Annotated in this window: 45 protein-coding genes and 5 pseudogenes (1 of these 50 running past the window's edge); 28 read left to right on the plus strand and 22 right to left on the minus strand. The window is 64.0% G+C overall.

The annotated features are described in order from the left end of the window. Together AWB78_RS43910 and prpB are read right to left on the minus strand one after the other, a co-directional pair. Positions 1-140: pseudogene (locus tag AWB78_RS43910) on the minus strand (2-methylcitrate synthase); the annotation flags it as partial. Positions 141-164: 24 nt separating this feature from the next. Then, entirely contained in the window at positions 165-1,061 is an 897-nt protein-coding gene (gene prpB / locus AWB78_RS28240; RefSeq protein ID WP_062609474.1) for a methylisocitrate lyase, read from the minus strand. A gap of 196 nt (positions 1,062-1,257) precedes the next feature. On the opposite strand from prpB, the gene prpR reads away from it, so the two are divergent. Together prpR and AWB78_RS28250 are read left to right on the plus strand one after the other, a co-directional pair. After that, positions 1,258-3,204 (plus strand): propionate catabolism operon regulatory protein PrpR, encoded by a 1,947-nt coding sequence (gene prpR, locus AWB78_RS28245; protein WP_062609475.1) that lies wholly within the window; start codon positions 1,258-1,260, stop codon positions 3,202-3,204. A gap of 54 nt (positions 3,205-3,258) precedes the next feature. After that, positions 3,259-4,233, plus strand: coding sequence for a cysteine synthase A (locus AWB78_RS28250; RefSeq protein WP_062609587.1), 975 nt, complete (start codon positions 3,259-3,261; stop codon positions 4,231-4,233). Positions 4,234-4,300: 67 nt separating this feature from the next. Here the strand turns inward: AWB78_RS28250 and AWB78_RS28255 are convergent, their stop codons facing one another. Continuing rightward, positions 4,301-5,464 (minus strand): TIGR03118 family protein, encoded by a 1,164-nt coding sequence (locus tag AWB78_RS28255; RefSeq protein WP_062609476.1) that lies wholly within the window; start codon positions 5,462-5,464, stop codon positions 4,301-4,303. A gap of 457 nt (positions 5,465-5,921) precedes the next feature. Between AWB78_RS28255 and AWB78_RS28260 the strand changes: the two genes are divergently transcribed. The 5 genes from AWB78_RS28260 (at position 5,922) to AWB78_RS28280 (ending at position 10,144) form a co-directional block, all read left to right on the plus strand. Next, entirely contained in the window at positions 5,922-6,338 is a 417-nt protein-coding gene (locus tag AWB78_RS28260; RefSeq protein WP_062609477.1) for a hypothetical protein, read from the plus strand. Between the two features lie 523 nt (positions 6,339-6,861). After that, positions 6,862-7,260 carry a VOC family protein gene (locus AWB78_RS28265; RefSeq protein ID WP_062609479.1) on the plus strand — a complete coding sequence of 133 codons (399 nt, stop codon included), beginning with the start codon at positions 6,862-6,864 and terminating at the stop codon, positions 7,258-7,260. A 201-nt stretch (positions 7,261-7,461) separates the two neighbouring features. Continuing rightward, positions 7,462-8,106: a twin-arginine translocation signal domain-containing protein gene (locus tag AWB78_RS28270; RefSeq protein WP_062609480.1), complete on the plus strand. Its 645-nt coding sequence runs from the start codon at positions 7,462-7,464 to the stop codon at positions 8,104-8,106. A 35-nt stretch (positions 8,107-8,141) separates the two neighbouring features. Continuing rightward, positions 8,142-9,725: a GMC family oxidoreductase gene (locus tag AWB78_RS28275; RefSeq protein WP_062609589.1), complete on the plus strand. Its 1,584-nt coding sequence runs from the start codon at positions 8,142-8,144 to the stop codon at positions 9,723-9,725. A gap of 89 nt (positions 9,726-9,814) precedes the next feature. After that, positions 9,815-10,144, plus strand: coding sequence for a ribbon-helix-helix domain-containing protein (locus AWB78_RS28280; RefSeq protein ID WP_062609591.1), 330 nt, complete (start codon positions 9,815-9,817; stop codon positions 10,142-10,144). 27 nt (positions 10,145-10,171) lie between these two features. On the opposite strand, the gene AWB78_RS28285 is transcribed toward AWB78_RS28280, so the two are convergent. From AWB78_RS28285 to AWB78_RS28295, 4 genes and pseudogenes are all read right to left on the minus strand, one after another. Next, a complete protein-coding gene (locus AWB78_RS28285) occupies positions 10,172-12,910 on the minus strand; it encodes an MGH1-like glycoside hydrolase domain-containing protein (protein ID WP_062609481.1) in 2,739 nt (912 codons plus the stop codon). A 68-nt stretch (positions 12,911-12,978) separates the two neighbouring features. Next, a complete protein-coding gene (locus AWB78_RS28290; protein ID WP_062609482.1) occupies positions 12,979-13,740 on the minus strand; it encodes a bestrophin-like domain in 762 nt (253 codons plus the stop codon). A 176-nt stretch (positions 13,741-13,916) separates the two neighbouring features. Continuing rightward, positions 13,917-14,165, minus strand: a pseudogene (locus tag AWB78_RS49575) (DUF3313 family protein); the annotation flags it as partial. A 157-nt stretch (positions 14,166-14,322) separates the two neighbouring features. Next, positions 14,323-15,174 carry a transporter gene (locus AWB78_RS28295; protein WP_062609484.1) on the minus strand — a complete coding sequence of 284 codons (852 nt, stop codon included), beginning with the start codon at positions 15,172-15,174 and terminating at the stop codon, positions 14,323-14,325. A gap of 279 nt (positions 15,175-15,453) precedes the next feature. Here AWB78_RS28295 and AWB78_RS28300 point away from each other — a divergent pair, with 279 nt between their 5' ends. After that, the gene (locus tag AWB78_RS28300; RefSeq protein WP_062609486.1) at positions 15,454-16,515 is read left to right on the plus strand and encodes a catalase family peroxidase; all 1,062 of its coding nucleotides are present in this window, start codon (positions 15,454-15,456) and stop codon (positions 16,513-16,515) included. After that, entirely contained in the window at positions 16,512-17,045 is a 534-nt protein-coding gene (locus AWB78_RS28305; RefSeq protein ID WP_062609488.1) for a cytochrome b, read from the plus strand. Before AWB78_RS28300 ends, AWB78_RS28305 begins: the two co-directional genes overlap by 4 nt. A 10-nt stretch (positions 17,046-17,055) precedes the next feature. On the opposite strand, the gene pdxR is transcribed toward AWB78_RS28305, so the two are convergent. The 8 genes from pdxR to AWB78_RS28345 all read right to left on the minus strand — a co-directional run bounded on the left by pdxR (position 17,056) and on the right by AWB78_RS28345 (position 27,566). Next, positions 17,056-18,573 carry a MocR-like pyridoxine biosynthesis transcription factor PdxR gene (gene pdxR, locus AWB78_RS28310; RefSeq protein ID WP_062609489.1) on the minus strand — a complete coding sequence of 506 codons (1,518 nt, stop codon included), beginning with the start codon at positions 18,571-18,573 and terminating at the stop codon, positions 17,056-17,058. Positions 18,574-18,651: 78 nt separating this feature from the next. Continuing rightward, positions 18,652-19,974 (minus strand): MFS transporter, encoded by a 1,323-nt coding sequence (locus AWB78_RS28315; protein ID WP_062609490.1) that lies wholly within the window; start codon positions 19,972-19,974, stop codon positions 18,652-18,654. 34 nt (positions 19,975-20,008) lie between these two features. Next, positions 20,009-21,682, minus strand: coding sequence for a GMC family oxidoreductase (locus AWB78_RS28320; RefSeq protein WP_062609492.1), 1,674 nt, complete (start codon positions 21,680-21,682; stop codon positions 20,009-20,011). Positions 21,683-21,872: 190 nt separating this feature from the next. Beyond that, entirely contained in the window at positions 21,873-22,697 is an 825-nt protein-coding gene (locus tag AWB78_RS28325; protein ID WP_232477918.1) for an IclR family transcriptional regulator, read from the minus strand. A gap of 9 nt (positions 22,698-22,706) precedes the next feature. Continuing rightward, a complete protein-coding gene (pta, locus tag AWB78_RS28330) occupies positions 22,707-23,720 on the minus strand; it encodes a phosphate acetyltransferase (RefSeq protein WP_062609495.1) in 1,014 nt (337 codons plus the stop codon). 64 nt (positions 23,721-23,784) lie between these two features. Then, on the minus strand, positions 23,785-25,551 hold the full coding sequence (gene xsc, locus AWB78_RS28335; RefSeq protein ID WP_096031860.1) for a sulfoacetaldehyde acetyltransferase: 1,767 nt from the start codon (positions 25,549-25,551) through the stop codon (positions 23,785-23,787). A gap of 295 nt (positions 25,552-25,846) precedes the next feature. Next, the gene (locus tag AWB78_RS28340; RefSeq protein ID WP_062609500.1) at positions 25,847-26,695 is read right to left on the minus strand and encodes an IclR family transcriptional regulator; all 849 of its coding nucleotides are present in this window, start codon (positions 26,693-26,695) and stop codon (positions 25,847-25,849) included. Positions 26,696-26,813: 118 nt separating this feature from the next. Continuing rightward, positions 26,814-27,566 (minus strand): IclR family transcriptional regulator, encoded by a 753-nt coding sequence (locus tag AWB78_RS28345; RefSeq protein WP_062609502.1) that lies wholly within the window; start codon positions 27,564-27,566, stop codon positions 26,814-26,816. Between the two features lie 157 nt (positions 27,567-27,723). On the opposite strand from AWB78_RS28345, the gene AWB78_RS28350 reads away from it, so the two are divergent. The 5 genes from AWB78_RS28350 to AWB78_RS28370 all read left to right on the plus strand — a co-directional run bounded on the left by AWB78_RS28350 (position 27,724) and on the right by AWB78_RS28370 (position 34,110). Continuing rightward, the gene (locus tag AWB78_RS28350; protein WP_198399364.1) at positions 27,724-28,710 is read left to right on the plus strand and encodes an AAA family ATPase; all 987 of its coding nucleotides are present in this window, start codon (positions 27,724-27,726) and stop codon (positions 28,708-28,710) included. Further along, positions 28,707-30,440 carry a cobaltochelatase CobT-related protein gene (locus AWB78_RS28355; RefSeq protein ID WP_062609504.1) on the plus strand — a complete coding sequence of 578 codons (1,734 nt, stop codon included), beginning with the start codon at positions 28,707-28,709 and terminating at the stop codon, positions 30,438-30,440. The genes AWB78_RS28350 and AWB78_RS28355 overlap by 4 nt, the downstream gene beginning before the upstream one ends. A gap of 257 nt (positions 30,441-30,697) precedes the next feature. After that, the gene (locus AWB78_RS28360) at positions 30,698-32,131 is read left to right on the plus strand and encodes an NAD(P)/FAD-dependent oxidoreductase (protein ID WP_082883444.1); all 1,434 of its coding nucleotides are present in this window, start codon (positions 30,698-30,700) and stop codon (positions 32,129-32,131) included. A 43-nt stretch (positions 32,132-32,174) separates the two neighbouring features. Continuing rightward, entirely contained in the window at positions 32,175-32,564 is a 390-nt protein-coding gene (locus tag AWB78_RS28365; protein WP_062609508.1) for a nuclear transport factor 2 family protein, read from the plus strand. 106 nt (positions 32,565-32,670) lie between these two features. Then, positions 32,671-34,110, plus strand: a complete 1,440-nt coding sequence (locus tag AWB78_RS28370) for an amino acid permease (protein ID WP_062609510.1) — start codon at positions 32,671-32,673, stop codon at positions 34,108-34,110. Positions 34,111-34,154: 44 nt separating this feature from the next. Here AWB78_RS28370 and AWB78_RS28375 read toward each other — a convergent pair whose 3' ends face one another. Further along, positions 34,155-34,916, minus strand: coding sequence for an IclR family transcriptional regulator (locus tag AWB78_RS28375; RefSeq protein ID WP_062609512.1), 762 nt, complete (start codon positions 34,914-34,916; stop codon positions 34,155-34,157). A 210-nt stretch (positions 34,917-35,126) separates the two neighbouring features. Between AWB78_RS28375 and sauS the strand changes: the two genes are divergently transcribed. The 3 genes from sauS to AWB78_RS28390 all read left to right on the plus strand — a co-directional run bounded on the left by sauS (position 35,127) and on the right by AWB78_RS28390 (position 39,623). Continuing rightward, entirely contained in the window at positions 35,127-36,590 is a 1,464-nt protein-coding gene (gene sauS / locus AWB78_RS28380) for an acylating sulfoacetaldehyde dehydrogenase (RefSeq protein ID WP_062609514.1), read from the plus strand. Next, positions 36,587-38,221 (plus strand): AMP-binding protein, encoded by a 1,635-nt coding sequence (locus tag AWB78_RS28385; protein WP_062609516.1) that lies wholly within the window; start codon positions 36,587-36,589, stop codon positions 38,219-38,221. The genes sauS and AWB78_RS28385 overlap by 4 nt, the downstream gene beginning before the upstream one ends. Positions 38,222-38,282: 61 nt before the next feature. Beyond that, complete coding sequence (locus tag AWB78_RS28390; protein WP_062609519.1) at positions 38,283-39,623, plus strand: MFS transporter; 1,341 nt, start codon at positions 38,283-38,285, stop codon at positions 39,621-39,623. Between the two features lie 406 nt (positions 39,624-40,029). Here the strand turns inward: AWB78_RS28390 and tssD are convergent. Next, positions 40,030-40,266, minus strand: a pseudogene (gene tssD / locus AWB78_RS28395) (type VI secretion system tube protein TssD); the annotation flags it as partial. Here tssD and AWB78_RS28400 point away from each other — a divergent pair. Both AWB78_RS28400 and AWB78_RS28405 read left to right on the plus strand, forming a co-directional pair. Continuing rightward, positions 40,261-40,503: pseudogene (locus AWB78_RS28400) on the plus strand (type VI secretion system contractile sheath large subunit); the annotation flags it as partial. The pseudogenes tssD and AWB78_RS28400 sit on opposite strands and share 6 nt — an antisense overlap. Before the next feature lie 218 nt (positions 40,504-40,721). Beyond that, complete coding sequence (locus AWB78_RS28405) at positions 40,722-42,347, plus strand: FAD-dependent monooxygenase (protein WP_062609524.1); 1,626 nt, start codon at positions 40,722-40,724, stop codon at positions 42,345-42,347. Between the two features lie 2 nt (positions 42,348-42,349). Here AWB78_RS28405 and AWB78_RS28410 read toward each other — a convergent pair whose 3' ends face one another. Then, the gene (locus AWB78_RS28410) at positions 42,350-43,174 is read right to left on the minus strand and encodes a class I SAM-dependent methyltransferase (protein ID WP_062609526.1); all 825 of its coding nucleotides are present in this window, start codon (positions 43,172-43,174) and stop codon (positions 42,350-42,352) included. 163 nt (positions 43,175-43,337) lie between these two features. On the opposite strand from AWB78_RS28410, the gene AWB78_RS28415 reads away from it, so the two are divergent. The 3 genes from AWB78_RS28415 (at position 43,338) to AWB78_RS28425 (ending at position 48,182) form a co-directional block, all read left to right on the plus strand. Next, on the plus strand, positions 43,338-44,084 hold the full coding sequence (locus tag AWB78_RS28415; RefSeq protein ID WP_062609530.1) for a glucose 1-dehydrogenase: 747 nt from the start codon (positions 43,338-43,340) through the stop codon (positions 44,082-44,084). Positions 44,085-44,210: 126 nt separating this feature from the next. Then, entirely contained in the window at positions 44,211-44,843 is a 633-nt protein-coding gene (locus tag AWB78_RS28420; RefSeq protein ID WP_062609533.1) for a LysE family translocator, read from the plus strand. Positions 44,844-44,909: 66 nt separating this feature from the next. Further along, complete coding sequence (locus AWB78_RS28425) at positions 44,910-48,182, plus strand: adenylate/guanylate cyclase domain-containing protein (RefSeq protein ID WP_062609535.1); 3,273 nt, start codon at positions 44,910-44,912, stop codon at positions 48,180-48,182. Positions 48,183-48,211: 29 nt separating this feature from the next. Here AWB78_RS28425 and AWB78_RS49395 read toward each other — a convergent pair whose 3' ends face one another. Together AWB78_RS49395 and AWB78_RS28435 are read right to left on the minus strand one after the other, a co-directional pair. Then, positions 48,212-48,346: a hypothetical protein gene (locus tag AWB78_RS49395; protein ID WP_269768954.1), complete on the minus strand. Its 135-nt coding sequence runs from the start codon at positions 48,344-48,346 to the stop codon at positions 48,212-48,214. 147 nt (positions 48,347-48,493) lie between these two features. Beyond that, positions 48,494-49,597, minus strand: a complete 1,104-nt coding sequence (locus tag AWB78_RS28435) for a catalase family protein (protein WP_062609540.1) — start codon at positions 49,595-49,597, stop codon at positions 48,494-48,496. Positions 49,598-49,821: 224 nt separating this feature from the next. Here AWB78_RS28435 and AWB78_RS28440 point away from each other — a divergent pair, with 224 nt between their 5' ends. From AWB78_RS28440 to AWB78_RS28465, 6 genes and pseudogenes are all read left to right on the plus strand, one after another. Next, on the plus strand, positions 49,822-50,067 hold the full coding sequence (locus AWB78_RS28440; protein WP_062609597.1) for a DUF6723 family protein: 246 nt from the start codon (positions 49,822-49,824) through the stop codon (positions 50,065-50,067). Between the two features lie 165 nt (positions 50,068-50,232). Beyond that, positions 50,233-50,460, plus strand: coding sequence for a hypothetical protein (locus AWB78_RS28445; protein ID WP_062609542.1), 228 nt, complete (start codon positions 50,233-50,235; stop codon positions 50,458-50,460). Between the two features lie 182 nt (positions 50,461-50,642). Continuing rightward, positions 50,643-51,302, plus strand: coding sequence for a recombinase family protein (locus tag AWB78_RS28450; RefSeq protein WP_062609544.1), 660 nt, complete (start codon positions 50,643-50,645; stop codon positions 51,300-51,302). Positions 51,303-51,636: 334 nt separating this feature from the next. Then, positions 51,637-55,805, plus strand: a pseudogene (locus AWB78_RS28455) (CheR family methyltransferase). A gap of 51 nt (positions 55,806-55,856) precedes the next feature. Continuing rightward, positions 55,857-56,867, plus strand: coding sequence for a chemotaxis protein CheB (locus tag AWB78_RS28460; RefSeq protein ID WP_062609546.1), 1,011 nt, complete (start codon positions 55,857-55,859; stop codon positions 56,865-56,867). A gap of 12 nt (positions 56,868-56,879) precedes the next feature. Beyond that, a complete protein-coding gene (locus AWB78_RS28465) occupies positions 56,880-57,110 on the plus strand; it encodes a hypothetical protein (protein ID WP_062609548.1) in 231 nt (76 codons plus the stop codon). On the opposite strand, the gene AWB78_RS28470 is transcribed toward AWB78_RS28465, so the two are convergent. Both AWB78_RS28470 and AWB78_RS28475 read right to left on the minus strand, forming a co-directional pair. Continuing rightward, positions 57,070-57,393 (minus strand): hypothetical protein, encoded by a 324-nt coding sequence (locus AWB78_RS28470; RefSeq protein WP_062609550.1) that lies wholly within the window; start codon positions 57,391-57,393, stop codon positions 57,070-57,072. The two genes, AWB78_RS28465 and AWB78_RS28470, sit on opposite strands and share 41 nt — an antisense overlap. 101 nt (positions 57,394-57,494) lie before the next feature. After that, positions 57,495-57,671, minus strand: the 3' portion of a protein-coding gene (locus AWB78_RS28475; protein WP_062609552.1) for a glucose 1-dehydrogenase. 699 nt of this gene lie beyond the right edge of the window; only the last 177 of its 876 coding nucleotides appear in the window; the start codon falls outside the window, past its right edge; its stop codon occupies positions 57,495-57,497.

The following is a 57,671-nucleotide window of genomic DNA, read 5'->3' on the forward strand; positions in this document are numbered from 1 at the left end:
TCATAGCCGCGATAGTGCAAGTCGTTGCCGGTCTTGCCGACCGTGCAGAGCGCGGTATTGCCCGCCGTCACGCCGGAAAGCGCGACGGATTTCTTCGGCTTGAACCCGCCCGTAGCGGTGCTGTTGTCTGCTTCGCTCATTTGATTCGTCTCCAGGAATTGCGATTATTTCTTTGCCGCGAACAACTGATCCAGCTTGTCCTCGTAGGCGTGATAGCCGAGATACTGGTACAGGTCGGCGCGCGTCTGCATCGTTTCGACGGCCGCCTTTTGCGTGCCGTCGCGCTTCACGGTTTCATAGAAGTTCAGAGCGGCGGCATTCATCGCGCGATACGCACCGCAGCAATACAAGGCGATATCGACGTTCGCGGTCTTGAGCTCGTCGACGGTGAACATCGGCGTCGAACCGAACTCGGTCAGGTTCGCGAGAATCGGCACGCGCACGGCGGCCTTGAAGCGGCGATAGTCGTCGAGCGTCTTCATCGCTTCGGGGAAGATCATGTCCGCGCCCGCTTCGACATACGCAATGGCACGCTCGATCGCGGCGTCGATGCCTTCGGCGGCGGCCGCATCGGTGCGCGCCATGATGACGAAGGAATCGTCCGTGCGCGCATCGACGGCGGCCTTCACGCGATCGACCATTTCGCCGGTCGGCACGACTTCCTTGCCCGGCCGATGCCCGCAGCGCTTCTGCCCGACCTGATCCTCGATATGCACGGCGGCAACGCCCGCCTTGATGAACGAGCGGATCGTTCGCGCGATGTTGAAGGCGCCGCCCCAGCCGGTATCGATATCGACCATCAGCGGGAGCGAGGACGCGTCGGTGATGCGGCGCGCGTCGATCAGCACGTCTTCCATCGTGCTGATGCCGAGATCGGGCATGCCGAGCGAATTCGCAGCCACGCCGCCGCCCGACAGATAGAGCGCCTTGAAGCCGACGGCTTCGGCCATCTTCGCGGCATAGGCGGTGATCGCGCCGACGACTTGCAGCGGTGCTTCCTCACGGACGGCCTGGCGGAACCGCGCACCCGCGGTCTGTGCGGATTGGATTTGGGAACTCACATTCGTCTCCTGAAAAGTGCGCTTTTATAAGCAACTACCTTGCCAGCGCCGCGAATTTTTTTAAGTCGTTGATTTCGTTGAGTTTTGAGATTCGCGCACGACTCCTGAAATTTCATGGATGAAATTCCATGTTTCGAGGCTGAAATCGGTGATGCATACTGGATGAGCCTCGTCATCTCATCCACCGCAGACGATCATGCAAACGGAAACCACGTCTCGCCCGCGCATCTGGGCCGTCGGCATCAGCCGGCTCAGAGATTTGTTCATCGATCTCGCGGGCGCCTATGCCGATCGCGCCGAGCTCGACGTCGTCTCGCTCGGCTATGAGGATGCCGCGAGCCGCATCGAGTCTGCGCACGATGAGCGTCCCGATGTCGTCGTGGCAGGCGGCTCCAACGGAGCGTATCTCAAGAACCGCGTGTCGGTGCCGGTCGTGGTCATCAGCCCGACAGGCTTCGACGTGATGCACGCGCTCACGAACGCGCGGCGCGAAGGAACGAGCGTCGCGCTCGTCACCCATGGCGACACGCCCGCGGAAATACGCCGGTTCCTCGCCGCATACGGCATCGACGTGATCTGCGAGTCGTATCGCTCGGCGCCGGACGCGGAGAGCCTTGTGCTGGATCTGCGTGACCGAGGCGTCGACGTCGTGGTCGGACCGGGCCTCGTCGCGGATCTGGCGGCCGAAGCGGGCATGAGCGCGGTGTTTCTGTATTCGCGCACGTCGGTTGTCGCCGCATTCGAGACCGCGCTCGAAGTCGCCCAGGCGATGCGCCACGAAGTCGCGCGGCGCAATCGCCTCGATAACCTTCTGCAGCATCTTCGCGATGGCGTCGTCGCGATCGATGCGGCCGGCCGCATCGAAGCGATCAACCGCCGGCTGGCTGCCGCGCTCGGCATCGCCGACGCATCGCGTGCGGTCGGGCGGGCGCTGCTCGACGTCGCGCCCGAGCTCGATGGCGTGTTGCCGGTTGCCGATGGCGATGTTTTCGGCGCCGTGCGCGGCGTGAGCTATGCGATCCATCGCGGACCACTGGGGACCGAGGGCGCATCGGGCGGGACGATCTTCACGTTCCAGGAATCGCGCGCGGTCGAGCGGCTCGACCGGACGCTGCGATCGCGGCAGGGCGCGCAGGAATTCGTCGCGCGCTATCGGCTGGAGGATGTCGTCGGCGAGTCGGAGTCGATCGAGCGGGTGCGGGCGCTCGTGCGCCGTTACGCGAAATCCGATGCGACCGTGCTGATTCTCGGCGAAAGCGGCACAGGCAAGGAAATGGTCGCGCAAAGCATGCATCGTCTGAGCCGGCGTAAGGACTTTCCGTTCGTCGCGATGAATTGCGGCGCCTTCCCGGAAGCGCTACTCGAAAGCGAGCTCTTCGGCTACGACGAGGGCGCGTTTACGGGCGCGCGCAAGGGCGGCAAGGCCGGGTTGATCGAGGCGGCACATCGGGGAACCTTGTTTCTCGACGAAATCGGCGAGATGCCGCCCTCGCTGCAAAGTCGCCTGTTGCGCGTGCTGCAGGAACGGGAAGTCATTCGGCTCGGATCGACGGAGCCGACGCGTGTGGACATTCGTGTGATCGCCGCGACGCATCGCTCGCTCGCAGAGGGCGTCGCCGACGGTTCGTTCAGGGCCGATCTGTTCTACCGCATCAATATTCTGAGCGTCGCGTTGCCGCCATTGCGTGCACGATCCAGCGACATCCTGCCGTTGGCGACGCAACTGCTGACGCAGGCGGCCAGGCGCGACAAGGCGCTCGCGGTGCGCGTGCCCGGCCGCGATGCGGCGGCGCACGTCCTCGCGCCGCTGGAGCAGGAACTGCGTCGTTACCCGTGGCCCGGCAATGTTCGCGAACTGCAGAACATCGTGGAGCGCATCGCCGTCGAACTCTCGGACATGGCCGTCGAAAGGGATCGGCCGGTCGCGTTGACGGTGGAGGAGCTGGAAACGATCGCGCCCGAGTTGTTCGAAGCTGAACTCAACGGCAACGAAGAGCGGTCTCTGCGCGACCTGAGCCGTTCCGTGGAAGCCGATCAGGTCCGCGCTTCGCTGGCCGCATTCGGAGGCGATCGCGATGCCGTGTGCAAGGCCCTCGGCATCAGCAAAACGACTTTGTGGCGAAGGCTGAACGCGAAGCGTTGAAGCCTGTTCTATGCTTGCTGCATGGTGAGTGCCGTGAACGGGAAGGAGATCGACATGGACGTGCGAAAGGGTTTTGTCGATTGCGTGGGCCGCACACCGCTGATCCGGCTGGCCAGGCTCAGCGCCGAGACGGGATGCGAGATCCTCGGGAAGGCCGAGTTCATGAATCCGGGCGGCTCGGTGAAAGATCGCGCGGCGCTCTACATCATCCGGGACGCCGAACGGCGCGGCACGCTGAAACCGGGCGGCACGGTCGTGGAAGGCACGGCAGGCAATACGGGGATCGGGCTCGCGCACATCTGTGCGGCGCGCGGCTATCGCTGCGTGATCGTGATTCCGGAGACGCAATCGCCGGAAAAAATGGCGATCCTGAGCACGCTCGGCGCCGAGGTGAGACCGGTGCCGGCCGTGCCATACCGCGATCCGAACAACTACCAGAAGATTGCGGGCCGGCTCGCGGACGAGCTCGACAACGCGATCTGGGCAAACCAGTTCGACAACCTCGTCAACCGCCAGGCGCATTACGAGACGACGGGCCCGGAAATATGGCGCGATACGGCGGGAACGATCGATGCGTTCGTGTGCGCGACGGGCACCGGCGGCACGATAGCCGGTGTGAGCCGCTACCTGAAGGAGCAGAACCCGGACATCCGCATCGTGCTGGCCGATCCCGAGGGCAGCGGCCTCTACAGCCATGTGAAAACCGGCGAAATCAAGGCGGAGGGCAGCTCGATCACGGAAGGCATCGGTTCGACGCGCATCACCGCGAACCTGGAAGGCTCGCCGATCGACGACGCGGTACGCATCGACGACCGGCAGTGCGTGACGATGGTCTACCGGCTGCTGCGCGAAGAGGGCCTGTACATCGGCGGCTCGACGGGCATCAATGTCGCGGCGGCTGTCCGGCTGGCTCGCGAGCTGGGCCCGGGGCACACGATCGTGACGCTGCTGTGCGATCGCGGGGACATCTACCGAGCCCGGCTCTTCAACCACGACTGGCTGCGGGAAAAGGGGCTGGAACCGGCATGACGGGACCGTGATATCCGGCGGCACGCCACACGCCGTGCGAACAGGGACCGTGGCTCGCGGACCTCGGTCACCTGCGGCTTTGCACCGGTTTGATCAGCCCGAAAAGTCCATTGGCTTCGTCGTTGGGACCCGCAGAGAAGTACACGGTGTCCGAGTTCGAGTTCCGGCCGCCGCCAAGTATCAGCGCCCACAAGCCCTCGACCGTGAGCGGATTGCCATACGCGTCCTCCAGTTGATCGACGAACGTGCCGTCGTTATTGAAGACGTTGATCCGGCCATTGCCGAAGTTGCCGATCAGGATCTTGCCGCTGAAAGGGCCGAAATCGAACGATGCGCGCGTGACGCCCCACGGCGAGTTGAGCGTCCCGCTGCTGGCGAAGCGGCGCAGCAGATGGCCGTCCGTGTCGAATACATCGACGAACCCGTGACCATTGCCTGCAACATCGTCGTGCTTTTGGTCGTCCTGCTGCGCATAGGTGACGAAAAGATCGCCGTCGATGTTGGCTATGCCGAATGGCGCATACCCGGCCGGCATCTGCTGGTCGACGAAGCCGCCGTCCGTCGTCGCGCTCATGTATCGGCCGTCCGTGCCGCCGCTCGGCCCGAATACGTCGATCCGGCCCGAGCGGAAATTCGTCGCAAAGAGGAAGAGGCCTTTCTTGTTCAAGCCGAACACGAGTCCCTTGTAGACGGCGTGGTTGGCGACGGACGGAACGGCTGAATTGTCGACCGCAATCACGGCGTTGTTCGCCGGATTCAGGCCGTTGGCCCAGGCCGCCAGCGTGCCATCCTCGGTCGAGAAGATGAACGCGGCGGGGATCGCAGTTCCTGGCACGAGAAACGCCGCCGACGCGTTCCATACCATTCCCGTGGGCGCAGCAGGCGCAGGTTTCGCAGAGGTGTTGTGATAGGTGGGTCGGCAGGCGCCGGGCGGTATCACATTGCCGGGCAGCGGAATGACGACTTGCAACGCGACCTTCGTGCCTTCGCCGTCATACAACGTGGAGCAGCCGGTGGCGTTGTCGCTGACCCAGAAAGGGCTGCCAGCAGGACTGAAGGCGATACCCCAGGCGTTCTGCAACACGCCATCGACCTTGGGCGCAGCGCCTGACACGTTGGAGACGAGCGGTGTGACGACATAAGCATCGTCATGGCCGGCATGAACGGTCGAGAAACCGGCAGCAAGCGCCATCGCAGCCGCTGCCTTGAAACATCCAGAGACGTAAGACATGGCACCCTCCTTGAACGGACTGGTGAGGACCTGATCTATGAATCGAAGCTGGAACAACGTAAACGACAGGTGGATTCCGAAAATTCCAGAGGGGATGCGATAAATTCAAATCGCGACTCGGATTCGTCGTCCAGCAGAGAACGAGCAGATGGATAGTCCTGCGATGTATTCCAGGGCTTACCTGTTTGGGATGACGCTGCATAGCCCACGCCCGATAAGGCGGAATAACATCGATACCCGGCACGTTTTAATCGGGAGTGCAGCGAATACGTCGTCATTGGCGAAATGTCAGGTCGACATCTTCTTTTCGTAAGCATCGGGTGTGTGCCAACACCGCATGCACAGGCGGCGTGGCCTATCACCAGGCGAAGGCAATTTAGCGGCGCATACATGGTCGGCCCGACCACTGCCATGGTCGAACGTCATTTGACGAACGCGCCGCTTCGGAGAAGCGACGATGAAGATCGGCACATCAGTTTCAATGCGCATGCTGGCGATGCTTGCGCTTGTTGTCCCGCTGAGCGGTCTCGCGAATGAGACGATCCATGTCGAACTCGCGGACGATTCGATCCGACTCGACACCGAGACAGCGAAAGCGGGGCACGTGACGTTCGAAGTGAACAATCGAGCGACGAGTAATACCGTGCACGAGTTCGTAGTATTGCGAACTGATACGGACGAAGCGCGACTGCCCGTGCACAACGGCCAGGTCACCGAAAGCCGGTTCAGGAAGATGGGCGAGGTGGAGAATCTTCAAAGGGATTCCGTCAAACGCCTTTCATTGAATCTATCGCCAGGCCGTTACGTACTGATCTGCAATCGGCCGGGACACTACGCGATGGGAATGCACAAGTCATTGCTGATCGTGCATTGACGCGCTTCACGCCGACGCAGAGCGTCGACAACACATATGGCATCGCCAGCGGATTGTGACTCACGTGCACGAGATCGCTCGCAGCGCATCGTTCGCGTTGCTCCTCCGGCAGACCTCGGCCTTGGCGGAAGTAGCGGTGAAATTGCCTTCAGCCAGCGCTTCACTGGCTTCCACTGATGGGCGCACGAAAGCGCCTCGCGATCAGATCACGAACTCACCGATCGCCGCCTGAACGAGACGGCTATCGCCAGCCGCGCGCATCGCCTCCTGAAGCTCCTATCTCAGCATACCGACAAAAAAGAGCCCGCCTGCCAGCGTCGATGCAAGGTGGTAAGAAGCGGAGCCTGCCCGAAGCTTTGCCGTTTCACTGCGAGCTGGATATCGGTTGACGAGGCGGAACAGGGTTAACACCGACTATAGCTAGCTATTACCTCTGGGCGCCTCTTTCTGGTTAGATTCACCATGAGTCGAGCGTGGAATTTTGCGCCGTGCAGATGCGGGTATCTTCATCGAGGGAGTATCAATGGCAAAGCTGATTCATACCATGATTCGAGTTCGAGACCTGGAGAGGTCATTAGATTTCTATAAGGCTGCGCTAGGTTTGACGCCTAGTCATCGTCTGGATTTCGACGATTTTTCCCTTGTTTATCTACGCAACGACGAAACCGAAGCAGAAATCGAATTGACCTGGAACAAGCGACGCGACGTCCCTTACACACATGGAGACGGCTACGGGCACTTCGCTGTCGTGGTTGACGACGTTCATGCCGAGCATGAGCGGCTCGTCAGCCTTCGGCTAAACCCCAAGGACGTGAAGGAATTCCGGGACGGGGCGGGCGAGTTGATAGCGCGCTTTTTCTTTCTCGAAGACCCTGACGGTTACAAAATTGAGGTTCTGGAGAAGTACGGCCACTATCGTTAGCGAGGTCCCAAAAACGGATCGTCCATTATTGATTCTGCGGAGAAATATCGCGTCCATTTCATAGTGGACTCAGGGAGGCGAAAAGCTACAAGATCGAAGTGCTCGAACGTCACGGATATGACGAGTAAGCACGGCGGCACGATGCGGCACCCGGCGGGACAACATAAATAAGCTGTTGCAGCACCCCACAAGGAGAGAGACATGCGAGACACGATCATTCCGATCGTCGCGCAGCGGCGCGCGCACGATGATGGACATCATGACGACCATGATGAAATCGCCGCCGCCCCACCGAGGATCGCGCTGACGCGGCGCGAATTCCTGCGCGGCTCCGGCGTGCTCGTCGGCACGATCGCCGCCACGTCGATCTTCGCGAGCCTCGCGCCGAGCCGCGTCTGGGCGCTCGAAATGCAGGGCTTGAGCACGCATCAGGGCGAAGTGCTGCTGCTGGTCACGCGGCAGATCTATCCGCATGCGACGCTCGATGACGCCGTGTATGCGCTCGTCGTCAAGGACCTCGACGCCAAGGCGAAAGCCGATCCCGCGGTGCGTCAGCAACTCGCCGATGGCGTCGCCCAGCTGGATGCCAAAGCCGGCTCCGACTGGACCAAACGCGCCGCGAGCGACAAGGCGAGCGACGTCACCGCGCTCGCGGGCACGCCCTTCTTCAACACGATCCGCAGCACCGCCGTGGTCTCGCTGTACAGCAATGCGATGGCTTACGAGCACTTCGGCTATGGCGCGTCGAAGGGCGATGGCGGTTATCTGCATCAGGGCTTCAACAATCTCTCGTGGCTGCCCGATCCGCCCGCGAGCGCGAGCGGTCCCATCCCGATCGACAGTTGAGCAGCGAGCCCATCAAGCGAGAAGCGGAGACCGACATGGATCAGGGTAACAAGGTGCAGTTCAAGCACAGCGACGGCAATGTCGTCGTCATCATCGGATCGGGTGCGGGCGGCGGCACGCTCGCGAACGAGCTCGCGCAAAAGGGCATCGACGTGGTCGTGCTCGAAGCGGGCAAGCTGCATACGCAGGGCGATTTCTCCACGTCCGAGTGGGAGTCCTTCAAGATGCTGTCATGGCTGGACAATCGCACGACATCCGGCACGTGGCGCGTCGCGAAGGACTTTCCCAATCTGCCGACGTGGATCTGCAAGACGGTCGGCGGCACGACCGTGCACTGGGCGGGCGCGAGCCTGCGCATCCAGCCGCACGAGTTCAAGGCGAAGACCACGTATGGCGACATCCAGGGCGCGAACCTGCTCGACTGGCCGCTCACGCGTGCTGAGCTCGACCCGTACTACGACCGCGCCGAGAAGAAGATGGGCGTGACGCGCACGAACGGCCTGCCGGGCCTGCCGGGCAACAACAACTTCAAGGTGATGTCGGCGGGCGCGGCGAAGGTCGGCTACAAGGAGTGCAACACCGGCCACATGGCGATCAACAGCACGGTACGCGACCAGCGCACGCACTGTTTCCAGCGCGGCTTCTGCTTCCAGGGCTGCCGCATGGGCGCGAAGTGGTCGACGCTCTATACCGAGCTGCCGCGCGCGCAGGCCACGGGCCACATGGAGTTGCGCACCGGGGCGCATGTCGTGAAGATCGAGCACGATGCGCGCGGCAAGGCCACGGGCGTCGTCTACTACGATGCGAACGGCAAGCTGCAACGGCAGCGCGCGCGCATCGTCGCGGTGGCGGGCAATGCGATCGAGACGCCGCGTCTGCTGCTGAACTCCCAGTCGAGCAAGTTCCCGGACGGCCTCGCGAACGGCTCCGGCCAGGTCGGGCGCAACTACATGCGGCACACGACCGGCTCGGTCTACGGCGTGTTCAACGACAAGGTCGAGATGTTCAAGGGCACGACGATGGCGGGCCTGATCGAGGACGAAGCGGTGTTCGAGCCGAAGCGCGGCTTCGCGGGCGGCTACCATCTGGAGACGCTCTCGCTCGGGCTTCCCTTCTATGCGGCGTTCCTCGATCCGGGTGGCTGGGGGCCGAACTTCGCCCAGGCGATGGACGAATATGCCTACACGGCGGGCATGTGGATCGTCGGCGAGGACATGCCGCGCGAGTCGAACCGCGTGACGCTCAATACGAACGTGAAGGATCAGTACGGCCTGCCGGTGCCGAACGTGCACTTCGACGATCATCCGAACGACGAAGCGATGCGCCAGCACGCGTACAAGCAGGGCAGCGCGGTGTATGAGGCGGCGGGCGCGAAGTCGACGTATATCGTGCCGCCGTATCCGTCGACGCACAATCTCGGCACCGCGCGCATGAGCGCGAAAGCCGACGACGGTGTCTGCAATCCGCACGGCCAGACGCACGAAGTGGCGAACTTGTTCATCTCCGATGGCAGCCAGTTCACGACGGGCGCCGCCGAAAACCCGACGCTCACGATCGTCACGCTCGCGATTCGCCAGGCCGATTACATTGCGAATCAGATGAAGCAGCGCCGGGTTTGACGCGATTGCCGGCGAAAGGGTAGCGGAGTAGCTTGTTGAGTTGGCCGTCGTGCGCGCGCATGACGGCCGGTTTTCCGGAGGCGATCGTCATGTGTCGGGTGTACATCAACGCGGATCCGATCCTCTATGAATCGCGCACGCGGTCGCTGCGCATTCATGGCGTGATCACCACGGTGCGGCTGGAGAATCTCTTCTGGGACGTGCTGCAGGAAATCGCCGGGCGCGAGAACCTGACGACGAGCCAGTTCGCCGTCAAGCTCTACGATGAACTCATCGCGCTGCGCGGCGAGGTGCCGACCAACTTCGCGTCGTTCCTGCGCGTGTGCTGTCTGCGCTATCTGTCGATGCGCGAGACGAAGCAGGCGGAGGACAGCGAGGCGGCGGGCGCGGTGGCGCTGCGCGTGCTGAAGGCGGGATAGGAGCGTGGTTGCGAGGGCCGGGGTGTCTCACTGTCCGTTCTCCCGTCCTCCGCCCGCTTCCTGCCCGACGACCCCGGCCATGATGCGCCAGCGATCGCTTTCCAGAACGGTCCGGGCGTCGACGCGCCCGAACAGGTCCAGAAGCGGCGCGACGAGACCCGTCCAGCCCGTCTGATGACTGGCTCCGAGGCCCGCGCCGTTGTCGCCGTGAAAGTACTCGTAGAACAGGATCAGGTCGCGCCAGTGCGGATCATCCTGGAACTTGCGGGTGCCGCCGTACACGGGGCGTTTGCCATCTTCGTCGCGCAGAAACGTACTCGTCAGCCGACGGACGATTTCCTGCGCTACCTCGAACAGCGTCATGTGCGTGCCGGAACCGGTCGGGCACTCGACCTTGAACTCGTCGCCGAAGAAGCCATAGAGATTCATCAGCGCCCTGACGATCAAAAGATTCACCGGCATCCAGACCGGACCACGCCAGTTCGAGTTTCCACCGAACATGCCGGTATTCGATTCGGCGGGCAGATACTGCACCGTGTAATCGAGACCGCCGATATTGAGCACGTACGGATGGTCGAGATGATAGCGAGAGAGCGAACGAATGCCGTGCGGCCCGAGGAACTCGTTCTCGTCGAGCAGATAGCCGAGGACGCGCTCGAGCTTTCGCCTGTTCAGGATCGACAGAAGCCTTCTTTCCCTATGGCCGATGAAACCGGCATCGGTCGGCGCCACATGGGCGAGCAGTTCCGGGTAACGGCTTCGAAACTGCGCGATCAGCTCCAGCAGCCTCGGACAGCGCGAGACGGAATCGGCTTCGAACACCGTCGATGCACACAGCGGCAACAAGCCCACCATCGATCTCACCTTCAGGCGCATGGTCCGGCCATCGGGAAGCCGCAGCAGATCGTAGAAAAATCCGTCCTGCTCGTCCCACATCTCATCGGCATTGTCGCCGAGCCGGTCCATCGCGTAGGCGATCCACATGAAGTGCTGGACGAACTTGAAGGCGATCTCCTCGTACATCGGGTCATACTCGGCCAGGATGATCGCCATCTCCAGCATGCTCTGGCAATAGAACGCCATCCACGCGGTGCCGTCGGCCTGTTCGAGTGAACCGCCCGTCGGAAGCTGCGCGCTGCGGTCGAACACGCCGATGTTGTCGAGCCCGAGAAAGCCGCCGGCGAATGCGTTGCGGCCTGACGGGTCCTTGCGATTCACCCACCAGTTGAAGTTGAGCATCAAGCCCTGAAACGAGCGCTCGAGAAAACGCGGATCGGCGCGTCCCAGCGCTTTTTCGTACTTGTAGAGCCAGAGCGTGGCGGCGGCATGCACCGGCGGATTCACGTCGCTGAAGTTCCACTCGTAGGCGGGGATCTGGCCGCTCGGATGGACATACAGGATGCGCAGCATCAGAAGCAACTGCTCCTTGGCGAAATCGAAATCGACGAGCGCCAGTGAGATCGTATGGAAGGCCAGGTCCCAGGCCGCATACCACGGATACTCCCACTTGTCCGGCATGGAGATCACGTCGGCATTCAGCATGTGAAACCACTCGGTATTGCGCACATCGCGCCGGGCGGATTCGAGCAGTGGATGACTCCGGTGCTCGCGCAGCCAACGCTCGAGATCGAAGTAGTAGTACTGCTTGCCCCACAACATGCCGGCCAAAGCCTGGCGGTGCACCCGGCGCTTGTCCTCGCTCAGCGACTTCGGCGTCACGTGCTCGTAGAACGCGTCGGCATCGGCGATGCGGTCATCGAAGGTGTGCTCGAAGTTATCGAAGGGATGGTCCAGCTTCATCGACGTCAGCCGTAACCGGAGGGTCACGCTGCTTTCGCCGGATACCTCGCACACGTAGCGGGCCGCGGCCTTCGTTCCTGACCTTGCCGGATTGACGGCATCGTGCTGCCCGGAGATGACGTACGCGTGGAAGGCGTCTTTCACATACGGCGACGCGTTCGGTTGATTCCACAGACGCTGCGCGTTGCTTTCGTTCTCCGTAAAGAGCAGTTCGGTGGCGCCGTCGCAATAGAGCCGGTACTCGCCGAGCTGATGATGCGTTGCCCGAACGACGCCCGGACTTTCTTCGTGCAGCGATGGCCTGCGATCGTCGTGGCCCCACGACCATGTATTGCGAAACCATAGCGTCGGCAGCACCTGCAGCCGCGCGCTTTCCCGCGCGCGGTTGTGCACGGAAATGCGCACGAAGATATCGTCGGGACCTGCCTTCGCGTATTCGACGAATACATCGAAGTACCGGTCGTCGTCGAAGGCGCCGGTATCGAGCAGTTCGTATTCGAGTTCGTCTCGCGATCGCTTCCGGTTGGTCTCGATCAGATCACGGTACGGATATTCACGGTGCGGATACTTGTACAGATACTTCATGTACGAATGCGTAGGCGTGCTGTCGAGATAGAAGTAATACTCCTTCACGTCCTCGCCGTGATTGCCCTCGCTATTCGTCAAGCCGAAGAGGCGCTCTTTCAGAATCGCGTCGCGCCCGTTCCATAACGCAAGCGCGAAGCACAACTGCTGCTGGTCGTCGCACAAGCCGCCGAGGCCGTCCTCTCCCCATCGGTAGGCGCGCGAGCGGGAATGATCATGGGGGAAATAGTTCCAGGCGTCGCCGTTGTCGCTGTAGTCCTCGCGGACCGTCCCCCACTGGCGTTCGCTGAGGTACGGCCCCCACTTCTTCCACGGCACCTGCGCAACGCGTGCATCGTTCAGGCGTTTTTCTTCTGCCGTATCGACGATCACAGGATCCATGCTTTCCTCCGTAGCGGCGCGCCCGCCTGCGACGAGACGAAAGCGCGGTTCTGCATCTTCATGTCGCTTCAATGGCCGATGACCGCGAGCGCCTCATGCATCGGCGACATCGATACGGTCACCATTCCATCGAGCGGCGTATTCATCTCCAGAATCAGGAAGATGGCGATGGACGTGCACAGCGCCCCCAAAAACAATGCGATGGTGACCGTTGCATTCGCTGGCGTGAACACGCCAAACGCGCCGAAGATAATGCACAGCCAAAGCACGAGCGTGATCAATAACGCGGTTGGGGTCGAGCCCGCTGCCTGCAACAGGCCGAGCTCGCGCACGGCCAATGCCTCATTGGTCAATTCGATCGCGCGCGCCTGCAAGCGCCGCTGCTTGTCGTTTTGCGGCGCGAGATCCTCGATTTTGCGCTCGAAATCTTCCGCGCGTTCAAGCGCCTCCGGTCTGCGCAGCCTCGCCTGCTGTGCCGGGTCGCCCGACGCCACTTGCTGAACCGCCACGGTGACGATCTGCTTCAATGTGCCACGGATCTCCTGAGTCTGCGGCCCATATTGCGCGAGCACGCGATCCAGCAGGATGACATTGACGGCATCGCGCGTCACGCTGGCATTCACCGTATCGAACGAGCTTTTCGCCGACGAAATCAGCAGTCCGAGCACCAGCGCGGCCATCGTGGCAATCAGGCCCGTCGCGAGTTTGACTACGTCAATGGAGTCGTCGTCGAGATGGTGCTCCGGCAGCAGGGTGCGCAGATACAAACCCAGAAGCGCGCTGCAGAAGACACAGACAAATATGATCAGGGCGACGATCAGATGGTTCATTGTTCGAAACTCCGTCGCTTCGTGGCGGCGGTGCCGCACCTGACGGGCTGCGCGTGTCGATCGCACCGGCGCCCGATGCCCGGTTTCGCAGGCGGCCCTTATCGATAAGAATCGATCGGGCACCGGCCTCGAACCGGTGCTCGGGCGATGACAGGCAGATGATCGGATTGCGCCTGCTATCGAGGCCTCACGAACTGCGCGAGAGACTTGGATACCGAATCGCACGAGTCGTCCATGACCGGTCTGACCGACTCGAATGGCTTGAGGCGCTCCGCCGAACTGGCGACCCCGGTTATGGTGACCTGTAGCTTGACCACGTTCGGACCGGGCTTTCGACGACGCGCGTTCTCGACGCTTTTCGCCTGTTTCAGGCAGGTCGTTCCGTAGCCGCGGATCTGATCGATGGTTGCCTGACAGAGCTGCTCGCTCCCTGTCGATGCTGCGTAAGTTTTTCCGAAAGGTTAGGATTCGCAGGCCACTGTTTATTGACCCAAATCAACGAGCAAGGAATCAGTTTTTGGATTCCTGAATCAAAGTCGCCACGTAACTGCACACTGAATTCGGGAGATGAGCGATTCAAGATCAGCGATCGAACCAGCGATATTGCAGCGCGAAGGAAATCTCCTTGTAATTCCCGCCCGCGCGCGTGACGAATCCGTTGGACAACGCAAGCTTGGCGGCCCAGTTGCGGGTGAAGGGCGCAGCGAAGGTGAGCCCGTAGCGCATGTTGGACTGCCGGTCCTTATTGGGGCCGCCGTTCACACTCGTGCTGCCGCCGGCGACATAGCCGATGTCGGCGGCGATCCAGCGCCCCTGGCTGAATCCATAGCCGCCATGCAACTGAAGCGTCAGAAGGGGATCCTGACTACGGGTGTTGCCACGAAAGAAGCTGTTGTTGGTGGTGAAGAACCACGCGCCGGCGGTGGCTTCGAAGAACCAGTGCCCCACCGGCTGCGAGATACCGATCTCCGGCTTGAACGCCCATCGATTGGTGCCTATGTTGACGAGCCGCGACGGAACGTATTGCCCGGTGGGAGCGGACATCGTCAGACTGAGACCTAGCGAACCGGTGGGGGCATGGCGTGCGAATTCCTCTGGAGACATCGCCCGGTTGCCGATCAGATTGACGGCGAAGCGCAGGCGCAAATCGCCCATGCCCGCACGGTGCACCTCGGTCGGTGCGTCGATCACGTCGCCGCTGAGATTGCCTCTCGTGTACGGGATCGCGAACGCTATCGATGCAGTGTGGCCCGCAAGCCCGAACGTATGCTCATAAGCGGCCGACAAGGCGTTGATCCGGGCCTGCACGTTGGTGACGGGCAACGACGGATCGGTCAGGACACTGCCGGTCAGATAGGTATAGCCGACGACGACGAAGTTGGTGCCGACCGGGGACGCCGAATAAGATCGCGGCTCCAGTTCCTGCGCGGACACCGGGGCTGCCGACGACAGAAGTCTCACGGCGGTGAAGAGGCACGGCGCGCAACTGGAGGTAAGACGGCTCATGGTCGGTTGCCTCGATCGGAAGCGCGCCGCGCGTAACGAAGGCCATCGTACCGTGGATGACGGACCGGATGCGAGAACGGCGACTAAGACAAAGACCGGCTCTGATAGCGCGAAGGGGGTATCTGCGAATTTCGCGCGTTGCTGGCACGATTTCCGTCACGCTGCTAGATTACCCCGTGCAGCAAAATCGTTGATCGAGAGACTACGATGACTGACAAACACGGTTCCCCGCGTTCGCCCCTTCCTGCGCTCATCGTCATCGCCGCCATCGTCGCCGCGCTGGTCGCGGCGTTCGCCTACACGGCGGGCTGGCTCACGCCGCAACGCCTCACGCCGGCGAAGATCGTCGGCAGCCTCGCGCCGCCCGGCGGCGCGGTGCCGGGCTTCAGGCGCAATCATGCGAAGGGCATTTGCTTCACCGGCGACTTCGAATCCAACGGCTCGGGCGCGGCACTTTCCAAGGCCGTGATGTTCAGGTCCGGCACGTATCCCGTCACGGGACGCTTCAATCTCGCGACGCCGGACCCGAAAGCATCGGACGCGATGGCGCGCGTGCGCGGCCTCAGCCTGCGCGTCGTGATGCCCGACCGCAGCGAGTGGCGCTCCGCGATGATCGATGCCCCGTTCTTCCCCGTCGCGACCCCGCAGGCCTTCTTCGAACTGCAACGGGCGCTCGCGAACAAGAACGATCCCGAGTCCATGCAGAAGTTCGCGACCGCGCACCCGGAGATCAGCGCGTTCGGCGCATGGGCGGGCAGCGCGCCGTGGACCGCCTCATATGCCGAAGAGCGCTACAACAGCCTCAACAGCTTCATCTTCACGAATGCGGAAGGACAAGCCCAAACGGTGCGCTGGTCCTTCGTTCCGGCTGCGAAGGTCGAGAACCTGTCACCCGATGAACTGAAGAAGAGGGGCGCGAACTTCCTCGATGCAGAGATCACCGGGCGCGTGCAGAGCGCGCCGCAACGCTGGGCGATGATCGTGACGGTTGCGAATCCCGGCGATCCCACCGCCGACCCGAGCAAGGCCTGGCCCGAGGACCGGCACACGATCGAAGTGGGCACGCTCGTCGTCAAGGCGATCGAACCCGAGCCGGACGGGCCATGCCGCGATCTCAACTTCGACCCTACGATTCTTCCATCGGGCATGCGCGTATCCGACGATCCGTTCCCCGCCGCGCGCTCGGCCGCTTACTCCGTCTCGTTCAATCGACGCACCGCCGAGGACAAGGACTATCCGCGCACGCCCGCGCAAGGAGCCACGCGATGAACGCGATCAACGAGCGGTTCTCGCCGCTGCAACGCGCGCTGCACTGGATCATGGCGATATGCATTCTCGCGATGTTGTTCATCGGCGTCGGGATGGTGTCGACGGTGCGGCCGGACTACCTCACGCTCGTATCGATACACAAGCCGCTCGGCGTCGCGATTCTCGTACTCGCGCTGATCCGTCTCGCGGTCAGGATCACGCGCGGCGCGCCGCCGCTGCCCGCGGACATGCCCGAGCCGATGAAGCTCGCCGCGTACCTGTCGCACTATGCGTTCTATGCGCTGATGATCGCGCTGCCGTTGCTCGGCTATGGCATGTTGTCCGCGGCGGATTATCCGGTCGTGCTGCTGGGCGTGCGCGTGCCTTCGCTATTGCCGCATAGCAATTCGCTGCACACGATGCTCTGGAACGCGCACCGGTTTCTTGCGTTGTGCTTCTTCGCGCTGATCGTCGTGCATCTCGCGGCGGCGCTGTTTCATGCGCTCGTGCGGCGCGATGGCGTCTTTCACGCGATGGCGCCGTGGAAGTAGGCGTGTCCGGTCAGGGGCGCCGCTGCTGCACGACTTGCGCAAGCGCGCGCACGCCCGGCTCGATCAACTCCGCGCGTATCGCTGAAAAGCCCATGCGAAAGCACCGCTGGCCATCGGCGGGATCGGCGAAGAACACGCTGCCGGGCTCGATCAGCACGCCGAGCGCTTGCGCATCTTTTGCGAGGCGCGTCGCGTCGAGCCATGGCGGCCCTTCGACCCAGCACGACGCGCCACCCGTCACCTTCGATGCGCGCAACTCCGGCAGATGCTTGCCGAGCGCATCCATCAGCACTTCGGCGCGCTCCTTGTAGACGCGCCCGAGCTTGCGCAACAGCGTGTCGTGATGACCGAGCGCGAGAAAGGTCGCGAACGCGCGCTGGATGTACGCGGCCGGATGCCGGATCATCAGGCGGCGCAGCGCGCGCAACTCGCGTATCAGCGTGCGCGGCGCGACGACATAGCCGAGCCGCAGACCGGGCGCGAGCGTCTTCGACAACGAACCGATATACACGACGCGCTCCGCCGTATCGAGGCTCTTCAACGCCGGATGCGGCGTGCCCGAGAACGAGTTTTCGCTTTCGTAGTCGTCTTCGATGACGATGAAATCATGCTTCACCGACAGATCAAGCAGCCTGCGCCGCCGCTCGATCGGCATGGTGACGGTCGTGGGGCATTGATGGCTCGGCGTCACGTACACATAGTCGCAAGGCGCGATCACGCTTTCATCGTCGATGACCGCGCCTTCCTCATCCACATCGAGCGGCACGATCTGCGCGTTGTGATGCTGGAAGATGTTGCGCGCATCGGGATAGCCGGGGTTCTCCATGCCCACTTTCGTTTGCGTTCCGCACAGCAGATCGCCGAGCAGATAGAGCGCCTGCTGACAGCCGTTCGTCACGACGATCTCTTCGGGCATCGCGAACACGCCGCGGCGCGGCAGCACGCGCGTGCGAATCTGCTCGACGAGCGTCTCGTCGTCGCGTTCGATCAGGTCGGGCGCCCAGTTGCGGATTTCCATCACCGAGAGGCCGTGCATGCAGCTCTCGCGCCAGTCGCTCGTGGGAAAGAGCTCGGTGTCGAACTGGCCGTAGATGAACGGATATTCATAGCTCTGCCAGTTCGACGGCTTGACGATGTTGCGTTGATTCGAAGGCGCATGGTGGATGCGCGCGGCCCAGTCGGGATGCCCTTGCTGCGTCGGAACGGCGGGCGTGTCGGCTGTGCCCGTCGCGGTGAAGCCGCGCTGCAGCTCGTCCGTCGCCGGATTCACGAAGTGACCGCTGCGCTCGCGCGACACGAGATAGCCTTCCTCGACGAGCTGCTGATACGCGAGCACGACCGTGTTGCGCGACACGTTGAGCTGATCGGCGAGCTCGCGGCTCGATGGTAAAGCGGAGTCGGGCGCGATATGGCCGCTCAGGATCGCATTGACGATCATCTGGCGGATCTGGTTCTGCAAGCTCATTCCCGAGACCCGCGAGCGCTCGAAGAGCTGCGCCCAAAGCGTGGCGGTTGGGCGGGTCGGCATGCACGTCTCCTGTCATGGTTCCGGTGATCTTTCGATATTACGTGCGGCTCGCGGCGGGCGCCAGTCGACGACGCTCCCTCAGCTCGCCCCGCCCACCGAAAACGCCAGCTCACGCCGCTGCCGCATCCCGACCCATGCCGCCGACATCGCGCTGATCACGCCCGCTCCGAGGCAATATCCCGCGATCATCCACGGGTCGCCGCCATTGCGTTGCAGGAGCCATGTCGCGACGATCGGGCTGATGCCGCTCGCGAAGATGCCCGAGAACTGATAGACGAACGAGATGCCGGAATACCGCACTTTCGCATCGAAGAGCTCGGAGAAGAGCGCCGCCTCGGGCCCATAGATCGACGCATACACCACGCCGAGGGGAATCACCACGGCGAGCCACGCGAGCATCGTGTTGCCGCCGCTATGCTTCATGAGCCAGAAGCCGAAGAACGCCGAAAGCCCGGTTGCCAGCGATCCCCAGAAGTAGATGCGCGCACGTCCGACACGATCCGACAGCCGGCCGAAGAACGGAATCGTGAAGATCATCACGAACGCGGCGACCATCACGCCGAGCAGCGCATCGGTGCGTTGCAGATGCAGCGTGCCAGTCAGATACGAAATCGAGAACACGCCGAACACGTTGAAGAACACGCCATCGATGAAACGCGCGCCCATGCCTGCGATCGTGTTGCCGGGATACTTCGAGATCACATCGACGATCGGCATGCGTGCCTCGCTTCCCGACTTCTGGATGCGCGCGAACTCCGGCGTCTCCATCACGTTCAGGCGGATATACATGCCGATCGCAACGAGCGCGAAGGAGAGGAAGAACGCGAGACGCCAGCCCCACGCGAGAAACTGCGCATCGGTCAGGGTGAGCGAAAGCGCCGCGACCACGCCCGAAGAGAGACACAGCCCGAGCGCAAGCCCGATCTGCGGAATGCTCGCGTAAAAGCCGCGCTTGTTCTCCGGCGCGTATTCGAACGCCATCAGCACCGCGCCGCCCCATTCGCCGCCCAGCCCGATGCCTTGCAGCACGCGCAGGAACAGCAGAAGCAAAGGCGCCCAGATGCCGATCTGCGCATAGGTCGGCACCATGCCGATCAACACGGTCGCGACACCCATGATCGTGAGCGTCATCACGAGCATGCTTTTCCGGCCGACTCTATCGCCGAAGTGCCCGAAGATCACGCCGCCCAGCGGCCGGCTCAGAAAGCCGACGGCGAAGGTGCCATAGGCGAGCATCGTCGAGATGAGCGGATCGCCGCTCGGAAAATACAGCTTGTTGAAGACGATGCCGGCGACCACGCCGTATAGAAAGAAGTCGTACCACTCGATCGTCGCGCCGATCAGACTGGCGACCACGACCTTTCTCATCTGCTTGCCATCGGTGCGGGGCAGTGCATTCATGGTTTGTCTCCGTGATGATGGGTGAGACTTGTGTTCAGTCTCTCTGGCCTGCATGGGCCATGGGCATGTTCACAACGGCTTGCTGTATGTCTTCCACGCGCGTCGCGTGCTGATAGCGCTGGTCTTCGAGAATCATGTCGGCGGCTTTCTCCGCGATCATGATGACGGGCGCATTCGTGTTGCCCGATACGAGCTCCGGCATGATCGACGCATCGACCACGCGCAGGCGGCCGACGCCGCGCACCTTCAGGCGCTCGTCGACGACCGCGAGCGCGTCGCTGCCCATCTTGCAGGTGCCCGCGGGGTGATAGATCGACTGGCTGAACTTGCGCGCGACATCGAGCAGTTCGGCATCGGACTGATAGCTCGAACCGGGAATGAACTCCGACGCGATGTGCTTCGCGAGCGAAGGCGCGGCGGCGATGCGGCGCGCAACCTTGATGCCGCCGATCACCACGGGATGATCGCGTTCGTCGGAGAGATAGTTCGCGTGAATGGCCGGATATTGCAGCGGATCGTTCGAGCGGATCTCCACGCTGCCGCGGCTATAGGGCCGCAACTGGCAAACGGAGGACGTGAACGCGGAGAACGGATGCGCGCCCTGGCCGGGTTTGTCGGCGGACAGTGGTTGCATGTGAAACTGGATGTCGGGGCGTGCGACATCCGGCGACGAGCGCGTGAAGATCGCGACCTGGCTCGCCGCGAGCGTAAGCGGACCGGTGCGCGAGATCGCGTATTGCAGACCGATGAGCGCCTTCCTCAGCGGGTTATTGACCTCGTCGTTGAGCGTGCGCTCGTGCGTCTTGAAGACGAGCCGCACTTGCAGATGATCCTGCAGGTTCCTTCCGACGCCTGCCAGTTCGTGTTTGATCTGCACGCCGGCGTCGCCAAGCACGCTCGCTGGGCCGACGCCCGAATTCTGCAGAATCTGCGGCGAGCCGATCGCGCCAGCGGCCAGGATCACTTCGACGCGCGCGCGAACCGTCTTCACGACGCCTTCATGCACGTACTCGATGCCGACAGCTTCCCGGCCGTTGAAGATCACCTTGCGAGTCTGTGCGCGCGTCTGCACGATCAGATTGCGCCGCTCGCGCACCGGCTTGAGGAAGCCCTTCGCGGTGCTCCAGCGAAAGCCCTTGTAGGCCGTCTGCTGAAAATAGCCGACGCCTTCCTGCGTCGCGCCGTTGTAGTCCTCGTTGAACGGGATGCCGATCTCTTGCGCCGCCGCGATGAAATGATCCGCGATAGGGCGGCGCAAGCGCAGGTCCGATACCTTCAACGGCCCGCCGGCGCCATGATATTCGCTCGCGCCGTGCTCCTGATCTTCCGACTTCCTGAAGTAGGGCAGGACGTCCCTGAAGCTCCATCCCGTGTTGCCGAGCTCGGCCCAGCGGTCGTAGTCCTCGTGCTGGCCGCGCACATAGAGCAGCCCGTTGAGCGAACTGCAGCCGCCGAGCACCTTGCCGCGCGGCCAGTCGATGCTGCGTCCGGCGACGGCCTCGTCCGGCTCGGTGCGATAGCACCAGTCGAGCTCGGGATCGTGCATCGTCTTGAAGTAGCCGACGGGAATGTGAATCCACGGGCTCGTATCGGGTCCGCCCGCTTCCAGAAGCAGCACTGTGTTGCCGGGATCGGCGCTGAGCCGATTGGCGAGCACGCATCCCGCCGAGCCCGCGCCGACGATGACGTAATCGACTTCCTGCTGCATGACACTCGTCTCCTGAAGTCTTCTTATGAAACGTTTCGCTTGTCGTACGTTCAATGTGGAAGAAGACGGCGACGATGCCAAGGGAAAAGCGTGAGGGACCGCGAAAGTGAAACGGAAAATGCGAAATCCGATTCAGAAGTCCGTTGTCCTGACGATGCTTCGCTATCCGAATCAACGATGCTGCGGCGCGTCAGAAGGTGGCCGTGAGTTCGTCGGCGGCTTCCTGCAAGCGCGGCACGAAGGTGAGCGCGCGCGACAGCGTCATGCGCGATACCGGGCCGTGCACGGCGATGGCCGCGATGAATTTGCCGCGCGAATCGCGCACCGGCACGGCGACGCACGCGATGCCCAGCACGAATTCCTCGTTGTCGACGGCAATGCCTTTGTGCGCGATCCGATCCAGCTCGGCTTCGAGCAGGTTGGGATCGTCGAGCGTGTTGGGCGTGAAGCGTTCGAGGCGCATCGCGCGGATCAGCATGGATCGTTCGTCGCGCGGCATCGTCGAAAGAAGCAGCTTGCCGCTCGCGCTGCAATGCGCGGGCACGTGCGATCCGGGCTTGAGCTCCAGCCGCAGCGCCCACGGCGATTCGCAGCGGTCGAGATAGAGCACTTGCGTGTCGTGCAGCATGCTCAGGTTGCAGGTCTCGCCGAGATCGGCGACGAGGCGCTCCAGAATCGCGTGGCGCTGACGCCGGGCGCCGCTGTGCATCATCACGTCGACGCCGAGCCGCTCCAGCCGCGGGCCGATCACGTAGGCGTTCTTCTGGCCCGGCTCGCGCGCGACGAAGCCGCCCGCTTCGAGCGATTGCAGCATGCGATGCAGCGAAGCCTTCGGCTGCTCGATGATGTTCGCGAGCTCCGCGAGCGACAACGCGCCCTTCGCCGCGACGAGATGTTCGAGCACGCTGAATGCGCGCAGCGTGGGCGTGTCCGCGCGCGCGGCATTGTCGATGAGCGGCGCGCTCTCCGTCGATTCAGGCTGAACGAAGGCTTCGGTTTCGGCTCGCGTATCCATGATGCGAACTCACGCCGTCTGATGCCGTGCCGCCTGCGCCTGCACGCAGGTCACGGCGATCACGTGATAGATATCGTCCGCGCTGCAGCCGCGCGACAGATCGTTGGCGGGCTTCGCGAGCCCTTGCAGCAAGGGCCCGATGGCCTTCGCGCCGCCGATCCGCTCCGCGAGCTTGTAGCCGATATTGCCCGCTTCGAGACTCGGGAAGATCAGCGTGTTCGCGTGTCCTTCGATCTGCGAGTGCTGCACTTTGCGCATCGCGATTTCCGCGACGATCGCCGCATCGAGCTGCACGTCGCCGTCGATCGCGAGACCGGGGCGCGCTTCCTTCACGCGCCGCGTCGCATCGATCACCTTGTCGACGGCCGCATGATGCGCGCTGCCGCTCGTCGAGAACGACAACATCGCGACGCGCGGATCTTCCATCAGCAGGTTGTGCGCGCTATCGGCGGCGGCCATTGCGATTTCCGCGAGCTGCTCCGCATTCGGCTCGACGACGAGCGCGCAATCGGAAAAGATGAGGCCGCCTTTCATCGTATGAAAAGGCTCGCACAGCATCATCAGGAAGAAGCTGGACACGAGTTTGAACGACGGACGCACGCCGATGATCTGGATCGCGTTGCGCACGACGTCCGCGGTCGTGTTCACCGCGCCGGAGACGGAGCCGTCCGCCTCGCCGAGTCGCACCATGAGGTTCGCGAAGCACAGCGGATCGAGCACGGCGGCGCGCGCCTGATCGGGTGTCATGCCTTTTTTCTCGCGCAACGCGAAGAGTTCGTCGGCGAAGCGTTCGCGAAGCGGTGACTGTGAAGGATCGATCACGTCGATGCCTTCGAGATCGATGCCCGCGCCATCCGCAACCTGATACGCCCGCGCTCGCGCGCCCACGAGCAGGATGCGCGCGATGCCTTCCTTGTGCGCGCGTGCCGCTGCCTCGAGCACACGCGTGTCTTCGGCTTCGGAGAGAACGATGCGCATCGGCAGGTCGCGCGCCTGATCGATGATGCGGTGCATGGCTTTCATGGCGGGCTCATCATGTTTGAGAAGAAAACGCCGCTCCGGGGCGCGGAGCGGCGTGGCGCAGGACTTAGACGTAGTCCTTGTACTTGTCGAGCATGCGCACCGGCTTGGCGAGCGCATCGCGGCGGAACGGATCGCCGAGTTCGCGCGTGCACATGATCTCGATGATCGTCGTCTTGCCGTGATTCATCTGCAGATCGATGGCCTTCTTCAACGCCGGGCCCACGTCTTCCAGCTTGTCGACGACGATGCCTTCCGCGCCCATCGCCTTCGCGATCTCCGCGAAGCTCTGGTTGTCGAGCTCGCCCGCGACGAAGCGGCGGTTGTAGAAGTCCACCTGATTCTTCTTCTCCGCGCCCCATTGACGGTTATGGAACACGACAGCCGTCACCGGAATGTTGTGGCGCACGCAGGTCATGGTTTCCATCAGGCTCATGCCCCACGCGCCATCGCCCGCATACGACACGGCCGGACGGTGCGGCGCCGCAACCTTCGCGCCGATGATCGTCGGGAACGCATAGCCGCAATTGCCCCAGCTCATCGCCGCGAAGAAGCTGCGCGGCTTGTTGAAACGCAGATAGCTGTTCGCGACCGAGTTGATGTTGCCGATGTCGGTCGAGACCATCACGTCTTCCGGCATCGCCTTTTCCAGCTCGCGCAACACCTGACGCGGATGCAGATACTGGCCGCCGCTGAACGGCTTTTCGTTCTTCTGCTCCTCGATCATGTCGAGGCTGTACGGGTCGCGCTCGTGGGTCCACTCGTCGAGTTCTTTCTCCCATGCGGCCTTCTCGGTGGCGATGGTCTTGGCGCGAGCATCCTTCGTCGCATCGCAGTCGAGCTTGCGATTCGCGAGACGTTGCGTGAGCGCGATGGCAGACGCCTTCGCATCGCCGCAGATGCCGACGGAAATCTTCTTCACGAGGCCGAGCATCTTGTGATCGGCGTCGATCTGGATGACCTTCGCTTCCTTCGGCCAATAGTCGAGACCGTGCTGCGGCAGCGTGCCGAACGGCCCGAGGCGCGAGCCGAGCGCGATCACGACATCGGCCTGGCTGAGCAGCTTCATCGCGGCCTTCGAGCCTTGATAGCCGAGCGGACCGCACCACAGCGGATGATTCGCCGGGAACGAGTCGTTGTGCAGATAGCTGTTCACCACCGGCGCGCCGAGCCGCTCGGCGAGCGCCTTGCATTCCTCGATGGCATCGGACATCACCACGCCGCCGCCCGAGATGATCACCGGGAATTTCGCTTCGGCGAGCAGATCGGCCGCTTCGTTGAGGCTCTGATCGCCGCCGGGACCGCGATCGAGACGCTGCGGCTTCGGAATCTCGACCTTGACCTGACCGTAGAAGTAGTCGCGCGGGATGTTGAGCTGCGTCGGGCCCATTTCCGACATCGCGCGATCGAAGCAGCGCGCGGTGAATTCGGCCATGCGGGCCGGATGCGTGACGTGGCCCTGATACTTCGTGAATTCCTGGAACATCGGCAGTTGCTTCGCTTCCTGGAAGCCGCCGAGGCCGATGCCCGTCGTGCCCGCTTCGGGCGTGACGATCACGACCGGGCTGTGCGCCCAGTACGCCGCCGCGATGGACGTCACGCAATTGCTGATACCCGGGCCGTTCTGACCGATCACCACGCCATGACGGCCCGACACGCGCGAGTAGCCGTCGGCCATGTGGCCCGCGCCTTGTTCGTGCACGACGGGAATCAGGCGGATGCCGGCGGGCGCGAAGATGTCCATCGCGTCCATGAACGCCGAACCCATGATGCCGAACATCTCGGTCACGCCATTGGCGGCGAGCGTTTCGACGAAGGCTTCGGACGGGGTCATCGCCTGCGGACCGGTGGGCGCCGCGCTGGTGGCGGCGAGGGTGGTCTGGGAAGGACGGGCTTGGTCGTGCTCGCTCATGAGTGTCTCCGGGGTTAAATAAAACGGAACATTTGGTTCCGAAATATGTATCGTGAACACATCGTAGGACGGGTCGATTTCGGCGTCAACTTCTTTTTCAAATAAATGGAATGGTTTGTCTCTAAAAAATTCGGAACGGTGGGCCGCACGGCGATGCCGGATCGCCGTCGAGGCCCGTGTGGCGGGCGTCGGCGGGTAAGTTCGGGTGCAAGAGGAACTAGCGTGCGGCGGGACGCTGGCGCGCCATCAGCGTCAATCCATCGGATGCGTCGATGAGTGTCGCGAGCTTCACAGCGGTTTCGCGCAGTTGCGGAACGGCTTTTAAGAGGTCGTTGAGATTGGCGCGCGCGGTCGGCGCATGCGCGGCAAGGCACGCGAGCACGCGCCCGGTGGCGGCATCCGTGATCGGCACCGCGACCGCCACCATGCCGAGCACGAACTCCTCGTTGTCGATGCCGATGCCGCGCGCGGCGAGCCGGTCCAGTTCGGCTTCGAGCAGCGTCTGGTCTGTCAGCGTGCGGTGCGTTCTTTTCGTGAGCGTCAGGCGGCCAAGGATCTGGCGGCGCTCGGCGAGCGGCATCTGCGAAAGGAAGAGCTTGCCGCTCGCGGTGCAATGCAACGGCACACGCATGCCGGCTTGCATATGCAGGCGCAAGGGCTCGGCCGTCTCGACGCGCTCTATATAGAGCACCGTATCGCCGTCGAGCGCGGTGAGATTGCAGCTTTCGCCGATCACGTCGACGAGCGAGCGCAGGATCGAGCGGCATGCCCGCGTGAATGCGTTGTTGGCAAGCGTCGCGAGCGCGAGCTGGGCGGCGCGCGGTCCGAGCGCGATGCCGCGATCGGTGCCGCGCGAGTCGGGGATGTGCGTGACGTAGCCTTGCGCTTCGAGTGAATCGATCAGCCGCAGCAGCGTCGCCTTGGGGATGCGCACACGCGCCGCGAGCTGCGATAGCGTGTAGGCGTGGCCCGCCGACGCGAGTTGTTCGAGCACGGCGAGCGGACGCAGCGTCCGTGCTTCATCGCCGGCTTGCTCGGCGGGATCGATGTGATTGGCGTCGCGCATGAACCGGAAACGGAACGAATGGTTTCAGATTACGGCGTACTTTACGCCCGTTTCGGGTCATTGCGCCACAGTTTTCGGAACAGACGGTTGCGATTTTATTGCGAACGCAGCGTTCCGTTCAAAACGTCTTGCCGAGCTCAGCCGCCGCTTCCTTCAGGCGCGGCACCATTTCCAGGGCACGGGAAAGCGGCGTGCGCGACACCGGCGCATGCACCGCGATCGCCGCGATGGTCGTGCCGCCCGCATCGACGATCGGCGCCGCGGCACACACGATGCCTTGCACGAACTCTTCGTTGTCGATCGCGACGCCTTTCTTCGCGATGCGGTCGAGCTCGGCCTCCAGCATCTCGGTGTCGGTGATGGTATTGGCGGTATAGCGCTCGAGCTTCATCGCGCGCACGAGCGCATTGCGTTCCGCGCGCGGCTGCGACGCGAGCAGCAGCTTGCCGCTCGCGCTGCACCAGATGGGCACATGCGAGCCGGGTTTCAGATCGAGCCGCAGCGGCCACGGCGCTTCCACGCGGTCCAGATATAGCACTTCGTTCTCGTGCAGCATCGTGAGATTGCAGGTTTCACCGAGATCGGAGACGAGCCGCGTGAGGATGGCATGGCGCAGCCGCCGCGCGCCCGCGTGCGTCATCACATTGAGACCGAGTTGCGCGAGCCGCGGCCCGACCACGTACGCGTTCTTGTCGCCGGGCTCGCGGATCACGAGACCGCCCGCTTCGAGCGACGCGAGCATCCGGTGCAGCGAAGGCTTCGGCATGCCGATGTCCTCGGCCATGTCCGTCAGCGATACGGGATTGCCCGCCTGGACCAGATATTCCAGCAGCGCGAAGGCTCGCAGCGTGGGCGTGTCGGGCTTGTCCATCGGCATGTTTCCAAATGATTTTGTTCGACATTATTTTAAATGAGGTGCCGATCAGCGCCCCATAGGCCGAACGGATAAAAATAAACGAAATGAATTGTTCCAGAAAAATATAGTTGCTATGCTGAGGCCTCAACGACGAAGCGGGAGACGAGGCATCATGATGCGCGACACATGGTTGGACGAGCCGGACCGGAGCGTGTCCGTGCGCACGCTTTTCGGCATCGACACGGATCTCAAAGTGCCGGCATTCGGCACGCGCGACCCGCACGTTCCGGAAATCGACGAGGCGTATCGGTTCAATCCCGAGGTCACGCTGGCGATCCTCGCGGGCTTCGCGTTCAACCGGCGCGTGATGGTGCAGGGCCTGCACGGCACGGGCAAGTCGACGCACATCGAGCAGGTGGCGGCGCGCCTGAACTGGCCGTGCATGCGCGTGAATCTCGACGGCCACGTGAGCCGTCTCGATCTCGTCGGCAAGGATGCGATCGTCGTGCGCGACGACGTGCAGGTCACCGAGTTTCAGGAAGGCATCGTGCCGTGGGCGCTGCAGCGGCCCGTCGCGCTGGTGTTCGACGAATACGACGCCGGCCGCCCCGACGTGATGTTCGTCATTCAACGGATTCTGGAACGCGATGGCAGCTTCACGCTGCTCGACCAGAACCGCGTAATACAGCCTCACCGTTTTTTTCGCCTGTTCGCGACGACCAACACGATCGGCCTCGGAAACCTGAACGGCATGTATCACGGCACGCAGATGCTGAATCACGCGCAGATCGACCGATGGAACGTGGTCGCGACGTTGAATTACCTGTCGCGCGAGGAAGAGGCGCGCATCGTGCTCGCGCGCGTGCCGCAGCTCGACCACGACGCGGGCCGCGCGCTCGTCGATTCGATGGTGAGCATGGCGGGACTCACGCGACGCGGCTTTCAGGCCGGCGACCTGTCGACGCTGATGTCGCCGCGCACCGTGATCAGCTGGGCGGAAAATTGCGAGGTTTTCCGCGATCCGAAGCTCGCGCTGCGTCTCACTTTCCTGAACAAATGCGACGAAGCGGAACGGCCGATCGTCGCTGAATATTTTCAGCGTGCGTTCGGCGAGGAACTCGATACGCCGTCGCAGTGGCACGACGAGCCGGCAAAATGAGCGACTCGCGTGAACTCGCGCGACGCGACGCGCTGTGCGCGGCGGCCGTGCGCGCGCTGACAGGCGACGAAGCCTTGCATTATCGCGGCGGCAAGTTGTATCGCCATTTGCGGCCCGTGCCGCTGCATGCGCCGCATCTGCGCGGCGATCGCAGGGACGAAGAAGATTTCGCATCGACACGCGGCGCGGCGGATGCGTCCGCGCTGCGCATCGTGTATTCGGATGCCGGACTGCATCGCGAACTCGCGCCCGATGACGCCGTCGAGCGGGTCGTCTTCGACATGCTGGAACAGTTGCGTTGCGAAATGCGCGTGCCCGCCGGTATGGAAGGCATGAGGCGCAACGTGCGGCATCGGTTCGACGCATGGGCGCTCGCCTGTTATGAAACGGGCTTGCTCGACAGCGATATCGGCCTGTTGATCTATACGGTCGCGCAAATGGCCGAATCGCGTCTGTCCGGCCGTGCCGTGCTCGAAGCAACGGAAGGGATCATCGAAGCGACGCGCGCGGCGCTGGCTCCATCGCTCGGCAACGCGCTCGCGGGTCTGCGGCGGCATGGCGCGGATCAGCGCGCTTATGCGGTCCACGCGCTCGATATCGCACGGCGCATCGGCGCGATGGTGCGCGACGTGCGGCATGCGTTCGTCGAAAGCAATGCATCGTCCGATGACGAGAAGGAAGAGGCCGCGCGCACCATGCTCGGCACCTGGTTCGATATCGACGATGAAGACGGCGACATCGAACGGCTCGCGCTTGCCGCGAGCGGTGACAGCAGCGCGCGCGAGGCGTCGGGTGAGGACTATCGCATCTTCACCGCGCGCCATGACAAGACCATTCGCCCGGCTGCGCTGATTCGCGCCGCGTTGCTGCGCGAATATCGCGAACGGCTGGACGATCTGATCGCCGCGCGCCATATCAACGTGCCGCGTCTCGCGCGCATGCTGCAGGCCTCGATTACCGTGCCGCGCCGCGATGGCTGGTCCTTCGGTGAAGAAGAAGGGCGCATCGACGGGCGGCGGCTCGCGCAGGTAGTGGCATCGCCGGATGAGCGGCGCGTGTTCAGACGCGAGCGCGAGCGGCCGCATGCCGATTGCGCGGTGAGCTTCCTCGTCGACTGTTCGGGGTCGATGAAGACGAGCATCGAGCCCGTCGCGGTGATGATCGACGTGCTCGTGCGCGCGCTCGGCATGGCGGGCGTCGCGACGGAAGTGCTCGGCTTCACCACTGGCGCATGGAACGGCGGGCGCGCGAAACTCGACTGGCTCGCGAAGGGCAGGCCGAAGTATCCGGGCCGGCTCAACGAAGCGTGCCACATGATTTTCAAGGAAGGCGATGCGAGCTGGCGCGTGGCGCGCGGCGATATCGCGGCGTTGTTCAAGGCCGATCTGTTCCGCGAAGGCATCGACGGAGAAGCGGTGGACTGGGCGTGCGCGCGGCTCGTCGCGCGGGAAGAAACGCGGCGCATTCTCGTCGTGATCTCCGACGGCAGCCCGATGGACAGCGCCACCGCGCAGGCCAACGATCCGAACTATCTCGATCAGCACTTGCGCGAGGTCGTCGAGCAGCATGAAGCGGCGCGGAGGGTGGAAGTGCTCGGGCTCGGCGTGGGGCTCGATCTGAGCCCGTATTACCGGCATCACTTCGCGGTCGATCTATCCGTGCCGCCCGATATGACACTATTCGCGAAGCTCGCCGCATGGCTCGGTGCGCGGCGTAGAAGCAGCACTTGATTATCGCGGCACCACGCACTTCTCCCTGATCTCCATCCCGCGCACGCCATGCCATCGCAATCCGCCGATGAATGGCGTGTCGAGTCGGTTCATAGCGCCAGAAAAGACCCATCGCTGAGGCCAGCAGCGCCGCGCAAACACGCCCCGCAAGGACCGCGCTGACCCATACGTCCCTGGCACCAACGAAGGTTTTGGCCTGGTACTAAGAGGCAAAAAAAGTTCGGTGCAGTATGAGGGTACTTTCCAAGGAGTCATCGGTGGCTACTCTCGACTACGTTGCACCGGCCCACAGCGACGCGTGCGCCCCATACGATCCGCTCTACGATCCGCTCGTCTCGCCCATCAGCCGCCAGGCGATGGACTATGCGCCCACCTACTGGGTTGCGACCGCTGGCGAGCCGCCCGCAGACGACGGACCCTTGCCCGGCGATGCCGATGTCGATGTGCTGATCGTCGGCGCCGGCTTCACCGGCCTTTCCACCGCGCTCTTTCTGGCGCGCGAGCACGGCATCCGCGCGACCATCGTCGATGCGAACCGCACCGCGTGGGGCTGCACGAGCCGCAATGGTGGACAAGGGCAGAACGCGAGCGGCCGTCTTTATCGCTCGCAATGGATCGAGCGTTGGGGCAAGGAGACGGCGCTCAAGCTCGATGCCGAAATCCGCGAAGGCTTCGACACGTTCAAGCAGCTCATCGGCGAATTCGCCTGCGATCCGCAGCCGGGCGGTCACCTTTACATCGCGCATCGCGCACGCAAGATGGACTTCCTCGCCAACGAATGCAAGGTGATGCGCGATGTCTTCGGTTACGACACGCGCATGCTGAGCGCGAAGGAAGTCGCGCAGTCCTACGTCGACGATCGCGAAAGCTGCGGCGCGCTGCTCGAACCCGATGGCATCGGCGTGCATCCGCTCAAGCTCGCGTTCGGCTACCTGCGCATGGCGCGCTCGCTCGGCGTGAAGGTGCATCCGAGCACGCCCGTGCTGAACGTCGAAACGATCCGCGGCGTGCATCACGTCCGCACGCCGCGTGGCGTGATTCGCGCGAAGGCGGTCGCGTTCGCGACGGGCGGCTATACGCGCAACGACATGCATCGCGCGCTCTCCGCGAAGATCATGCCGATTCTTTCTAACTCGCTCGTGACGCGGCCGCTCACGCAGGACGAGCTGGCATCGACCGGATTTCGCACGCGCCAGGTCATCACGGATACGCGCACGCTGCGTTTCTACTATCGCCTGCTGCCCGATAACCGTGTGCAGATCGGCAGCCGCAGCGCCATCACCGGCGCGGACGCGGCCAATCCCCGGCACATGGAGGTGCTGATCGAAGGGCTGCATCGCAAGTTTCCCTCGCTGAAGGGCATTCGCATCGATTACTCGTGGTGGGGCTGGGTCGATGTGAGTCACGACATGATGCCGCGCGTCGCGCAGCCCGATCCGCAGCAAAGCATCTTCTATGCGGTGGGTTATGGCGGCAACGGCGTGTCGTTCTCCGCGCATGCGGGGCGGCGCATGGCCGAGCGCGTCGCGGGCAAATGGCAACACAAGCGCGACGATCTGCCGATCTACGACACCGCGCTCGAATATCCGAACGTGATGGGCATGGTCCGGTGGAAGGGCTTCGCGCCGTTCCGCCGTGTCGGCCAGCGGTTTCTGTATCACAAGTATCTGGCGCAGGACGAGAAGCGCTGAACCCTCTTTGAATTCTTTCGCAACGTACTGAAAACCCCTTCAAATGAGCACTCAAATGAATCAGGACTACATCCGCCTGCTGGAAACATTCAACGATGCGTGGAACCGCCACGACATCGACGCGCTGATGAACTGCATGGCGGACGAATGCGTTTTTCATGGCGTGGCCGGACCCGATGCACTGGGCCGCACCTTCAAGGGCCGCGATGAAGTGCGCAAGGGCTTCACGCTCGCCTGGGAAACGTGCCCCGACGCATCGTGGAAGGACGGCGAGCATTTCGTGAGCGGCGAGCGCGGCGTGTCGGAATCGACGTTTCGCGGCACGAAGACGGACGGCTCGCGCATCGAGGCGCGCATGGTGGACGTCTTCACGTTCAGGGACGGCAAGATCGCGGTGAAAAACGCTTATCGCAAGGATCGGCCGGCACTTTGAAGCATGAAGGAGACCGGCACCACGTGACGCAATGAAACGCCTCGACCCGTCGGCACTGAACTCGCGGGCGAAGGCGCACATCGACTAGAGCAATTCAGGAGACGACATGCAATCGAGCACGGAGCAAAGCGATCTCAAATGCGGCCTCAAGCAGCGCCACATGACGATGATCGCATTGGGCGGCGTCATAGGCGCCGGACTTTTCGTCGGCAGCGGTGTGGTGATCCAGCAGGCCGGTCCCGCCGCGATTCTCTCCTTTCTCATCACAGGCGGCCTCGTGGTCCTCGTCATGCGCATGCTCGGCGAGATGGCCTGCGCGATGCCCGCGGTCGGCTCGTTCTATGAATATGCGCGGCTGGCTTTCAGAACGCAGCGCGGGCCGGGCCGTCTCGCCGGCTTCCTGACCGGATGGATGTACTGGTACTTCTGGGTCATCGTGATCGCGCTCGAAGCGGTCGCGGGCGCGAAACTCGTGCAGTTCTGGATACCCGATGTCCCATCGTGGATCATCAGTCTCGTGCTGCTCGTCGTGCTCACGCTGACCAACCTGATATCGGTCGCCAGCTACGGCGAATTCGAGTTCTGGTTCTCGTCGATCAAGGTCGGCGCCATCATCGTGTTCCTGTTTCTCGGCGGTCTGTACGTCTGCGGCTTGTGGCCCGCGTCGATGCACACCACCGATGTCGCTACGACCTTCCTCGGACATGGCGGCTTCATGCCCAACGGAATAGGACCGGTGATGACAGGCGCGGTAGCGGCCACAGGCTTCTACTTCGGCGCGGAGATCGTCACGATCGCGGCGGCCGAAGCGAAGGAGCCGGCGAAGGCTGTCGCAAAGGCGACCAATTCGGTCATCACGCGCGTGCTGGTGTTCTATGTCGGCTCGGTCGCGCTGGTCGTGGCGCTCGTGCCCTGGAATTCGCATCAGATGTCGACGCCTTACGTGAGCGCGCTCAATGTGATGGGCATGCCCGCCGCCGCCAACCTGATGAACGCGATCGTGCTCACCGCCGTGCTGTCCGCGCTCAACTCGGGCCTGTATGCCGCATCGCGCATGCTGTTCGCATTGACCCGTCACGGCGATGCGCCGCTCGGTCTCGCGAAGGTGAACAAGCGCGGTGTGCCGACACGCGCGATTCTGCTCGGCACGGTGTTCGGCTATGTATCGGTGATCATGTCGTATGTCTCGCCGGATACGGTGTTCGCCTTCCTCGTCAATTCGTATGGCACGGTTGCGCTCTTCGTGTACCTGCTGATCGCGTTCTCGCAACTGCGTCTGCGTGCCCGCATGACGAGCTTCGAAGCGAACGACCTGCGCGTGCGTATGTGGGGATTTCCCTATCTCACATGGCTCGCGATCTTCGGGATGACGGCGATTCTCGTCGCGATGGCCTTCATCCCCGATCAGCGCAAGCCGCTGTGGCTGGGCGTCGCGAGCCTCGGCATTCTGATCGTCGCGTATGTGGTGTTCAAGCGCGGCCGCAAGGAGGTCGAGATCGAATCAGACGAGCACTCGACGCAGCATCTTCAAACCGTCGAACGATAAGCGCTGAAGTTCACAGCCGGTTTGCTGCAATGCAAACCGGCTGTTCATTCCCTGAAAGTCTTGGCAGTTTCCTCAGCGGTACGGCGCAGATCTGGCTCGAAGGCGAGCAGTTCTTCGAGCGCGACGCGTCCCACCGGCGCCTGAATCGCGATGGCCGCGCAAGCGCGATTGCGATCGAGCATCACCGGCACCGCGATCGCAACGAGTCCCTGCAAATGCTCCTGATTGTTGATCGCCAGCATGCGGCGGCGCGTCAACGCCAGTTCGCGGCGCAATGCGTCACGATCCGTGATGGTGCGTTCCGAGTACGAACGCAGCGGCAGGCGCTCGATCATGCGCTCGCGCCGCTCCTTCGGCAGAAAGCTCAGCAGCAGCTTGCCGCTCGCCGAGCAATGCAGGGGCACGTGCGAGCCCGGCTGCAAATGCATGCGCAGCGGCCAGCCCGTTTCGACCCGATCCACATAGACGACGTCGTTGCCCGCGAGCATCGTCAGATTGCAGGTTTCGCCGACGCGCGTGACGAGTTGTTCGAGCAGCGCATGACGCGCCGCGGCGGGACCCGCATGCATCAGCACGTTGATGGCGAGCGTGCGCACGCGCGCGGAGCATTCGTAGAGCTTGTCGCTCGCGCCGCGCGTGACGAGCCATGCGTCCATCAGTTGCACGAGGATGCGATGCACGGTCTGCTTGGGCAGGCCCAGCGCATCGACGAGCTCGGTCATCGATAACGGCCGATTCGCTTCGGCGAGGGTTTCGAGCACGCGGAACGCGCGCACGGCGGCGGCATTCGATTGATTCGACGTCACGTTGCTAGTCTCCGTCTATCTACTTTGCGTTTGTATTTCATTGTGCGTCGAAAACACCGGTTTTCGGGACTCTGGAAAGTCCCGAAAAACTGCATTTCCGATGCTGGCGGTTTCGCTGCATGCGTAAGCCCGGAAAACGGGACCGCGCGATGAACGCGGCTGACTAGATTGGATAGCACGTCCAATCTTCCAACAGCCGAGGTCTATCGCATGAATCACATGGCAAGCGGCGCAACGCTCGCGCGTCCCCGCGACAACGCGCCGGATACACAGGAACCCGATGTCGAACGCATCGTCGCCGCGCTCGTAACGCGAGCGCGCGCCGCGCAACAACGCTTCGAGCAGGCGGGGCAGGAGACCCTCGATATCGCTGCCGCGGCAGCAGCGTGGGCGATCATGGAGCCGCAGCGCAACCGGCAGCTCGCGGAACTCGCGGTGCGCGACACGGGCCTCGGCAATGCCGACGACAAGTTCCGCAAGAACCATCGCAAGACGCTCGGCCTTTTGCGCGATCTGCACGGCGTCGCGACATGCGGCGTGATCGCGCGCGACGAGGCACACGGTATCGTGGAAATCGCGCGCGCGGTCGGCGTGGTGGCGGCGATCACGCCATCGACGAATCCGGGCGCGACGCCCGCGAACAAGATCGTCAACGCGCTCAAGTGCGGCAACGCGGTGATCGTCGCGCCTTCTCCGAAGGGCTATTCGTCGTGCGCGCTGCTCATCGAGTTCATTCATGCGGAGTTCGCGAAGGCCGGTCTCGATGCCGATCTCGTCCAGATGCTGCCGCATCCGATCGGCAAGGCCGCGACCGCCGCGCTGATGAAGCTCGCGGATCTGGTCGTCGCGACCGGTTCGCAAAGCAACGTCCGCATGGCCTATACGAGCGGCACGCCTGCTTTCGGCGTGGGCGCGGGCAATGTCGCATCGATCGTCACGGCACGCGCGAATCCCGATGATGCGGCGCGCAAGATCGCCGTGTCCAAGACATTCGATAACGCCACGAGCTGTTCATCGGAGAACAGCGTCGTGATCGAGGATGCGATTTACGCGCCCATGCTCGATGCGTTGACGAAGCAGGGCGGCGTGCTTCTGGATGCCGCGCAGAAGGCGCAATTGCAGGCGGCGATGTGGCATGACGGCAAGCTCTCGGCGCGCTGCACCGCACGTTCGGCGGCGACGATCGCACGCGAAGCGGGCCTCGACGATATCGCCGCGCGCGAGCCGAAGTTCCTGATGGTCGAAGAGAGCGGCTACGGCGCCGACTATCCGTTTTCCGGCGAAAAGCTTTCTCCGGTGCTGACCGTGTATCGCGCGAAGGACATCGAGGCCGCAATCGATATCGTGCGCGGCATCTATGGCTACATGGGCGCGGGCCATTCGGTCGGCGTGCATGGCGCGGACGACGCGCTCGCCGTCACGCTCGGCACGCGCTTGCCGGTGGCGCGCGTGATCGTCGATCAGGCGCATTGCCTTGCGACAGGCGGCAACTTCGACAACGGTCTGCCGTTCTCGCTGTCGATGGGCTGCGGCACCTGGGGCGGCAACAATTTCTCGTCGAATCTCGGTTATCGGCAATACCTGAACGTCACGCGCGTCGCATATCCGATCGCGGAGCATGTGCCGGAAGTCGATGCATTGCTCGGCGATTACTTCCGGAGAATCGGACGATGAGCGCGCTCGCCGATCGAATCGTTGCACATGATCGCGTGCCGCTCGATGCGCCGACGCTGCGCGCATTGATCGATGCGCGCGCCGGACACGCGCCCGACAAGCCGTTTCTGCTTTCCATCACACAGGACGATGCACTGACGTTCGGCGCATTGCGCGACGATTGCATCGCGCTCGAAGCGCGCTTCACGGCGGCGGGTCTGCGTTCGGGCGATGTCGTGTCCGTCTTCATGGGCAACGGCATCCAGACTGCGCGGCTGCTGCTCGCGGCGATGTACAGCGGCCTCGTCGCGAATCCGCTGAACCTGCTGTGCCAGCCTTCGCAGGTGCGCTACATCGTCGAGCATTCGGATACGCGCGCGATCTTCGTCGCCGACGATACGCACGACATCATCGTCGATGCAATCGATGCATTGCGCGGCGAAGGCATGACGCGCGAGATAGCGGTGGTGCGCACATCGCCGGATTCGCATGCATTGCCCGATATCCCGATGCTTCCCGCACGCGCAATTCCGCTGGTGCGCGACGATGCGCCCGGCACGCATATCGTCGCGAGCGATACGGGCGCGATGAACGCCGGCGATACCGCCCTGCTCATGTACACGTCGGGCACGACGGGCGCGCCCAAGGGCGTGCTGCTGAGTCATCGGAGCCTGCTCGCGAACATGCGCAACATCAGCGCGGAACATCGCCTGACGGAAGACGATCGCGTGCTCGTGTCGTTGCCGCTCTATCACATCAACGGTCTCGTCGTCGCGCTGCTGACGCCGCTCTATCACGGCGGCTCGGCGGTGATGACGCCGCGCTTCTCCGCGCGCACGTTCTGGAGCGAGGCATCGCAACACGGGTGCACGTGGATCAACGTGGTGCCGACCATCGTTGCTTACCTGCTGAACGGCGAGGGCGCGCAGGGCTGCGATCTGTCGGCGCTGAAGTTCTGCCGCAGCGCATCGGCTGCGTTGCCGGCGGATCATCATCGCGCGTTCGAGGCGCGCTTCGGTATCGGCGTCATCGAAACGATGGGGATGACGGAGACCGCCGCGCCCGCATTCAGCAATCCGTATGAGCCAACGATGAGAAGGATCGGCAGCATCGGCTTGCCATCGGGCGGCGAAGCGAAGATCGTCGGTCTCGACGGGCGCGAGTGCGCGGCGCATGAAACCGGCGAGCTCGTATTGCGCGGCGAGCAGCTGATGAGCGGTTACTACAAGCGTCCCGACGAAACCCGCAATGCCTTCACCGCCGACGGATGGCTGCGCACCGGCGATCTCGGCTATCGCGACGAAGCGGGCTTCTTCTACATCAACGGACGCGCGAAGGAACTGATCATCAAGGGCGGCGAGAACATCGCGCCGCGCGAGATCGACGAGGCGCTCCTGCGTCATCCGGGCGTGCTCGAAGCGGCCGCTGTCGGCGTGCCCGATCCGGCGTATGGCCAGGACATCGTCGCGTTCATCGTGCCGTGCGGCGGCGCGGCTTCGCTCGATGTCGCCGATCTGCGCGCGCATTGCCTTCGTGAACTCGGCCGCTACAAGACACCGCGCGAATTCCGCTTCACCGATGCATTGCCGCGCGGCCCGTCGGGCAAGGTGCAGCGCCTGAAGCTCGTGCAGAGCGCGCCGCCAGCCGGATAAGCGTGCACGGGTTCACTCGCAGGACTCGACCGTTCCACATAAGATGGACTTAGGAGACAGCATGAACAGGCATCGTCAGCGCGTGAAGACGCGCCATATCATTCTCGGCGTGATGTGTCTGATGTACTTCATCTCGTACATCGACCGGGTGAACATCGCCGTGGCGGGACCGTTGATTCGCCAGGAGATGGGCTTGACCAATGTGCAGCTCGGGCTCGTGTTCTCCGCGTTCGCGTATCCGTATGCGGTGATGCAGGTCGTCGGCGGATGGCTTGCGGACCGCTTCGGTCCCAAGCTCGTTCTCACCGTGCTCTCGCTGATCTGGGGCGCGGCGACGCTCGCGACGGGCTTCGCGGGCAGCATCGGGATGCTCGTGCTGTTGCGGCTCGCGCTCGGCATCGGCGAGGGCGGCGCGTTCCCGACCGCGACGCGCGCGTTCACTTTCTGGATGCCGGTGCACGAGCGCGGCTTCGCGCAAGGCATCACGCACAGCTTCGCGCGGCTCGGCGGCGCGGTGACGCCGCCGCTCGTGCTCGCAGTGGTGGCGGCGGCGGGCTGGCGCGAGGCGTTCATCCTGCTCGGCATCGCGAGCCTCGCATGGACGGTGCTGTATCTCTGCGTGTTCACCAACTCGCCCGATGAGAACCGTCGCGTGACGCCCGAGGAGACCGCTGAAATCGGCTATCGCGCGGGGGAATGTGCGCGGGCGAGAAAGAACGCGACGCCGTGGCGCAAGCTGATCCATCGCATGTGGCTCGTGACCTTCGTCGACTTCTGCTATGGCTGGCTGCTGTGGGTGTATCTGACGTGGCTGCCTTCGTATCTGAAGGAGTCGCGCGGCTTCGATCTGAAGCATCTCGCGTTGTTCACCGCGTTGCCGCTGCTCGCGGGCGTGATCGGCGATACGCTCGGCGGCGTGCTCTCGGACCGCATCTACAGGATGACGGGGCGGCTGCGTCTCGCGCGTTGCAGCATTCTGGTGGTCGGCATGGGCGGCTCGCTCGCCTTCCTTCTGCCGATGGTCAATGCGCCGAGCCCGATAGCGGCGGTGTGGTTCCTGACCGCTTCGTTCTTCTTCCTCGAGATCACGAATCCGGTGTTGTGGACCTTGCCGCTCGATATCGCGGGCAAGTATGCGGGCACCGCGGGCGGCATGATGAACACGGGCTTCGGCGTGGCGGGCATGGTGTCGCCGGTGGCGTTCGGCTATCTGATCCAGGAGACGGGCAGCTATAACGTGCCGTTCACGATCTCGGCCGGGCTGCTCGCGGTGGGCGCGTTCGCGGCGCTTTTCATCGACACGAGCAAGACGGTCGAAGCCGACGAGGCGCGCGAGGCGAGGAGCCGCGAGGAGATGGGCGTGCCGGCGTTCGCGGGTGGGGCGGGACAGTGGCATGAGTAGCGTGCGCCGCTGGCGGAGGGGATGATCTTCGATCTTCCCCTCACGCACTCGCTGCTCCATCCTGAAGACACCCGGCGGCGTCGCTGCGTCAGACGCTCGCGTGCACGGCCTCGCCGCGATCGATGAATTCGATCGTCAGATTGCCTTCTTCCGAGCTCGCGAGGCGAATCTCGGCAGGCGCGGCGCCGCGCGCCATGCGCGTGAGCAACTCGCGCGAGACCGTCGGGAGGATGCGGTGATATTTCGTCGGAGAGGCGCGTCTGGCACAGGCTCGCGGCTGCTCCGAGCGTGCGCGCACAATGCGGGTTGAGCCGGCGAAGTAGATGGGTGGAATCGCGCATGGTCATGGGAAGTACGGTGACGAGGAAATGAAACCGCGTGAGTCGTCAGAAGACGCTCGCGATGCTTACGAGCGCTCGTTCCACGTGTCCTTGTGGATGATGTTGCCGTCCTTGTACGACCAGGTGATCTGTTCGTAGCGCCGCTCGATTTCTTCCAGATGGGTGTGCTTCTCGTAGTCCGGAACCTTGATGTCGAGCATCTTCGGGCGCACGGCGACGACCTTGAAGTTATCGAGCCTGGTGTTGAAGTATTTCTTCTCCTTGCCCGCGTCGTCGATCTTGTACCACTTGATCTCGACCGCCGTCTGCTCGAGCTCGAGCTCAACAACTGGATCAAGGGCCTCGTCACCGAGATGAAAGATCCGGGCGATGAACTGCAGGCATCGCATCCGCTGCGCGAAGCGAAGGTGATGGTCGAGGACATCGAGGACAATCCGGGCTTCTTCCGCATCAAGCTCTTCATCGTGCCGCACTTCCAGGTGGAAGGCATGGATGTCGGTTTGTCGCTGGTTTCGCAGATGCCGAAGGCGAAGAGCTGATTCGTCGAAGCGTGCGATAGTACCCGAGCAATGCGCCGGGGCGGCTCGATGAGCTGTCCCGGCGTTGTCGTTTGGAGGGGCGCGAAGCCCGCACCCTTGATTTACCCTCACGACAAGCGCGCCACGAGTGCGTACTTAGCGGCTATTCTCCCTGAAACCAGCCGACGACCTTCGTCCCGCGCCAAGGCATTCCCGGTTTCTTCAGGAGGAATCGCATCATGCTCGATACGACAGATGTGCTGATTGCCGGCGCGGGGCCCGTCGGCCTGATGCTCGCCGCCGAACTGCGCCGCGACGGCCTGAAGGCGCGCGTGATCGACGCGCACGACGAGCGCGTCTTCTTCGTGAAGGCGCTCGGCGTCACGGCGCGCACGCTGGAGATATTCGAGGACCTGGACATGACACGCGATGCGATCGACGCGGGCGTGTGGCTCACCGGCGCGGACACCTTTCAGGACGGCACGCTCGCGTTCAGTGCGGAGATTCCGCGCGAAGGGCTGCCGTATGGCGCGCTCTCGCTTGCGCAGTTCGAGACCGAGCGCATTCTCGAAGCGGCGCTCGCGCGCAACGGCGGGCACGTCGAATACGGCGCGACGCTCGTCGATTTCACGGAATCGGGCGATGTCATCGATGCGCGCATCCAGGACGCCTGCGGCGAGAGCCGCATCATTCGATGCCGCTGGCTCGTCGGTTGCGATGGCGCGCGCAGCACGGTGCGGCATCGGCTCGACGTGGCCTATGAAGGCGATCAATATCCGCAGACCTTCATGCTCGCCGATGTCGATGTCGACTGGCATCTGCCGCGCGGCCGCATGTATCGCTTCAACGTATCGGGCGAGGGCGGCGCTGGATCGACCTCGCTCGCCGCGCTGCCGGTGCGCGGTTCGGCGCGCCGCTATCGGCTGTCCATGATCCTTCTTCCCGATGATGCCGCCCGCCATACGCTGAACGCCATGCCCGATTTCGCCGAGATCGAGCGCATCATGCTGCCGGTTCTGCCGAAGGACACGCGGCTCTCGTCGATGCGGTGGTCGTCGGTGTATCGCGTGAGCCATCGCATCGCGCAGAGTTATGCGCGCGGACGCGTCTTTCTCGCGGGCGACGCCGCGCATATTCATCCGCCGGTCGGCGGGCAGGGCATGAACACCGGCTTGCAGGACGCGCACAATCTCGCGTGGAAGCTCGCGCTCGTGGCGCGCGGTGTCGCGGGCGCGTCGCTGCTCGACAGTTACGAAGCGGAGCGGCGGCCAGTCGGGCTCGATGTCGTCGAATCGACGAGCCGTGCGTTGAACACGGTTCTCGCGCACGGCGAAATCAAGCCTGCGATGCGCGAGACGCAATTGCTCGTGGGTTATCGCGGCAGTCCGATCGTCGCGGACGAATGCGCCGACATGGCGACGGAATGGCCCGCGCCCGGCGATCGCGCGCCGGACGCGGGCGGCCTCGTGCAGGCGTTCGTCGGACATGCGCAGCGGCTGCGCGATCATCTCGGGCGCGGGCGTCACACGCTCGTCGGCTATGTCGATGACGACACCGACGGCGCACGCATCGCCGCATTCGATACGGCCGTCGACGCGTGGCGCGCGTCACTCGGCGCGGCGGCAAGCGCGGTGTTGATCGTGTCGCCGGAGCTTGCGAACGCATCGGCGTTCAAGCCCGCGCAGGAAGCGTATCGAACGTTGAGCGATACCGAAGGCAAATTCGCCGGCGCGTTCGGCGCGAAGAACGGCATGGCGTGGGCCGTGCGGCCTGACGGGCATATCGGCTACAGAAGCGCGTCGTGTTCAGCGGACGCGCTGATCGCCTGGCTCGATCGCGTGCTGGATCGAAAGGCGGCGCGCTAGTATCACCGCTGCACGGCGATCACTTGCGCCTGAATCTTGCCATCGACGGGACCGGAACCGAAGCGCGCCGCAATGGCCGCAGCACACGCCGATGTCGCCTCATCGAGACTCGCGCCGCTCCGCGATTCGATCTCGTTGCGCAAGGGCGTGCCCTGGCAATACGCGATGGCGGCCTCTTGCGCCGATGCCGCGCGGCTCCGATGCGTCACCGTATCGAAGCGCGGCATCGCATCGAAGCCCGCAGCGGAAAGATCGCGCGAGATCGCTTCCTGAGCGAAATAACCGTGCGGCGTGCGTTTCATGAAGAGCGGCGGATCGTCGGGAAAGAGGCGGCCGAGTTCGTCGGTGATCGCATCGGCAAGCTCGTTTTCTTCGATACGGTCCCACACGTTGAACAGCAGCGTGCCACCGTCTCGCAGCACGCGACGCGCCTCTGCGAACGCAGCCGCTTTGTCGGGAAAGAACATCGCGCCGAACTGACAGACGACGATATCGAAGCTCCCATCATCGAAAGGCAGTTGCAATGCATTCGCCTGTTGCCACGTCACGGGCTTGTCGATGCCGGTCATCGCCGCGCGATCGAGCATCGCCTGATTCAAGTCCGTCGCGACGATATCGACGGGCGCGGACAACGCACGCGCCATCGCACGCGTGACGGCACCGGTGCCCGCAGCCGTTTCCAGAACACGCGACGGTGCGAGCGCGGCCACGCGCTTCGCGATATCGGCGGCGTAGGGCGCAAAGAGCATCGGCACGAGGAGCCGGTCGTAAAGCTCGGGTATCTGACCGGCGAAACGCGTATCGGTGCGAAGCGTGTTCGTGTCCATGTGCCGCCTCCGGCAATGATTATTCGTCTGAGCCTGCAAGTCTGTTCACTCTACGCGGCTTTATTGCGCTCGAAGAGATGTCTACATTGGATGCTGTCACGCCGGTTTCGTGGAACGCAACCGGACACTCCCCGCATTAAATAACCTCTCCAAGGAATCGATCATGAGCAAACTCGCAGGCAAGGTGGCGGTCGTCACGGGCGCATCGAAAGGTATCGGAGCCGCTATCGCCAGGGCGCTCGCGGCAGAGGGCGCGGCAGTCGTCGTCAACTATGCGAGCAGCAAGGCGGGCGCGGATGCCGTCGTCGCGGACATCGCGAAAGCGAATGGGCGTGCGATTGCCGTCGGCGGCGATGTGTCGAAAGCCGCGGATGCGCAGGGCATCGTGAATGCCGCTATCGAAACGTATGGGCGCCTCGATATTCTCGTCAACAACTCGGGCGTCTACGAGTTCGCGCCGCTCGAAGACATCACCGAAGAGCACTTCCATAAGCAGTTCAATATCAACGTGCTCGGCACGCTATTGACGACGCAGGCCGCCGCGAAACATCTCGGCGAAGGCGCGAGCATCATCAACGTCAGTTCGGTCGTGACCCGCATCACGCCGCCGGCGAGCGCGGTCTATAGCGGCACGAAAGGCGCCGTCGATGCGATCACCGGCGTGCTCGCGCGCGAGCTCGGCGCGAAAAAGATCCGCGTGAACTCGATCAATCCGGGCGTCGTGGTGACCGAAGGCACGCATAGCGCGGGCATCATCGGCTCCGATTTCGATGCGGCCGCGCTCGCGCAGACGCCGCTCGGACGACTGGGCCAGCCGGACGATATCGCATCGATCGCGGTGTTCCTCGCATCGGACGATGCGCGCTGGATGACGGGCGAGAACCTGATCGCGAGCGGCGGCATGCGTTGATGCAAAGGGCGCTGCGCGTGCTTCGCTACCGATCAAGTGTATCGACGCGCAGCGCCCGTTTTGTATCTGGCATAGCCGCGCCTCCGGCAAGAGAATGCATCGACTTCTCTCGCCGGAGCCCGCCCGATGCCCCACACCCCTCAACTGCTCGCATTCGCTCTCGTCGCCCTCGGCATGGCCCTCACGCCGGGGCCGAACATGGTCTACCTGATCTCGCGTTCGATCTGCCAGGGCCGCACGGCTGGGCTCATTTCGCTCGGCGGCGTCGCGCTCGGCTTCGTGTTCTACATGCTGTGCGCGGCGTTCGGCATCACCGCGCTGCTCATCGCAATTCCTTTCGCTTACGACGCGCTGCGCTTCGGCGGCGCGCTCTATCTGCTGTATCTCGCGTGGCAGGCCGTGAAGCCCGGCGGACGCTCGCCGTTTCAGGTGCGCGACCTGCCGGTCGACGGCCCGCGCAAGCTCTTCGCGATGGGCTTCGTCACGAACCTGCTGAATCCGAAGATCGCCGTGCTGTATCTGTCGCTGCTGCCGCAGTTTATCGACCCGGCGAACGGCAGTGTGCTCGGCCAGTCGCTCCTGCTTGGCGTCGTGCAGATCATGCTGAGCATCGCCGTCAATTCGACGGTCGCGATGACGGCCGGATCGATCGCGGTGTTTCTCGCGCGCAAGCCCGCATGGCTCTTGATGCAACGCTGGCTGATGGGCACGGTGCTCGCCGGCCTCGCGGTCAGAATGGCGACCGAAGCGCGCCGCTGACAGGCGTGCATCGGCATCGCTCCACGCGCACTAGAATCGAAGAAACCGTGGCGTGGCGCGACGACGATGGACATCGCACAATGGCTGGGCGGGCTGGGACTCGGGCAATACGCACAGGCGTTCGCAGAGAACGATATCGATGCCGCGATGCTGCCCGGCCTGACCGACGCGGACCTGAAGGAGCTCGGCGTCCGGTCGCTCGGGCATCGCAAGCGGCTGCTCGCGGCAATCGCGTCCGCGAATGCCGCGCTTGCGGATGAAGCCGCGCCTGCCGAAGAACGCAGGCAAGTCACGATCCTCTTCGCCGATCTCTGCGGCTACACCGCGCTCGCACAAGCCATCGATGCCGAAGAACTGCGCGAGCTGATCGGCCGCTTCACGGATATCGTCGACGGCATCGTGCTCGCGTATGGCGGCACGGTGGACAAGCACATCGGCGATGCGGTAATGGCGCTCTTCGGCGCACCGCGCGCGCACGAGACCGACCCGCTGCGCGCGGCCCGCGCCGCGCTCGATATCCACGCGGCGCTCGCCGACTTCACCGCGAGGAACGCGCGGCCGCTGAAGGCGCATATCGGCATTGCGAGCGGCGAAGTGGTGGCGGGCGCGATGGGCCGCGCAGGAGCGCGCAGTTACACGGTGCATGGCGATTCGGTGAACCTCGCCGCCCGGCTCGTCGGGGCGGCGGGCGCCGGCGAGACGCTCTTGTCCGATGGCGTGCGCCGCGCGCTCGGCGACAACGCCGTTTGCGATTCGACCGGCGCGATGCACTTCAAGGGCATCGATGCGCCCGTGCGCGTCTGGCGCCTGCACAGCGCGATGCGCGAACCCAGTCACGCCAGCCGCGGCCGATTCGTCGGGCGGCAGACGGAGCTGGAACAGTTCCGCGTGATCGCGCGCGTGTGCGTCGGGCAGCGCGCGGGACATGTGATCTATGTGCGGGGCCCGGCGGGCATCGGCAAGACGCGTCTCGTCGAGGAAATGCGCGCGTTCGGGCAGACGCTCGGCCTCACGGTGCATCGCGGGCTCGTGCTGGATTTCGGTGTCGGCAAAGGGCAGGACCCGGTGCACGCGATCATCGGCAGTCTGCTCGGCCTGTCGTCATCCGCCGGCGATGACGAAGCGCAAGCCGCCGCCGATCGCCTCGTGGACGCTCAAGTCGTCATGCCGGAAGCACGCATGTTCCTGCACGATCTGCTCGATCTGCCGCAAGCGGGCGAATGGCGCTCGCTTTACGACGCGATGGATCACGCCGCGCGCAAACGCGGCAAGGAGGCGGTCGTCGCCGCGCTGACGGCGGACGCCTGCCGCCGCGCGCCGGCGATGATCGTCGTCGAAGACCTGCACTGGGCCGATGCGCAACTGCTCGGCTATCTCGCCGCCTTCGCCGCGGGCATCGCGCAAGGCGCCGGGCTGCTCGTGATGACGTCGCGCATCGACGGCGATCCGCTCGATGCCGCATGGCGCGCGCGCCTGCGCGACCGGCCGCTCGCGACGATCGATCTCGGCCCGCTGCGGCGCGAGGAATCGCTCTCGCTCGCGAGCCATTTCATCGATGCGACCCAGCGCGTCGCGCTCGCGTGCATCGAACGCGCGGCGGGCAATCCGCTCTTTCTCGAACAATTGCTGCATAACGTGGAGGAAGGCAGCGGCGAGATGATTCCGCCGTCGATCCAGACTCTCATGCTTGCGCGCATGGACCGCCTCGCGCCGCGCGACCGGACGGCGTTTCGCGCGGCGTCGGTGATCGGGCAGCGTTTCGATGCCGCGCTCGTGCGGCATCTGATCGACGATCCCGGCTACGACTGCGGCGCGCTCGTCGCGAATGCGCTGATCGTCCCGGAAGGAGACAACTTTCTGTTCGCGCATGCGCTGATCCAGGAGAGCGCTTATTCGACGCTGCTGCGCGGGCCGCGCCGCGACCTGCATCGGCGCGCGGCCGAGTGGTTCGCGCAGAGCGATCCCGTGCTGCACGCGCAGCATCTGGATCGCGCGGACGACGAGCGCGCGCCGCAAGCCTTGCTCGATGCGGCCATCGCGCAACGTGCGAGCCGCTTCACCGAATCGGCGCTGCAGCTCGTCGCGCGCGGGCTCGAGATCGCGCGCACGTCACGCGAGCGTCATGCGCTCATGTGCTTCAAGGGCGAGCTGCAACGCGATCTGGGCGATATCGCGGCATCGATCGAGACGTATCGCGCGGCCGTCGCGCACGCGCCCGACGACACGCGTCTCTGCGACGCGCAGCTCGGTCTCGCCGAAGGTCTGCGCGTGAACGAAGGCCTTGCCGAAGCGCTCGCGCTCATCGATGCCGCGCAGCAATCGGCGGAGCGCGACGAGCGCGTGAGCGAGCTCGCGCGGCTGCATCATCTGCGCGGCAATATCCTGTTTCCGCTCGGGCGCATCGACGAATGCAGGGCCGAGCACGAGCGCGGGCTCGCGTATGCGAAGCGTCTGAACGCGCCGGAAGCACAGGCGCGCGCGCTCGGCGGTCTCGCCGACGCGGCCTACGCGCAAGGCCGCATGAAGAGCGCGTTCGAGCACTTCAGCGGCGCCGTCGCGCTGGCGCGCGAGCACGGCTTCGGCCGCATCGAAGTGGCGAATCGCTCGATGATCGGCTTCAGCCGCATGTATCTCAACGAAGCGCGCGAGGCGCGCGCCGATGCCGTCGAAGGCTCGCGCGAAGCGGCGCTCGTCGGACAGGCGCGCGCGCAGTTGCTATGCGAGACGCTCGGCGTGTTCGCGTGCCATGAACTGGGCGATGCACGCGCGATGCAGCGTCATCTCGATCAGGAGCGCGCGCTCATCCGGCAACTGGGTGCGCGCCGCTTCGAGGCGCAGAACCTGGAGCTGCAAGGACGCCTGCTGCTCGACGGCGGCGATCGCAAGGAGGCCGTGCGCGTGCTGCGCGAATCGCTTGCGCTGTGCCGGGAGGTCGGCATGCAGTTCAGCGCGCCGAAGACGCTGGGCGCGCTCAGTCTCGCCGTCGACGATGACGCCGAGCGCGCGCGTCTCATCGAAGAAGGCGCGGATCTGCTGCGGCTGGGCGCCGTGGGTCACAACCATCTGTGGTTTCATCGCGATGCCATCGATGCATGGCTCGCCGCCGGCGATGCGGCGCTCGCGCTTCGTCACGCCGACGCGCTCGAACGATACACGCACGCGGAGCCGCTGCCGTGGGCGCAATTGTTCGCGGCGCGCGGGCGGGCGCTCGCGGCATCGTCTGCCGGACGCGACGATGAAGCCATCGCGCGCGATCTCCGGCGCGTGCGGGACGCGCTGATACAGGCCGGATATGCGCGGCATCTGATCGACGTCGATGCGGCGCTCGCGCGGTGTTGATCGGCGGAACCGGTTCGCATTGCTTCGATTCACGCGCCTTCCGCGAGCCGCAGCGACGATTCCACGACCTTGCTGCTCGTCGCGACGAAATCGTGCGCCCAGGCGGCGATCGCCGCCTCCGCCGATGCCGCGGTGGGCGCCGCGACGTGGCTCGCGAAAGACACTTTCGGAACGTCGGCGTGCTTACGATAATCGCTGCGGCGGGAAAACCAGGCGTCTCCCGTCCAGCCGTCGTTGGGAATTGGTCGGGGAACGATTTTCAGAAAATAGGTGCAATGAACGCGGCGTTTCACGAGCGGGCCGTCAGGCGGTCAATCTCCCGGTTGCGGCGCTTCGACCGGCTCGTTCATCGGGCAGGCGTTGCGCTCGCGCCTGAAATGCGCGGACATCTCATAAGCCGGCTTGCGGCTGCGCATGAGGCCGCCCAGCGGCCGATGCGCGCGCACGCCGTGCCACGGGCTGAAGGCCATGCACTCGTCGATCGCCGCGACGCGCGCCGCGCTCCAGCTCGCCTGCGGCGTTACGCGGATGCGCGCCACCGCCACGTACGGGCTCTCGTCCTCGGGCCAGCGCACGGAGGCGTCCTCGATCGGCATCGTGTCGATGTTCGTCGCGAGCTGCACGCGCAACGCCCATTCGCCGCCATGCGCCGCGAAGAAATCGCTCACGGCGTCGCGCAATGCGTTGGGCTTGCCGTCGAGATCGACCGGGGCATCGGTCAGCGCCGTGAGCTCAGTCGACACCGGCGCGACGCTCATCTTCGCGAAGTATGGGCCGTACAGCAGCGGCGCGGCCGTATAGAAGGTCTCGCCCAGGATATGCGTCTGCGGATGGCCGCCGAGGCTCTTCACCATGCCGCTCTCGCCACCGAGCTTTTCGACCAGCGTCTGCGCGCCGCGCAGCACCGCCGACAAGACCTCTTTCGAGCCGGGCGCCTTGTCCGTCGTTTTGGCGAGCAGCTTCAGACTGGCGAGAAAGGCTTTCGGTGTGCTTGCGGTGAACGCGGATGCGTCGATCATCACGAAGTCCTGCGTGCAATGGCATTCGCTGCCGGGCAGGCGCTCGCCCTCCACGCCGATCAGCTTGAGCGCGAGGCCGCGCGGCGTCGACACCTTGTCGTCGAGCACATCGCCCGGATTGGTCGAGAAGCGCATGACGACGGGCATCACCGCTTCCCGCGCGAACACGCCTTGCGCGTAGGGCGCGGGCAGGCCGCCGGGCACGCGCATTTCACCGATGACGAGACCGTGGCTCTTCGCATGCACGCTGCGCAGGGCGTATCCATGGTCCTTGTAGGTCGTCTCGGCGATGGCGCGCATCGTCTGCACCAGCTCGACCGTGGTCTGCGCTTCGTCGTCGGGAATCACCTCGAAGGCGGCGTCGAACGGAAGCGGAAGAACGAGTTGGATGGACATGACATCTCCGCGCGGACATCGGTGAAGTTTAAGCAATGACTGTGCCTTTGGAACTGTGTAGCGCGGCGAAATATGCAGGAATCAGGCCGGGGAAAGGACGGCTTACGTACAGAGCCTTCGCTTAATCAGTGACGCAAAATGAGTTCATCGAACGTCAACGAGCGGTGGTTTCCGTGAATCAATCGAGCGGCAAGCGTCCCAAGCTGGTGCTGTTTCCGACGCGCATGATGGCGCCTACGCCCGGAACCGGCGTGGACGATTTTCAGATCTACGCTTCGTACAGGGGTAGCACCGCGAGCGGCTTTTTCGGCACGCTGAAAGTCGTGCGAAAGACCGACGGCAGGCTGCTGTTTCCATTCGACGGTGCGGACAATATCGGTCCGTTTGCTACCAAGGCTGCCGCGGTTGCCGCGGCGCTCGAGCGCGGCGATCAGGTGGTCGAAGCCGATCTCGCGCGGCCGGAACTCTGAACGTCCGGTCGGTCAGTCCCAAGGGGAAGTTTCCGGACGCGGCGTCTTTCTGGTTTTCCCTAATCGTCTCCCTATTCTTCTGATGGACAATCTGCGCACACCTTTTCGGCGGCCCGCTGGGCCCGACAAGAGCAAAGACAGTCAATAGACGAGAGAGAGGGCGCCATGAATCAGCCTCAGTTCAACTATCGCGGCTTCATCATCACGCCGATGGCGGCCTACGACCGCGGCCTCTACGCGGCGATGACGATCATCTGCGACGCCGACGGGCTCCAGCGCGCGAGCGGCGTGCTTGGACATTTCGCCTCCGCCGACGAGGCCTGCGATTTTGCGCTCATGTCCGGAAAGGACGAAGTGGACCGGCGCCTCTGGCGCACGCCCGCCGCCGCCTGAAACGCCGCGGTGCGGCCGCTACCGGCCGCCCGGTCAGACCCGCACTGGCGTGGCGCCATGTTCGAAACGCCAGGCTTACGTACATTGCATCAGTAGGTCCCACTGTCATACTCAGGCGTGGGCGCCGTCTCACCTGCTGGGCGACGGGTGCCTATTTTTCGGGTTCAGAAAAGGTCAGGCCGATGGCAAGCGTCGTGTATGTCTTCGAGGAAAGCAGGGGTGTGCCGACACACGAACTCGACCTGTTCGAGATCGACGCTGCGGGCTATTTCGTCGATATGAGCGCGGTCTTCGTCGAGCGCTGCAGTTGCACGATGTCCGCGAGCGCGCGTCCGGCTTTTCAGCGCGTGCTGCGGCGCCTGCAGCCTGGTGACTTACTGGTCACGACGAGGCTCTGGTGCCTCGGAAACAGCGTGCAGGACGTGGTCGCGAGCATCGACCTGCTCGGCAAGCGTGGCATCTCCGTCGTGTGTCTCGCCTATGGCAAGCACGACCTCTGCTCGGGGGAAGGCGAAGCGTTCGTCGAGGCGCTGCGGCTCGCCGAAGACCTGGAGCGCGTCACACGCCGCAGCCGTGCCCGCGAGGCGGCAACCGCCGCGAAGGAACGCGGCATTGCGCAAGGGCGCCCGAGTTCGCTGTCGCAGGCGCAGCAGCGCCAGGCCATGATCTCGCTCGACGCCGGGCTCACGGTGACCGAGATCGCGCGTTCGCTCAATACGTCGCGCCAGACCATCATGCGTCTGCGCAACGCGCAGGCACAACTGCCGGCGGACGGCCATGCGGAAGCGGTCGTCGAGCCGGAGATTCGGCCGACGCCGCTCGCCGCGAACGATTCGAAATAGCGGAATCAGCAGGATCGCTCGCAGTCTCCCTGCATAATTCACCAAAAAATTCTTCCTCCCGCGCCCCCGTACGGCGGCGTTTTTTTGCGGCTTCGAATCGCTCAATGACGTACGGAAACCATCCGGATGATATTCATCACCCGAACGGTTCCGTTGCGTACACTACAATCGATGCCGTCAAAAAAGAGGCGCGCGGGCAGTCGCCGGCGCGTTTCCGTGGAGCAATAATTCCAATACCAGAGATGTCAGAAGACAGGCATGGCGGATCACGAGTGAACTCGAAGAAAATGCGCGGCGATCAGAAAGAGTGGGTGAATCTGGAGGACTCGGAGACATGACCAGCAGTCGTACGAAGGCGCCGCCTTCCGAGAATTTCGAGCCGTTGCCGTTCGCTGTGGTCGGCATGGGCGCGTCGGCGGGCGGCATCGAAGCGTTGCTCAATTTCTTCGACAATGCGCCGTCCGAAATGGACATGGCGTTCGTGGTGATCGTACATCTCGCGGCGGATCACCTGAGCCGTGCCGACGAAGTCCTCCAGCGCGTGACGGACATGCCCGTCACGCAGGTGTCCACGACAACGGCGATCGAGAAGAACCACATCTACATCAATGCGCCGGGCAAGCATCTGGAGATGTCCGAGGGGTCTCTCCATGCGGTGGATCGCGCGGGCGCGAGCGGGTCGCCCGCGACGATCGATCACTTCTTCGCGACGCTCGCGACGGCGCACGGCACGCGCTCGATCGGCATCGTGCTGTCGGGCTCGGGCTCCGACGGCGCGGCGGGCCTGTCGCGCATCAAGGAGATGGGCGGCATCACCGTCGCGCAGAAGCCGGAGGACGCGCATTTTGGCGAGATGCCGCAACATGCGATCACCACGCGCCAGGTCGACTTCATTCTGCCCGCGGCGGAGATGCCGGAAAAGCTGCTCGATCTCTGGACCAACGCGAAGAAGATCCATCTGCCGATCACCGAAGGCGGCGAGGCGGCGGAGAAGGAAGTCTCACCCACGGCGGGCGGCGCCGAACGCGCGCTCGGCGACATCCTCATGCAACTGCGCGTGCGCACCGGACACGACTTCCGCCACTACAAGCGCGCGACCATTCTGCGGCGCATCGAGCGGCGCATGCAGGTCAACGGGCTGCGCGACATCGGCGCGTATCGCGATTTCCTGCGCGCGAATCCGGACGAAACCACGTCCCTGCTCGCCGACATGCTGATCGGCGTGACACAGTTCTTCCGCGATCGCGACGCGTTCGAAGCGCTGCGCCGCGATGTCGTGCCGCAGCTGCTCGATTCGACCAAGGGCGAGGCGCAGATCCGCGTCTGGGTGCCCGGCTGCTCGACGGGCGAGGAAGCGTATTCGCTCGCCATCATGCTCGCGCAGGCGCGCGAGACCGCCGGCTTCGAGACGACCTATCAGGTCTTCGCCACCGATATCGACGAGCCCGCCATCGCGCAGGCGCGCGCGGGCTCCTATCTCGGCTCGATTTCGAGCGATATTCCGGCCGAGCTCCTGCGCCGCTATTTCAAGCAGGAAGGCGGGCGCTATCAGATCGTGAAGTCGGTGCGCGAGCGCATCCTGTTCGCCGCGCACAGCCTGCTGCGCGATCCGCCGTTCTCGCATCTCGACCTGATCTCGTGCCGCAACGTGCTGATCTATCTCGATCGCGCCGTGCAGCGGCAGGTGCTCGAGCTCTTTCACTTCGCGTTGCGCGCGGGCGGTTATCTCTTTCTCGGCACGGCCGAATCCGCCGATACCGCCGACGATCTCTTCACCATCGTCGATAAGAAGAGCCGCATCTACCGCGCGCGCACCGTGCTGAACCGGGTCAAGCCGCCGGTTTCGTTTCCGTCGCTCGGACCCGCGAACGTCGCGCCGCGCGAGGACCTCACGACCGCGGTCGTGCCGGTGATGACCACGAGCCCGGAGACGCCGGAGCGCCGCAGCTTCTCCTTCGCGGCGCTGCATCAGCGCGTGCTCGAGGAATATGCGCCGCCGAGCGTCGTCGTGGATCGCGATTCGAACATCGTGCATCTCTCGACGACGGCGGGACGCTTCCTGCGCCACGGCGGCGGCGAGCTGTCATCGAACATCATGGCGCTGGTGCTGCCGGAACTGCGGCTCGATCTGCGCACGACGCTCTTTCGCGCGCATCAGACGGGCGGCAGCGTCGAGGCGCGGCGCGGCGCGTCAAGCTCACACAGGACGGCCGCGGCGTATGGGTCAACATGACGGTGCGTCCGTTCCACGATACCGGCGTGAACGCCGATTTCTTCCTCGTGCTGTTCGATGAAGTTCAGGAGCACATGGCCGACGAAGGACTGCCCGAGGAGCGAGGCCAGGACCCGTTGCTCATGCAGCTCGAACGCGAGTTGCAACACACGCGCGAGCAGCTCGCGACGACCATCGAGCAGCACGAGACCACGGTCGAGGAGCTGAAGGCGTCCAACGAGGAGCTGCAGGCGATCAACGAAGAGCTGCGCTCCGCGACCGAGGAACTCGAAAGCAGCAAGGAAGAACTGCAATCGGTGAACGAGGAGCTCACCACGGTCAATGCCGAATTGCAGGCGCGTGTCGAGGACACGGCGAAGGCGAACGACGACCTGCAGAACATCATCGCGTCGACGGAAATCGCCACGGTGTTCGTCGACAAGCAGATCCGCGTCAAGCGCTTCACGAACAGCGCGACGCGCGTCTTCAAGCTGATCGATGTCGATATCGGCCGCTCGCTCTTCGACATCACGCATTCGCTGCGCTATTCCTCGCTCGCCGACGACGTGAAGCAGGCGTTCGAGACCCTGAAGCTGATCGAGCGCGAAGTGGAAAGCTCGGACGGCAAGTGGTATCTGATGCGCCTGTTGCCGTATCGCACCGCCGATGACCGCATCGACGGCGCGGTGCTCACGCTCATCGACATCACGGCGCGGCACATGGCCGAGGAACTGGCGCGCATCGGCGAGCAGCGTCTGCGGCTCGTCGCGCAATCGACCAACGACTACGCCATCATCGTGCAGGACCCGAACGGGGTCATCGTGACGTGGAACGCGGGCGCGGAGCGCATCTTCGGCTTCAGCGAGAAGGAAGTGGTCGGCAAGGACATCGCGCTGATCTACAGCCCGGAGGACCGCAAAGCGCACGTGCCCGCGCGCGAACGTGAGATCGCCGCGCGCGAGGGCCGCGCCGACGACGAACGCTGGCACGTCACGCGCGACGAACGCCGCGTGTATTGCAGCGGCGTCGTGACGCCGATCTCGGACCCGTCGTTCACGGGCTTCGCGAAGATCGCGCGCGATCTGACCGAGCGCAAGCAGCGCGAGGACGCGAACCGCGATGCGCTCGCGCACGAGCACGCGGAGCGCGAGAAGGCGTCGCTGTCGAACCAGTTGAAGGACGACTTCATCGCGATGCTCTCGCACGAGCTCAAGCATCCGCTGAATCTCATCGGCATGAAGGCGGAGATTCTGCCGCGCCTGCCGGAAACGCGCGGCATCGAAGTGGTGCAGGAAACCGCGGATTCGATCCGCCGTGCCGTGCGCGGCCAGGCGCAGATCATCGACGATCTGCTCGATCTCTCGCGCGTGCGCACCGGCAAGCTCGCATTGAGCATCGCGCCGGTGGATGTCGCCGCCGTGCTCGCGCGCATCACCGAGGCCAGCGAGCGCGAAGCCGCGCAACGCGAAATCCGGCTGAGCGCGAGCAATCTCGACCAGCCGATCTACGCATTCGCCGACGCGGTGCGCTGCGAGCAGATCATCTGGAATCTCGTCTCCAATGCGCTGAAGTTCACGGATCGCGGCGGTTCGGTCGATCTGCGCATTGCGCGCGACGGCGGCATGGTGCGTATCGATGTCGCCGATACGGGGCAGGGCATCGAGGCATCGGCGTTGCCGCATATCTTCGACATGTACCGGCAAGGCGGGCGCAATCCGACGTCCGGCGGCCTCGGCATCGGGCTCGCGCTCGCGAAGCAGCTCGTCGAGATGCACGGCGGGCGCATCGAGGCGCACTCCGATGGCATCGGCCGTGGCACGACGGTATCGGTCTGGCTGCCGGCGGCGGCCACGCAAAAAGCCGTGCCGACGCGAAGCGAGGGACGTGCGCGGCCTGTCGCGGGCGCGCGCGTGCTGCTCGTCGACAACGACTCCGAGGCGACCGCATCGTTCGCCGCGCTGCTCGAACTGGAGCAGGCGTCCGTGCAGGTCGCATCGAGCGCGGAGCAGGCGCTCGAACTGCTCGCGAAGGGTCCGGTCGATGCGCTCATCACCGATATTCAACTGCCCGGCATCGACGGTTACGAGCTCATCAGGAGCGTGCGCGCCGACACGTCGCTCGCGGGCCTGAAGGCCATGGCGGTGACGGCGTTCGGCCGGGAAGAGGACAAGCGCGCGGCGCATTATGCGGGCTTCGATGCTCACCTCAGCAAGCCGGTCGATTTTCCGGAACTGCTTCATACGCTCGACGTGCTGCTCGATCCGGAGCGTCACAAGGAAGGTGAAGCGTAGCGCCCGACACCCGGCCCGACGATTGCTTCCCTGACAAGATCAGGAGGCACTATGCGCGAACGCGACATCGTGGTGATCGGAGCGTCGAGGGGCGGGTTTCAGGGGCTGAAGGTGCTCGTCAGCCAGCTTCCGGGGGACCTGCCCGCGGCCATTTTCATCGTGCTGCATATCGGACGTCACGCGAGCGTGCTGCCCGATCTGCTCACGGCCTGGGGCCCGCTTACCGCGCGCTACGCGACGCATGGCGAAAAGATCGAGCGCGGCACCATTCGCGTCGCGCCGCCGGACCGGCATCTGGTGCTTTCGGAAGGGCGCGTGTGGCTCAACGAAGGTGCCAAGGAAAATTTTGCGCGTCCCGCCGCCGATCCGCTCTTTCGCAGCGCGGCGATGGCATACGGTCCGCGCGTGGTGGGCGTGGTGATGAGCGGCGATCTCGACGACGGCGCGGCGGGCCTCGCCAATATCCGCGCGCAGCAGGGCTTCGCGATCGTGCAGCACCCGGACGATTGCGAAGCGGCGAGCATGCCGCGCGCGGCGCTCGATTCCTGCGGCGCGGACCTGCTGTGCATGGAACAGGAACTCGCGCGATGCATTCAGGCCGCGGTGCGAGGCAAGTCGTCGAGCGAGGCTTCCGAGGGAACGCAAATGAACAAGCGAGTGTTCGAACAAGAGGCGCGCATTGCCGCGAACGGCCTTTCCGATCCCGAGACACTCGATGAAGTCGGCGAGCGCTCGGCGCTGACCTGTCCCGATTGCGGCGGCGCGCTGTGGCGCATCAGGGACGATCATCCGATGCGCTATCGCTGTCATACCGGGCACGCGTTCACGGGGCTGTCGCTGGAAGAAGGCATCGAATCGCGCTCCGAGGTGGCAGTCTGGTCGGCGATCCGCGCGGTGCACGAACGTGTGATCTTCGCGAAGGAGCGGCAGCGCTGGGCCGAGCGCGCGGGCAATCAGGAACAGATCGATATCGAACGGGCGCGCATCGACGAGGCCGAGCGGCTCGCCGAACTGCTGCGCGAGACGATGCGCGCGACATCGCTCGCGGAAGAAAAGGGCTGAGCGGAGGTGCAGATGGATCTCATCACGGAGACCCTCACGCTCGAGAAAGCCGAGCGCGATATCGACGCGGCGAAAGTGCGCATCGACCGGCAGAAGGAGATCGTCGGCATGCTCGGTCCGTCGGGGCCTCAGTACGAAACCGCCGCCCTGCTTCTGCAGACCTTTCAGGAAGCGCTCGGGGCGCTGGAGGCGCATCACAAGCTCATTCTGGAGCGAGTCGAGCAACTGAGGAACGACGCCTGAGCGCGAGCCGGCGCGGCTGCCGTGCGCCAGCATCGCGATACGCGGGACGACCCGCAATGCGCTCGCGCATGCGCGCCGTGACGAGCGGATTCACACACGGCGAGCGCGCCGCGCGCACCTTGCGGCGCGAGTGCTTCATCAGCGATGCGCGCACGTCGTGCGCGAACCGTTGCAACGCGTCCGCCGAGCCGCTGACGCTCGTATACGCTTGCTGTCCGATCCTGCCGTCGAGCAGAATCGTCATCCCGGACTGGCGGGCCATTTTCAATACGTCGGTTTGCATGATGTCGTGGGCTTGCGTCGCCCTCTCTGACCGTTGGCTCCGCGCGGATCTGCGCGGAGCGCTTCATGCTTTATCTACAGCATTCGCTATGCCGCGCGGCGCTAGATGATCGGCTTGCCGCCCGTCACCGCGATGGTCGCGCCCGACACATAGCTCGCCCCGTCCGACGCCAGCATCACATACGCGGCGGCGAGTTCGGCGGGCTGGCCGGGGCGTTTCATCGGCGTCTGCCTGCCGAAGTTCTCGACGCTCGAAGGCGGCATCGTCGATGGAATCAG

It is taken from the genome of Caballeronia calidae (assembly GCF_900044055.2).
In the GTDB taxonomy this organism is placed as follows: domain Bacteria; phylum Pseudomonadota; class Gammaproteobacteria; order Burkholderiales; family Burkholderiaceae; genus Caballeronia; species Caballeronia calidae.

Bases quoted from the DNA above. Each gene is read 5' to 3' on its own strand.
- AWB78_RS28465 (WP_062609548.1), top strand. From the start codon at position 56,880: ATGGATCTCATCACGGAGACCCTCACGCTCGAGAAAGCCGAGCGCGAT.
- AWB78_RS28250 (WP_062609587.1), top strand. From the start codon at position 3,259: ATGGACGTGCGAAAGGGTTTTGTCGATTGCGTGGGCCGCACACCGCTG.
- AWB78_RS28280 (WP_062609591.1), top strand. From the start codon at position 9,815: ATGTGTCGGGTGTACATCAACGCGGATCCGATCCTCTATGAATCGCGC.
- AWB78_RS28325 (WP_232477918.1), bottom strand. From the start codon at position 22,697: ATGGATACGCGAGCCGAAACCGAAGCCTTCGTTCAGCCTGAATCGACG.
- AWB78_RS28365 (WP_062609508.1), top strand. From the start codon at position 32,175: ATGAGCACTCAAATGAATCAGGACTACATCCGCCTGCTGGAAACATTC.
- AWB78_RS28345 (WP_062609502.1), bottom strand. From the start codon at position 27,566: ATGGACAAGCCCGACACGCCCACGCTGCGAGCCTTCGCGCTGCTGGAA.
- AWB78_RS28300 (WP_062609486.1), top strand. From the start codon at position 15,454: ATGACTGACAAACACGGTTCCCCGCGTTCGCCCCTTCCTGCGCTCATC.
- AWB78_RS28260 (WP_062609477.1), top strand. From the start codon at position 5,922: ATGAAGATCGGCACATCAGTTTCAATGCGCATGCTGGCGATGCTTGCG.
- AWB78_RS28340 (WP_062609500.1), bottom strand. From the start codon at position 26,695: ATGCGCGACGCCAATCACATCGATCCCGCCGAGCAAGCCGGCGATGAA.
- AWB78_RS28370 (WP_062609510.1), top strand. From the start codon at position 32,671: ATGCAATCGAGCACGGAGCAAAGCGATCTCAAATGCGGCCTCAAGCAG.
- AWB78_RS28320 (WP_062609492.1), bottom strand. From the start codon at position 21,682: ATGCAGCAGGAAGTCGATTACGTCATCGTCGGCGCGGGCTCGGCGGGA.
- AWB78_RS28265 (WP_062609479.1), top strand. From the start codon at position 6,862: ATGGCAAAGCTGATTCATACCATGATTCGAGTTCGAGACCTGGAGAGG.
- pta (WP_062609495.1), bottom strand. From the start codon at position 23,720: ATGAAAGCCATGCACCGCATCATCGATCAGGCGCGCGACCTGCCGATG.
- AWB78_RS28445 (WP_062609542.1), top strand. From the start codon at position 50,233: ATGAATCAGCCTCAGTTCAACTATCGCGGCTTCATCATCACGCCGATG.
- AWB78_RS28290 (WP_062609482.1), bottom strand. From the start codon at position 13,740: ATGAACCATCTGATCGTCGCCCTGATCATATTTGTCTGTGTCTTCTGC.
- AWB78_RS28410 (WP_062609526.1), bottom strand. From the start codon at position 43,174: ATGGACACGAACACGCTTCGCACCGATACGCGTTTCGCCGGTCAGATA.
- AWB78_RS28255 (WP_062609476.1), bottom strand. From the start codon at position 5,464: ATGTCTTACGTCTCTGGATGTTTCAAGGCAGCGGCTGCGATGGCGCTT.
- pdxR (WP_062609489.1), bottom strand. From the start codon at position 18,573: ATGCCGACCCGCCCAACCGCCACGCTTTGGGCGCAGCTCTTCGAGCGC.
- AWB78_RS28385 (WP_062609516.1), top strand. From the start codon at position 36,587: ATGAGCGCGCTCGCCGATCGAATCGTTGCACATGATCGCGTGCCGCTC.
- sauS (WP_062609514.1), top strand. From the start codon at position 35,127: ATGAATCACATGGCAAGCGGCGCAACGCTCGCGCGTCCCCGCGACAAC.
- AWB78_RS28285 (WP_062609481.1), bottom strand. From the start codon at position 12,910: ATGGATCCTGTGATCGTCGATACGGCAGAAGAAAAACGCCTGAACGAT.
- AWB78_RS28420 (WP_062609533.1), top strand. From the start codon at position 44,211: ATGCCCCACACCCCTCAACTGCTCGCATTCGCTCTCGTCGCCCTCGGC.
- AWB78_RS28460 (WP_062609546.1), top strand. From the start codon at position 55,857: ATGCGCGAACGCGACATCGTGGTGATCGGAGCGTCGAGGGGCGGGTTT.
- AWB78_RS28405 (WP_062609524.1), top strand. From the start codon at position 40,722: ATGCTCGATACGACAGATGTGCTGATTGCCGGCGCGGGGCCCGTCGGC.
- prpR (WP_062609475.1), top strand. From the start codon at position 1,258: ATGCAAACGGAAACCACGTCTCGCCCGCGCATCTGGGCCGTCGGCATC.
- AWB78_RS28355 (WP_062609504.1), top strand. From the start codon at position 28,707: ATGAGCGACTCGCGTGAACTCGCGCGACGCGACGCGCTGTGCGCGGCG.
- AWB78_RS28390 (WP_062609519.1), top strand. From the start codon at position 38,283: ATGAACAGGCATCGTCAGCGCGTGAAGACGCGCCATATCATTCTCGGC.
- AWB78_RS28275 (WP_062609589.1), top strand. From the start codon at position 8,142: ATGGATCAGGGTAACAAGGTGCAGTTCAAGCACAGCGACGGCAATGTC.
- AWB78_RS28305 (WP_062609488.1), top strand. From the start codon at position 16,512: ATGAACGCGATCAACGAGCGGTTCTCGCCGCTGCAACGCGCGCTGCAC.
- AWB78_RS28435 (WP_062609540.1), bottom strand. From the start codon at position 49,597: ATGTCCATCCAACTCGTTCTTCCGCTTCCGTTCGACGCCGCCTTCGAG.
- AWB78_RS28270 (WP_062609480.1), top strand. From the start codon at position 7,462: ATGCGAGACACGATCATTCCGATCGTCGCGCAGCGGCGCGCGCACGAT.
- AWB78_RS28470 (WP_062609550.1), bottom strand. From the start codon at position 57,393: ATGCAAACCGACGTATTGAAAATGGCCCGCCAGTCCGGGATGACGATT.
- AWB78_RS28350 (WP_198399364.1), top strand. From the start codon at position 27,724: ATGATGCGCGACACATGGTTGGACGAGCCGGACCGGAGCGTGTCCGTG.
- xsc (WP_096031860.1), bottom strand. From the start codon at position 25,551: ATGACCCCGTCCGAAGCCTTCGTCGAAACGCTCGCCGCCAATGGCGTG.
- AWB78_RS28315 (WP_062609490.1), bottom strand. From the start codon at position 19,974: ATGAATGCACTGCCCCGCACCGATGGCAAGCAGATGAGAAAGGTCGTG.
- AWB78_RS28415 (WP_062609530.1), top strand. From the start codon at position 43,338: ATGAGCAAACTCGCAGGCAAGGTGGCGGTCGTCACGGGCGCATCGAAA.
- AWB78_RS28425 (WP_062609535.1), top strand. From the start codon at position 44,910: ATGGACATCGCACAATGGCTGGGCGGGCTGGGACTCGGGCAATACGCA.
- AWB78_RS28440 (WP_062609597.1), top strand. From the start codon at position 49,822: ATGATGGCGCCTACGCCCGGAACCGGCGTGGACGATTTTCAGATCTAC.
- AWB78_RS28450 (WP_062609544.1), top strand. From the start codon at position 50,643: ATGGCAAGCGTCGTGTATGTCTTCGAGGAAAGCAGGGGTGTGCCGACA.